This window comes from Sneathiella sedimenti (assembly GCF_017313765.1).
Taxonomy (GTDB): Bacteria; Pseudomonadota; Alphaproteobacteria; order Sneathiellales; family Sneathiellaceae; genus Sneathiella; species Sneathiella sedimenti.
The window spans coordinates 223,410-278,765 of the sequence record NZ_JAFLNC010000004.1; the positions used below are offsets into that span (position 1 = coordinate 223,410).

Sequence of the window (55,356 nt, forward strand, 5' to 3'; positions counted from 1 at the left end):
TGATAGTCGGGCCCGAGGAAAATCCCGGCGGAGTTGGCGAAGGAAACCGGCGTGTTGCGTAGCTTCTTGGGCAGGATGCTCCGGAAAAACTCGAGCTTCTCAAGCTGTTCGCGGTTCATCGGATCGTCGGCCACATCGGCGCAGGAAAGATGGCTCATCACGAAGTCGATCTCGATATTGTTGAGCAGCTCCGGCGCCGCGGCGAGTTCCCGGATCTCTGCCTCCAGCAGGCCAAGGCGGGTCATCCCGGTATCCAGATGCAAAAGCGCGTGAAGCGGCCCGCGTGTTTTCGCGAACGCCGCCCATTGGCGGATATCATGCAGGGAGTTGAGGACAGGATCGAGGCGATGCGCGAGATAGATTTCCTCCGTGTCGGGGAGGAGGCCGGCGAGAATATGGATTTTGGCGTCGGGCAATAGCGCGCGTAGGGTAACGCCTTCCCCGGGCAGGGCAACAAAAAACCGCCGGCACCCCGCTGCATAGAGGGCCGGGCCGACTTTCTCGATCCCGAGACCATAGGCATTGGCCTTGACCGAGGCCGCACATTCGGCGGGCGCGGCCTTGTCCCGCAGCAAGCAGTAATTTTCCTTGAGAGCCCCGAGATTGATCGTCAGATGCGCTCCCGCCAGTTTACGCTCCATCCGCGGCGCTCCTAGTGATGTTCCGGCAGATATTCGTCGGAGATGTAGTCGCCAAAGCGGGTGAATTCCGGCTTGAAGTGCAGCTTGATGATGCCGATCGGGCCATGACGTTGCTTGCCGATGATCACTTCCGCGAGATTATGGAGGCGGCCCATGCGTTCCTGCCAGTCGGCATGCTCGGGCGTGCCCTCGGCGGGTTCCTTGCGTTCCTCGTAATAGCCTTCGCGATACACGAACATGACCACGTCGGCGTCCTGCTCGATCGAGCCGGATTCGCGCAAGTCCGAAAGCTGCGGCCGCTTGTCGTCCCGGTTCTCGACCTGGCGGCTGAGCTGGGAAAGGGCAATTACGGGGATATCCAGCTCCTTGGCGACGGCTTTCAGCCCCTGCGTCACCTCGGAGATTTCCTGCACGCGGTTCTCGGCGCGACGGCCGGAACCTTTCATCAGCTGCAGATAGTCAACCACAATAAGGCCGAGGCCGTGGCTGCGCTTGAGCCGCCGTGCGCGGGTCCGGAGCGCCGCGATGGAGAGCGCGGGCGTATCGTCGATATAGAGCGGGAGTTCGGAGAGCCGCGCCGTTTCCGGAACCAGCTTGTTGGCGAACTCGTCATCTGAGAGATCGCCGCGACGGAGCTTTTCGGAGCTGATCTCGGTCGCCTCGGCGAGGACACGGCCGACCAGCTGCTCGGCCGACATTTCAAGGGAGAAGAAGCCGACAACCGCGCCTTCCTTGCCGTCGCTCGCGTGATAGGCCTTCGCCGCGTTATAGGCGATGTTGGTGGCGAGAGAGGTTTTCCCCATCGACGGACGTCCGGCGAGGATGAGCAGGTCGGACTTGTGCAGGCCGCCGAGCTTGCCGTCCATGTCTTTCAGGCCCGTCGTCACGCCGACCAGATTGCCGTCGCGCTGGAATGCCTCTTCGATGGATTTCAGGGCCTCGTCCACGGCGAGGCGGATCGGCATCAGTGCCCCTTCATGCACGCCATTCTCGGCGAGGGAGAAGAGTTTCTGCTCCGCATTCTCGATTTGCGACTGGGAGGTTTCCTCCAGATCCGAATCATAGGCGGTGTTGACGATTTCCTCGCCGAGCAGGATCAGCTCCCGCCGCATGGCAAGGTCATAGATCAGCCGGCCGTAATTCTCCGCATTGATGATCGCGGTGGCGGAGGCGGCGAGGCGGGCGAGATATTGCGAGCCGCCGATATCGGCGAGGCCTTCGTCGCGGTCGAAATAGGATTTGAGCGTCACCGGGTCGGCGATTTCCCCGCGCTCAATCAGCAGGGTGGCGGCATCATAAATGCGCCGATGGACGTCCTCGGCGAAATGCTCCGCCTTCAGGAAGCCAGATACCTTGGCCGCCGCGTCATTGTTGACGAGAATCGCGCCGAGAAGATCCTGCTCCGCCTCAATATTATGCGGGGCCGTGCGGTAGGCGGGGCCAGCCTTGTCCTCGTCCAGACGGTCGTCGTTAAGCGATACGGTTTCCATGGGGGGATGTTAGCACAGCCACCGGCTGCTATTCACGTTTATTCTGAATATGGTCCAGAAAGAGAAATGTAATTTCTGTGGATAACGATTATCCACAGGCTGTGAACTTCGGGGATAAAAAAACGGCGCCCTGAAGGCACCGTTTTTCAACTCTCAAGAGGAGGCGGGTTACGCGTCGTCTTTTGGTTCTTCGCCGGCGGCTACTTGCTCAAGTTCCTCAACATCCACATCGGCGGTGGATTCGAAGACATTGACGACCGCTTCATCGCGTTCGTTAAGTGCAGCTTCGGCAGCTTCCTCGACAGATTCGCCGCGGGCCTGGATTTCCGCTTCCTCAGCGGAGCGGGCGATGTTGACCGTCACACCGACGGCAACTTCCGGATGCAGGCGCACCTTGATGTCATGCAGGCCAAGGGTTTTGAGAACCTTGTCCAGCTCGATCTGCTTGCGGGTCACGGTGAAGCCAGCCTCGGTAACCGCCTTGGCGATGTCCTGGGTGCTGACCGAACCGTACAGCTGCTGGGATTCGGAGGCGGCACGGATCAGGACAACGGCCTGGCCATCGAGCTTTTCCCCGACCTTTTCCGCTTCTGCGCGGCGTTTCAGGTTGTCCGCTTCAAGCTGGGCGCGCTGGGCTTCGAAAATCGACAGATTTTCCTTGTTCGCCCGAAGCGCCTTTTTCTGCGGCAACAGATAATTGCGGGCATAGCCGTTTTTGACTTTTACGACGTCGCCCATTTGACCGAGTTTCTCAACTCTTTCCAGTAATACTACTTCCATCAGTCTTCCTCCTGGCGGGGGGGTGCGGCAAAGCGGCGCCTGAACCCAACCCAATTTTCCATCAGCCCCAATATCGCGATTATCAGGACCAGCCATAACATCATAACCGTCGCCACATAGATCGCGCCCAGTATAAACGGGCGGCCGTTCCACCTATGCGACACCACATGGATGACCGCCATTCCCTGCAGGAAGAACAGTATCTCCAGCGTGATCACAAGCGCCCCCAGAAGAGGGACGGTCGCGTCCAGCAGGACGCTGAGGACCGTCGCTCCGATGAAGGCCAGCGCCAGCCAGTTGGGCAGCGCCATCTTCGTCAGTTCCGGTGTCGGCCGGAGATTCCTGTTAAAGCGGACCAGCACCCCTTGGGCGAGGCAGCCACTCAACAGGATAAACACTCCCCACAACGGACCCAGAAATTGTGGCATCAGCATCACAAATTCCGCGCCGGTCAGTGCCGGGGCGACACCCTGTATTTCCGTCATCTGCACCAGCATCTGGTCGAACCCGTCGATCAGACCCTGCCGCAGCGCATCGTCCCATTGAAGCAGGCCCATGGCCAGCAACGTTAGTCCGACGCAGATACCCGCCCACCATATCATCAGATAATCGGCCGGGTACCAGTATTTTACGCCATCCGTTTCCCGCCATAGCAGCGCCTGACGCACCAGCAGAATAACCGGAGCACCGGAAATCACTGCATAGGCCAGAGCGAAGCTCGGATTGATCGCAATCGCTGCGACCAATACGCTGCTCAGGATCGAGATCAGGGCACTTCTCAGCCCAAACCCCAGCCCGGACACGAACAGCGGGACCAGTGACAATATCCAAAAGATCAGGGTCTGGAGCGCCGTCCCAAAAGAGGAGCCGCCAGCATTTCCCGCGATGGAAAGCATGACGAGCGCGGTATTCAGAACACCGAGCGCAACGGCAACTGCCAGTTCCTTGACCATAGTCAATATATTCCGGGGCCTGCATACTTGCGCCGCCCCCGGCTTTCTATTTTACAAGAAACGGCAGGAGTGCGAGGTTTCTGGCCCGTTTGATCGCTGTTGCCAGTTCGCGCTGTTTCTTTGCGGAAACGGCGGTGATCCGGCTTGGCATGATTTTACCGCGCTCAGACACGTAGCGCTGCAGAAGCTTGACATCTTTATAGTCGATCTTCGGCGCGCCGTCTCCCGTGAACGGGCAGGTTTTGCGGCGGCGGAAAAACGGGCGGCGTTGTGCGTCAGCCATTATTCTTCCCCTTCATCAGTTGTTTTCTCGGCATCATCATCATCGTCAGAGGCTTTTGCGGGTTTCGCATCATCGCCATCTTCTTCAGAATCACGACGGCGTTCCGGACGGGTGCTGCGGCTCTGCAGCATGACGGAATCGCCTTCTTCCAGCTCTTCGACCTTGATGGTCATGTGGCGCAGCACGTCTTCATTCAGACGCAGATTGCGTTCCATTTCCTTCATGGCGTCGACCGGTGTGTCGAGGTTGAGGAGAACGTAATGGCCCTTGCGGTTTTTCTTGATCTTGTAGGCAAGATTGCGAAGGCCCCAGTTTTCGACCTTGGCGACGGTTCCGCCACCATCGGTGATAAAGCTGGACATATTTTCGGTCAGCGTTTCCACCTGCTGGGTGGAGATGTCCTGACGCGCAATAATAACTGTCTCATACAGAGGCATATATAAAGCTCCTTATGGCTCTTGAATGTCTGGAGTTACACAGCGTAACCGAACAGACTTAGCCGACCTCCGTCGGCAAGGAGTATTGAGGCGGCGGACTATACAGATTTTACCACTATATGCAAGTGGGCTTGACAGGAAATTTTGCTGCAATATGACTGTGACAGTAACTTGATCAGAATTGGACCCGAAAAACCATGACACGTGCATTTGTATTTCCCGGCCAGGGCAGCCAGGCCGTCGGTATGGGGCAGGAGCTGGCGCAGAGCCACGCCGCCGCCCGTGAAGTCTTCGAAGAGGTGGATGAGGCCCTTGGCCAGAACCTCACCAAACTGATGTTCGAAGGCCCGATCGAGGAACTGACCCTGACCGAGAATGCGCAGCCCGCGCTGATGGCGGTCAGTATGGCCGTGGTCCGGATCCTGGAAAAAGACGGCAATATGGATTTTGCCAAGACCGCCAAATATGTCGCCGGGCATTCACTGGGCGAGTATTCGGCCCTGACGGCGGCGGGCGCATTGACCCTCTCTGATGCGGCGCGGCTTCTGAAAGCGCGCGGCCTGGCCATGCAGCAGGCGGTACCGGTTGGTGTCGGCGCGATGGCCGCGCTTCTGGGTCTTAATATCGAGCCCGTCGAGGAAGTCGTTGCCGAGGCGCGTGAAAAGGCCAAGGCCGGCGAGGTTGTCTCTGCCGCCAATGACAATGCGGATGGGCAGGTCGTTCTGTCCGGTCACAAGGGCGCCGTCGAGGTGGCGATCGAGATTGCCAAGGAGAAGGGCGCGAAGAAGGCCATGCTGCTCCCGGTGAGCGCGCCGTTCCATTGCCCGCTGATGCAGCCCGCCGCCGACGAGATGGCGGAACGGCTGAAAGAGGTCGTGATCACGCCGCCGCGCGTGCCGCTGGTCGCCAATGTGACCGCAAGCGAGGTGAGCGACCCGGACACCATCCGCCGGCTGCTGGTGGAGCAGGTGACGGGCCGGGTGCGCTGGCGTGAAAGCGTCCTTTATATGGGCGAGCAGGGGGTTTCGGAGCTGGTCGAGCTCGGCGCCGGCAAGATCCTGACCGGCATGGTTCGCCGGATTAACCGCGAGATGACCGGCTCGGCCGTCGGGACGCCGGCGGATATCGACGCTTTTCTGGCGAAACTCTAAGGGAAACGGGAGTATTCTATACATGTTCGATCTGACAGGAAAATGCGCACTGGTTACCGGTGCCTCCGGCGGTCTCGGCGCGGCGATTGCGCGGGACCTGCACAAGCAGGGCGCAACGGTCGCCCTTTCCGGCACGCGGGAGGATGCGCTGAAGGTGGTGGCCTCCGAACTCGGGGATCGCGTCCATGTGCTGCCCTGCAACCTCTCCGACATGGCGGCAGTGGATAACCTGATCAAGCAGGCCGAGGACGCAATGGGCCAGCTCGATATTCTCGTCAACAATGCCGGGCTGACCCGCGATGGGCTTGCCATGCGGATGAAGGATGAGGACTGGGATGCGGTCATGGATGTCAACCTCAAGGCCGCGTTCAAGCTATCGCGCAACGCTCTGCGCGGCATGATGAAGCGGCGTTCGGGGCGGATCATCAGCATTACCTCCATCGTCGGGGTGACCGGCAATCCGGGCCAGATGAACTATGCGGCCTCGAAAGCGGGGATGATCGGCATGTCGAAATCCCTCGCGCAGGAAGTCGCAACCCGCGGTATCACGGTAAATTGTGTGGCCCCCGGATTTATCGAGACGGCGATGACCGCCGCGCTGCCCGATGCCCAGAAAGAGGCGCTTCTTACAGCGGTTCCTGCCGGGAAACTCGGCGATCCCGCTGATATTTCGGCGGCAGTTGTCTATCTCTCCTCGGACGAGGCGGCCTATGTGACCGGGCAGACATTGCATGTCAACGGCGGCATGGCAATGATTTGACCGGGACAGCCCGGGCCCCATATAAAATCAAATCGCGGTGAGGTTTTCTTTGCAAGACGAACAAAGTATGTTAGGAAGCCGCACCAAATTGACCGCCAATGGTGCTTGAATTTTTAGCACCTTGGGGGTAAGGAATGAGCACATATAATTTTGAACTGTCGGATTATCTAAGGATACAGCTATGAGTGATATCGCAGGGCGTGTAAAAAAAATCGTCGTTGAGCATCTCGGTGTAGATGAAAGCAAAGTAACAGACGAAGCGAGCTTCATTGACGATCTGGGGGCAGACAGCCTGGATACGGTTGAGCTTGTGATGGCGTTCGAAGAAGAATTCGGAATCGAGATTCCGGATGACGCCGCTGAAAAAATTCTGACAGTGAAAGACGCGATCACGCATATCGAAGCTGCTTGATCGGGCGGGGCCCTGGGCCCCGAACTCCCTTTCCTGAAACTAATCATTGGGTGACGCATGCGACGAGTGGTGGTAACCGGGTTGGGGCTTGTGACCCCTCTGGCAAACGGTGTTCAGCCGACATGGAAGAGGCTGATCAACGGTGAATCCGGAGCAGGAATGCTCACCAAGATCGATACGACGGACCTGCCGGTTCGCTACGGCTGTGAAGTGCCGATCGATCCCGATACACCGGATGCCTTTATTGCAGACAATGTTCTGGAGCCGAAAGAACAGCGTAAAGTCGATTCCTTCATCCTGTTCGGCATCGCCGCCGCGGATGAGGCGATCAAGGACAGCGGCTGGGAACCGTCGACAGAAGAAGAATTCTGCCGCACCGGCGTGACCATCGGGTCCGGTATCGGTGGCCTGCCGTCGATCGAGGCGAATGCCATCACCCTCCATGAACGCGGACCCCGGCGCATCGGGCCGTTCTTTATTCCCGGCGCGCTGATAAACCTGGTCTCCGGCCAGGTGTCCATCCGTCACGGCTACAAGGGCCCGAACCACGCCGTGGTGACCGCCTGCTCGACCGGCGCCCATGCGATTGGCGACGCCGCGCGGATGATCGCCGATGACGACGCCGACGTGATGGTGGCCGGTGGCGCTGAAGGCGCGATCTGCCGTCTCGGCATTGCCGGGTTTGCCTCCGCCAAGGCGCTCTCCAACTCCTACCATGATGCGCCGGAAACGGCCTCTCGCCCCTATGACAAGGGCCGCGACGGTTTCGTGATGGGCGAGGGCGCAGGTGTTGTCGTTCTCGAAGAATATGAACATGCCAAGAAGCGCGGCGCGAAAATCTACGCCGAGGTTCTGGGCTACGGCCTGTCGGGCGACGCCCATCATATCACGGCGCCCGCGTCGGATGGTGACGGCGGTTATCGCGCGATGCAGATGGCGCTGAAGAAATCCGGCCTGAGCGTCGACGACATCGGCTATGTCAATGCGCATGGCACCTCGACCATGGCTGACTTCATCGAGGTCGGCGCGGTTGAACGGCTGTTCGGCGCCCAGGCGAAGAATGTCGCCATGTCCTCCACCAAATCCGCCATCGGCCACCTGCTCGGTGCCGCGGGCGGGGTGGAAGCGATCTTTTCCATCCTCGCGATGAATGAGGGGATCCTGCCGCCGACCATCAACTTGCAGGAGCCGTCAGAAAGCTGCGAGCTTAACCTCGTGCCGAACAAGGCGCAGGAAAAGAAGGTGGATGCGGTTCTCTCCAACTCCTTCGGGTTTGGGGGCACCAACGCCAGCCTCGTCATGAAGCGCGTCTGACCCGCGTAGGGGCGGATGCCACGATGAGGCCGGTTCTCTATACCCTGATTGCGCTGATCGTCGGCGCGGGCCTCGCGCTTGCGGGGATACTGGGGTATGGCTGGCACCTGTTCAATGCCGAGGGCCCGCTTGACACGGAAACGGTCTATGTCCTCGAGAAGGGAACAGGCCTGCGTGCCCTTGCCGTCGATCTTGAGAAAAATCAAATTATAAACAATGATCTGGCGTTCGTTCTTGGTGTAAGACTTGAAGACAAGGCGGCGCGCCTGCAGGCTGGGGAATACCAGATTCCCGCCGCCATTTCCGGCATCGACCTGATGGCGCTTTTCGTTTCGGGCAAGGTGATCGAGCGGCGGCTGACCATCCCTGAAGGTCTGCAAAGCCGAGAGATCAAGGCGCTTATCGAGGCGGCCCCGGGACTGGAGGGGGAGATCACCCGCAATATGCCCGAAGGGGCGTTTCTGCCGGAAACCTACCAATACCGGTTGGGCGATAGCCGCGATGAACTGATCGACCGCATGGCCACGGCGATGCAGGGAGCGATTGACTCGGTCATCGCCTCGACGCCGTTGCCGCCGGAGCTGAAATCAGAGGCGGACCTGGTGATCCTCGCCTCCATCGTCGAAAAGGAAACCGCGCTTGCAGAGGAACGGCCGCGGGTTGCCGGGGTGTTTCTCAACCGCCTGCGCAAAGGGATGATGCTGCAATCGGACCCGACCGTGGTCTACGGCATTACCGAAGGCATGCGCGATCTTGGCCGGCCGCTCAGCAAGAAGGATCTGGCCACCCCGACCGACTATAACACCTACCAGATGATGGGTCTGCCCAAGGGGCCGATCGCCAACCCGGGCCTTGAAAGTCTGAGCGCTGTGCTGCAGCCCGAAGAAACCAAGTTCCTTTATTTCGTGGCCGACGGCACCGGCGGGCATGCCTTCTCGACCACCCTCGCCGGGCATAACGACAATGTCCGCAAATGGCGAAAACTCAACAAGAAGAAGTAGTTTCCAACCCCGTCGCCCGATTTGACACAAAAATCACCATCCGAACGTCATAGCCGTAAATAACGGACGAAGGAGCGGGTGGCTCATGGCGGTGAGTACGGATACCATACAAACGCTGCTCAGGCAGCGGCAGGACCTGCGCGAGGCGCTCCTGGATTTGCGCAAAGAAATCGAGACGCTGGATGCGTCCTCCCTCGAGCTGGTGAACAGGAATATCAAGAACCCGAGCCCGGCATCGACCGCCCCGGCGGCGACATCACCACCTCCCAAAACAATAGCGGTCCAGCCCTCTCCAGCCAAGACGTCAGAGGAGGCAGGAGAGACAGAGGCAATAAAGAAGACCGAGGCGCCCGTCGCGCCACCAACCGCGCCCGAACCACAGGCCGAGCCAGAGGCAGTAACCTCGGTCCCCGCCGCCGCATCCGACGCCCCGACACCGGAACAGGAAGGGACGGCATCGGGCGAATCCTCGCGCCGGGAGCCAGTGCTGGCGGCACCCGGCAAGCCGCCCGAGCAGACGGCGGCACCGGCAGATCCGCCCGCCTTACCCGAAGAGCCGGCCCCGAAAGCCGATTCCCCGGCGGCGCTGCCCGCCCAGGAAGCCACAGACGGGGAGGAAGACGCCGATCCCGATGATCTGGCGGCGCTGCTGGAGAGGGCGCGGGGTCTGTCCGATTACCTGCTTGATCACCCCTCGAAACTGCCGCCCGCGGAACTCGGCGCCCTCGATACCGCGATCACGGTAAGTGCGGCGGCCAAAACCACGGCGGAGAAGAAAGCCTGCTATCACACCCTACAGGCGGCTTACCGCAAGATTTCCGCCGCAACCTTTGCCGCCTCCGGGGTGAATGGCACAACCTTGCAGGACAGCGCGGCCGGCGCGCCGCTGCTCTGGGCGCTTCCCCTCGCGATCGCGATTCTGACCATCATGGTCTTTCCGATGCTGTTGCTGGCGCGGCATCTGTCGGGGGAAATGTTCACCGATGAGTTTGCCGCGGATTTAATCTGGTCCTTTGGCCTTCTGGCGGCCTTTCTCTGGGGCACAGTGGGGGCGCTCAGCCTGCTGACCCTCAATATAGGACAGGCGGTGCGTCATCGCCGGTTTGACGGGGGTGTCCGCTACTCGCCGGGTTTGCGCGGCGCGCTTGGTGGCCTGACCGGGACGGTCTTCTTCACGGTGGTTGAGATCGGATTGCCCATGACCGACGCGACAGCGGATTTCGCCCTCGATATGGCGGCCTTCATCGGCGGGTTGCTGTCTGCGATCCTGTTCGCCGGGGTGCAGCGTGCCCTCAACGCCGTGACAGGCTGGCTGGCGTCCGGGACGACACCCGCGACGGGCGCGAAAGCATTGCGCGCGCCCAAAAAATAACGCCGCGCGCTTGTCGCCTTCCGCGGAAGCGGATATACAGGGTTCCAGATCCTTTACCCTTGCGCATGAGGCCGATTTGACCATTAACAGTATGACGGGGTTTGCCCGGGCGAGCGGTTCGCTTGACGGGGTCGGCTGGCTCTGGGAAGTGAAAAGCGTCAACGGCCGGGGGCTGGAAGTACGCTGCCGCCTGCCGTCGGGCTTCGACTATCTCGAAGACAAGTTGCGAAAAGCGGTCAAGGCCCGGTTCGAACGGGGCAATATCAATCTTCACCTGCAGCTTGAAAGCCGGACCACCGGCGTCGCCTATCGCGTTAATCAGGATTTTCTTGAAGAGCTTCTTGCCCTTGCCGGGAACTATGTGGAGGACGGGCAGGCCCGCCGCCCGCGGATGGACGGCATGCTGGGCTTGCGCGGCGTGATCGAGCCGAAGGAGGACCCGGCGGCAGATGTCGATGCGGAGACCTTCGCGGCGGCGCTGCTGGCCTCGGCGGAGGAGCTGATCAACAGCCTTGAACAGGCGCGCGCGGAAGAGGGGGCGCAGCTGCACCCGGTTCTGCTCGCGCAGCTGGACGAAATTGAAACGCTGGTCGGTCGCGCAGGTGAGATCACCAAAAGCTGGCCCGAACGGGCCCGTGCCAAGATCAAGGCGCAGATGGCCCTGATCCTGGAGGCGGCGGAACTGGAGGAGGGGCGGCTGGAGCAGGAGCTGGCGCTGCTCACCACTAAGGCGGACATCTCCGAGGAGATCGACAGGCTCACCGGCCATATCGTGGCAACGCGAGAGTTGCTGGAAAGCAGTACGAAGGGCGGCGTGGGGCGACGGCTGGACTTCATCTGCCAGGAGTTCAACCGCGAGGCCAACACCCTCTGCTCCAAGGCCCATGACCGGGACCTCACCCAGATCGGCCTCGACCTCAAGGTGCTGGTCGACAAGATGCGCGAACAAGTTCAGAATATTGAGTAGGAAGAGTTGAAGATGTCACCTGAAGTCGAGACGGAGGCCCTGACAAGACGAGGCCTCATGCTGGTGCTCTCCTCCCCGTCGGGTGCCGGGAAAACCACCATTTCCCGCGCGCTGCTGAAGGAGGATGACAATCTGGTCATGTCGGTCTCGGCCACCACCCGGCCGCGCCGTCCGGGAGAGCAGGACGGCAAGGACTATTTCTTCGTCGAGCCGGTGGATTTCAACCTGATGATCAATCGCGACGAGCTGTTGGAACATGCCAAGGTGTTTAGCCATTACTACGGCACACCGCGCGGCCCCGTGGAGGACGCGCTGTCGGAGGGGCAGGACATCCTCTTCGATATCGACTGGCAGGGCACGCAGCAACTCGCCCATAAGGCCCGCACCGATCTGGTGAGCGTCTTTATCCTGCCGCCGTCAACCGAGGCGCTGGAAAAGCGCCTGAAGACGCGGGCGCAGGACCCGGCCGAGGTGATTGACCAGCGGATGTCCAAGGCGGCTGAGGAGATCAGCCATTGGAGTGAATATGACTATGTGGTCATCAATGATGACCTGGACCGTTGTCTTGCGGAGGTAAAGGCGATCCTGACCGCGGAGCGCGTCCGCCGTACCCGCCGCACCGGCCTGATCCAGTTTGTCAGCCGTCTGCGCGAAGGGTACTAGGCCGCCGTGTAGACTCGCGCCAATGCGCAGAATTCCTCAACCGATAGTTCCTCGGCCCGACGGGTTGGGGTGATCCCGGCTTGTTCCAGGATCTCCTCGGCGGGCTTGCCGAGGGGCTTGAGGCTGGCGCGCAGCATCTTGCGGCGCTGCCCGAAGGCGGCGGCAACAACCGTCTCCAGCACAGCCTGATCGGCGGGATAGAGCGGAGTCTCGCGCGGGCGCAGGGTCACCACCGTGCTGGTCACTTTTGGCGGCGGGGTGAAGGCGCGCGGCGAGATGTCAAACTCCCGCTTAGTCTCGCACAGCCACTGGCAGAGAATGCTGAGACGGCCATAGGCCTTGGTGCGGGGGACCGCCGTGATCCGGTCGGAAACCTCCTTCTGGAACATCAGGGTAAGGCTCGAGAACCGTTCCCGCCTGTTCAGCCATTTGATCAGCAGCGGCGTCGCCACATTATAAGGCAGGTTCGCAATGATCTTCGCCCTGCCGTCAAACAGCGCGGTCTCGTCGATCTCCAGCGCATCCTCATTCATGATTTCGAGGCGGCCGGGATAGGCGTTCGAGATATCATCAAGGGCAGAGAGGCAGCGGCGGTCCTTCTCGATGACGATGAGCCGTGCCGCGCCCGCGTCCAGGATCGCGCGGGTCAGGCCACCGGGGCCGGGGCCAATCTCGATGACTGTCTCGCCGTCTAGTTTTCCTGCGCAGCGGGCGATGCGGCCCGTCAGGTTGAGGTCGAGCAGGAAATTCTGCCCCAGTGATTTTTCCGCATTGAGGCCATAGCGGGCAATCACTTCCCGAAGGGGTGGCAGGTCGTCGCCCTCAGTCATTGTCTGTGCTGGACATAACGGCCGCCATCTGGATCGCCGCAATCAGGCTGGACGGGTTGGCGAGGCCCTTGCCGGCAATATCCTCCGCCGTGCCGTGATCGGGCGACGTACGGATGAAGGTGAGGCCGAGCGTGACATTCACGCCGCCGTCGAAATCGAGGGTCTTGATCGGGATCAGTGCCTGGTCATGATACATGCAGATCGCCGCGTCATACCTCTCCCGCGCTGCCGGATGGAACAGGCTGTCGGCGGCGAAGGGGCCGGAGATGTTCATTCCGTCGGCGTCCAGCTTCTCGACAACAGGGCGGATAACGGTTTCCTCCTCCGTGCCGATGCTGCCGTCCTCCCCGGCGTGGGGATTGAGCCCGGCAACGACAAGGCGGGGGTTTTCAAGGCCGAAGCGGCGCTTCAGGTCGGTATGGGTCGTCTCAATCACATGGGTGAGACCCTCTGCGGTAAGCCGCGCCGGGACCTCGCGGATCGGGATATGGACCGTGGCGGGCACCACTTTCAGCTTTGGGCAGGCGAGCATCATCACCGACTGGCCGGGCCGATGATCAAGCGCGGCGAGATATTCCGTATGGCCCGGATGGGTGAACCCGGCCTCATACAGCCGTTTCTTGTGGATCGGGTTGGTCACAATGGCATGGACGGTGCCTTGCTGGCACAGCTCGGTGCCGAGGCGGATGGCCTCGATGGTCTGTTCCGCCGCGTTGAGTGCAGGGTCGAGCGGCAGGACGGGGAGGGCATCCGCGAACACCGCCCGCGCGTCGTCGGGGGAGGAGATTTCCCGGAGCGGGACTTCAGGCTCGAACGTCCGAAGCTGCGCCCTGATTGTTTCACGTCCGCCGATCAGGAAAAACGGCGCGAGCTCTTGCTCCCTTCTAAGGGTCCAGGCCTTGGCGGTAATCTCGATCCCGATTCCGCTCGGATCGCCCATGGTGACGGCAAGAAGGGGCAGGTCTGTCATCGGGTCACCATTTCCACGACGCTAGCGGGTTTCGATGGTCGCGGCATTATGGATATCCTGCAGATAGCCGCGGGCCCGGTTCTCGGCGCGGCGCAGCATGATTTCGCGGCGGATCTCCTCCGGGTCATTGCTGCGCGCCTGCGGGTCGTTGCGGTCGCAGACAACGAAGATGCGATAGAGATTGTCGTCCTGATAGGGCGCGCTGACTTCTCCGGGCTTCATGTCCTTAAGGATGGCCTTGATATTGTCCGGCATGTCCCCGAGACGGACTTTCCCGATACTCCCGCTGTCAGGACTGTTGAGCTCCCGCAGCAGGTCCGGCACCTGTTTGCAGTTGTCGATAAAGTTGCTGATCGTGTTCGCGAGCTTTTCCTGGGTCTCGCTGCCGCCCGTATCCCCGGCGCCGCCCGGAACAATGATCTGGGTGATATCGAGGACCACGTCATCCGCGTTGGTATCCAGGATTTTCCGTTCCTGCTGCACCATCAGGATATAGTAACCGTCAGCCGTGCGCACCGGATCGGAAACCTGTCCCGGCCGCAGATCGGGCAGGACCGCGCCGATTTCGGGCGGCACTTCATCCGCCAGCACCCAGCCGATCGACCCGCCGGAGGCGGCTGTGGCCCCCTGGCTGAACTGGGCGGCGGCGCGCTGGAAGGAGGCGCCCGAACGGAGCTGGGAGACGAGGTCGGCGACCGCTTCGCGGACCTGACCTTCCGGTGTGTTGGATTCCACTGGCAGGTAAATCTCGCTCAACAGATACTCGCTCTTGCCCTTGTTGTTCTCAAGCCGCTTCTGTACGGCCTCCACTTCCTCGTCGGAAATGGTGATGCGGGGGACGATCCGTTGCTGGATCAGGCGGTTCCATATCAGGTTGGCGCGCACCTGCGTCAGCATCGTGTCGATATCGATATTGTTCTGCTGGAGCATCCGGTTGATCTGTCCCGGCTCCATGTCGTTGGTTCTCTCCAGGTAGGCGACAGCCTCCAGCACCTGCTCATCGCTGATGGTGATATTGAAGCGGTCGGCCTCCTGTAATTTCAGCCGGTCGTCAATCAGTCGCGCCACGGTCGGGTTGACCAGCTGTTGCCGGGTCTCCCGCGTGTCGGGAAAGCCCGACAGCATGATCGTCAGGGCAATCCGCTGATCAAGGTCATAGCCGGAAATGATTTCGTCATTGACGATGGCGACGATTTTCTGCACGTCCTGCGCCAGCGCCGTCATCATGACAAGCATAACGGCGATGCCTGCGAGCAGGGAGCTTTTCAACATTTGACGGATTGGCATTCTTACAAATCTTTACGTGTGTTTACAAAAATTTCAGCCATTGGATATAGCGCGTGCATAGAATAGCTTGTTCCGGGCCTAGTTGAAAGGCAGCAGTCGGAATTTGACGCTGACCCGGGTTTCCGGCTCGACATCCCGGTCGCGGGTGAAGGACCTTTTCGCCTCCAGCGCAAAGCCGAAACACTCATCCAGATATTCAAATCCAAGCGTGCCGTCAATGGAATTACCGCCATCGACAAGATTACGCCGGTAGCTGCCATAGACGCTCCAGAAATCGGCGACCTTGGTCTTGCCTTCGATGAAGACTTCCTCGCGCTTGTCCTGGGTCAGGCCGTTGGGGTCATCCCGCAGATAGACATAACCGAGGTTGAACCAGTGGTCGAAGGTACCGAGCTTCATGGTCACCTCGTTGCGGGCAAGATAGAGGCTGTCATGATCAAGCCGCACGCGGTTGACGAATTGCAGATAGTCGGCGGGACGGATTTCCAGGCGGGCGACATAGTCAGAGAACTGGTCCTCCAGCCCGGTGCCGTTCGCAAAACCGGTGTTATCGCTGAAATTATAGCTCTGCCCGAACAGCAGGGTCGTGTAGCCACCGGAGGCGCCATAGACGCCCATGTTGATGCCATAATTGACGCGGGCGCCGGTTTCCACCTCGTCCAGCCCGGCGTAGCGGTTGGAGCCGAACAGGTTGGTGTCGTCAAACTCGAAGCTGAGGCTGTCCTCGTTCGGCGTATCCTTGTCACCCACGACATCGGACCAGACGGCCTCGACAATCGGCTCGACCATCTGGCGGATGCTGCCGGCCTGACGGACGAAGGGGTAGCGCCATTCCACCGAAGCCGAGGGAACGAGGCGGCCATAGAAGTCATTCTGGTCCGTCGCGCTGGAGGGGTCGTCCGGATTGGCGAGAATGTCATGGGCATAGTAGAGATCGCCGCGGAGCGAGGTATCGAAGGTGATGACCTGCCCGTTCGATGTAGTGTAGGGAACATGATATCCCCCTTCCAGCGAGAAGCGGTCCGTATCCTGCCCGTCGGTGCGGTAGATCGCGAGCACGTCGGCGTCGGCGCTGAACCGTCCGCCGAAGGAATTGGGCTCGCCAACAAAGGAATAATTCCACCACGCCGGGACAATCGGCGTCTCGCCGGAGACATCGTCCTCGGTCAGCCCCTGGAAGCTGTAGGCGCTGAGCAGCGAGAAGTTTCGCCCGCGCTGACCCTGGAGATAAAGGGTGGAGGTCAGGGTATCCAGATCGCTGATGTCATATTTTTCAAGATAGGTGTCGTTGGTGGTGCGGAAGACATCGAAGCCCCAGACCCAGCCGTCGTCAATCCGGAACTGGCCGTCGCCCCGAATATGACCCTGGAACGCCTCTTCGCCGGTCTCGATATTGTTGTTGTCCACCTCTTCCACATAGGTGAGGGACCCGTCGACTTGAAAATCGCCGCTCTCCACCGCCTGACGGTATTCCGCCGCCATCTGCACCCCTTCCTTCGTGGTAAAGGTCGGGGTGATTGTTATGTCCTTGTCGTCGGAGATGACATAGTAATAGGGGATCTTGATGCCATAGCCGAGGGTCGAGCTGTCGAACACGGTCGGCGCGAGGAACCCGCTCTCGCGGTCCACCGTCGGGTCGGGATGCGAGAAATAGGGCGTATACATGATCGGCACGCCGAAGAATTCCAGAAAGGCGTTGCGGTAGGTGATGGTCTTTTCTGTCCGGTCATGCACCACCTTCTCGGACTTGATCTGCCAGATCGGAGCGCGATTAGGATCTTCCCTGCAGGGCTCGCAGCTTGTAAAGACAGCCTTGGTCATGACGGTGCGGTTTTCATCCTCCCGCACGGCGTCATGCGCGGCGAGACGGGAATTATCGGTAAACAGCAGCTTGAAGTTTCGGATCGCGCCGGTCTTGAGCTCGTTCTCAAGCTCCATGTTATCGGCAAACAGGACATTGCCGGTCGGGTCCATCAGGACAACATTACCCTCCGCCCGCACGGTATCGGCGGTAATGTTGTAGATCACCTTGTCGGCCTTCAGGATACGCTCTCCCTGCACAATCTCGACATTGCCGGTGGCCTCGACCCGCTGCTCGGTATTGAAATAGGTCACCTCCTCGGCAGACAGCAACGCCTCCTTGGAGAGGTCAAGTTCTGTCGACGGTGTCTCCTGTGCGAAGCTGACGCTGAACGGCGTCGGCAGCAGCAGAAGCGCGGCGAGAGTTAAAGGCATCATGCGCCGCATCGTTTAGCCATCCTCCAGGTGAAACATCATGGCCAACCCGAACAGGGTAATCGCCGCCGCGGGAATCCAGGCCGACAGGATAATCGGCAAATTCCCGGACAAACCAAGCGCGTAGATGATGTCCGTCATAAAGTAGAATACAAACCCGGTGGTGATCCCGCCGAGCACCATGATAACCGTACGTCCCTGGCGCAGGGTACGTAACGAAAAGGTCGCCGCCACCAGCACCATGGCCAGCATCAGGATCGGCCCCGCCATCAGGCTGTACCAGTGCAGGCGGTGCCGGTCCCCGGAGAAGCCCGCCAGTTCCAGCGTCTCGATAAAGCCGGGCAGGTCCCAGAAGGAGAGGGTCGCCGGGGAGGCAAAACTTTCCTGGATCTGCAGTACCGTGAGAGAGGTGGGAAGTTCCATCTTGTCGCGCCGCTCCGCCGGCTTGTTGGGGCCGGTAATCACGACAGTGTCCAGCTCCCAATACCCCGGATGCAGTCGCGCCTGTTCCGCATCGATCCGTCCCGTGAACTGGTCATCGCGGTCATAGTTGAAGATAATTACCTCGGTCAGGTCCAGCCCGCGGTTGATGGCGCCGCGTGCGTGAATGACGGAGAGACCCGTATCATCCACCTGCCGAAGCCAGAGATCGTTCGTCGACAGTGTCAGCAGGTTCGTTTGCGTCTCGAAATACTTGGCTTCCATCCGGTCATTCCGCGCCTGCATGGCAGCGGCAATGGGATTGATAACGGTCAGGACCAGCAGGCCGAGCATGAAGGCGATAAACAGGGACGGGAAGAGGAACTGCCAGACCGACACGCCGGTCGCGCGAATGACCGTCAGTTCGCTGGATTTCGACAGACGGAAGAAGGTCAGCATGGCCCCGAACAGGGCGATAAAGGGCAGCAGTTTCAGCGCCAGGGTCGGAATACGCATGATCACCATCTGCAGCAGGATAAAGATCGTGATATCCTCCCGGTCACCGCCACGGCGCAAGGCCTCGATAAAGTCGGCGAGAAACACGATCGTAATCAGGACACCGAATATCACGGCGACATTCTTGATGAACTGCTTGGCAAGATAGATGGAGAGCGTTTCTGGTAACAGCATCAGCCCGTCTCCCCGCCGATCACGCCGTCTGGGATTTTCTTGTTGTCCAGGAAGGGGATGCGCCCGCCACTGGCGAGATAGGCCGCGGCCATCGACGCCAGTACCGGCAGCAGATACAGGGCAAGTGTGACAAGGACAGGCTGCACCGACGCCCGGAACAGCGCCATGGCGGCGATCAGCAGGAGCACGCCTGCCGCCGCCGCAACGATCATCCGCCGCGACCGGCCCCGGCGGGAAAACTCCCCGCCCATTACCCCGGCAAGTGCGATAAAGACAAGCGCGACCGCATAGAGGGGCAGCACGATCCTTTGCTGCAGTTCGGCGTTCAACTTATGCGCCTCCCGGCGGACGCGGTCGCTGTCCTCCGGATTGAGGAGTTCCCAGATATAGCGATGCTCCGGCGAGAGCCAGCGGGCGCCGCTCTTCTTCTCGAACTGGCTGACATCGAGGGTATATTGATCGAAATAAAGCAGGCTGAGCTTGGCGTCATCTTTCGAGACTTCCTGCAGGTTGCCCGCATTCATGATAAAGCGGGGCCCCTCATCCGTTTTTACAAAGGCACCGCGCTCCGCCATGTAGGTGACCGGCGTTTCCGGCACCCGCTCATCATGCACGAGGATGCCCAGCATCTCGCCGGCCGGTGTTTTCTCGCGGATATAGACGGTCACCCCGTCGGTGAGCGAATTGAACACCCCTTCGCGCAGCACCACCGCGGCGAGGCTGTCCTGCCAGGCGACGCGCAGTTCCGTAACGGTCCGGTTGCCATAAGGTACCAGGAAAAAGCCGAGGATATACATGACCAGCGTGACGATCAGCGCCACATAAATGGCGGGCTTTGCCAGCGCGGACTTGCTGAGGCCCGCCGCCCACATGACGATCAGTTCGCTGTCCGAATAGAGCTTGTTGAAGGCGAACAGGGTGCCGAAAAACAGGCCGAGAAGCAGGGTGTAGCGGAGGATGTCGGGAAGCAGCAGGAGCGAGAGATACAGGAAAGTGGAAACCGGTAAACCGTTAATCAGCTTTTCAACGAACTTGAGGGACTGCGACAGCCAGATCACCCCGGTCAATGAAAAGGTTATGAAGAGCATTGGAACGGCCAATTGCTTCATAATATAACGGTTCATATTTTTCATGGGGGGAGTATAGCGATAGTTTTGCTTGTTGCCAGTCAGGAAAGGACGCGCTATGAAAAATATTAAGCACAAATTATTGATGAGGCCTCGTATGGCCGATTCAAATAACGAAAACTATAGGAATTCTCCATGAAGTTCGCATTTTCTGAAATCTCCCTTCCCAAGCGCGGGTCGCTCGCGGTCGCGATCTATGCCGATAAAGTCTTGTCCCCGACCGCGCAGGAAGTTGATGAAAAGTCCGGCGGTGCCGTGACCCGGGCGCTGGAGTCCAGCCGCTTCACGGGCAAGAAAGGCGACTTTCTGGAGATCATGGCGCCGAATGGCCTGGAAGTTTCGCGGGTGATCCTGTTTGGTCTCGGCGAGGTGGAGAAACTCGGCCAGATGGATATGGAGGCGCTCGGCGGCTCGCTCGTGAAACGTCTGAATGCCTCCGGCGCGCGCAGCGTCACCGTCATTCTTGATGAATTGAACGCCGACGAGATCAAGACCAATGAGGCCGCGGCCTCTGTCGCCATGGGCGCGATGCTTGGCTCCTACCGCTTCACCAAGTACAAAACCGATATTGACGAGGCGAAAGAGCCGTCGCTGACGCGCATGACTGTGTCCTGCAAGGGTTCGGCCACGGCGCGCAAGGCCTTCGCAGATATGGAGGCTATTGCCGAAGGCGTGTTCCTCACCCGTGACCTGGTGAGCGAGCCGGCCAATGCACTCTATCCGGAAAGCTTCGCCGAGCAGTGCCTTGCGCTGTCGGACATGGGCGTTCATGTCGAGGTGCTGGACGAGGCGAAGATGCAGCGGCTCGGCATGGGCGCGCTGCTGGGCGTGGGGCAGGGCTCTCGCCGGGAAAGCCGCCTCGTCGTCATGCAGTGGAACGGCGCGACCGGCAAGAAGGCCAGCCGCAAGCCGCTTGCCTTTGTCGGCAAGGGCGTCTGCTTCGATACCGGGGGCATCTCGCTAAAACCCGCCGCGGGGATGGAGGAAATGAAATGGGACATGGGCGGTGCGGGCACCGTCACCGGCCTGATGAAGGCGCTCGCGGGCCGCAAGGCCAAGGTCAACGCGGTCGGTGTTATCGGCCTCGTTGAGAATATGCCCGACGGCAACGCGCAGCGGCCGGGCGATATCGTCACCTCCATGTCCGGGCAGACGATCGAGATCCTGAACACCGACGCGGAGGGCCGTCTCGTGCTCGCCGATGCGCTGTGGTACACGCAGGACCGCTTCAAGCCGGAATTCATGGTCGATCTCGCAACGCTTACCGGGGCGATCATCATCACGCTCGGCCATGAAAATGCCGGGCTGTTCTCGAACAACGATGACCTCTCCAGCCAGATTTTCGAGGCGGGCAAGGCCGTGGGCGAGGGGGTCTGGCGCCTGCCGATGTCCGACGCCTATGCCAAGCAGGTCAAATCCCCCATCGCCGATCTGCAGAATATCGGCACCGGCGGGCGCGGCGCGGGCTCGATCGTCGCGGCGGAATTTTTGCAAAAATTCGTGAACGATGTGCCATGGGTCCATCTCGATATCGCCGGCATGGCCTGGTCCAAGGCCGACAAGCCGACGGTGCCAAAGGGTGGCACGGGCTATGGCGTCCGCCTGCTCGACAAGTTCGTGCGGGATAATTACGAGGGCAAATAGAACTCCGTGAGTGAGGTCAGCTTTTATCACCTGCAATCGGACCCGATCGAGCGGGCGCTGCCGCGTCTGCTCGAGAAGGTGACGGAGCGCGGCTTTCGCGTGATTGTGCGCGGGGTGACGGAGGAACGGCTCGACATCCTCGATGAGAGCCTCTGGTCCTACCGGAGCGAGAGTTTCCTGCCCCATGCGCGCGACGAGTCCGGCCTCGATCCCGCGGCGCAACCGATCCTGCTCACCCTTGCGGGCGAGGGGAATGCGAACGGCGCCAATGTCCTCGTCCTGACGGAGGACGCCGCGGCCGATGACCTCGCAAGCTTCGAGCGCTGCCTCTATATGTTCGACGGTAATGACGAGACGGCGCTCACCGCCGCCCGGACCCGCTGGAAAGCCTTCAAGGAGCAGGATATTGCGGTCAGCTACTATCAGCAGACCGAGGCGGGCTGGGAAAAGAAGGCGTGAGGGGGTTTTTGCGCGGCGCGCGCCCCGCCGCTTCGGCGACGAGCGGATGGACGTGATCCGCCACCGCGACCGGCAATTCTTCCACTCCCACCATTTCAAGCACGAGCTGATCCTCTTCGCCTTCTTCCTCGTCGCCTTGTATGCCTATTTCGAGCTTATCTCCTCACTGGGGATTGAAGGGCAGATTTAGGGGGATTTACGGGGGGTAAGTCGGCGCTTTAGCTGCTAGCGCTAGATGGACAAGGGTAGAGGATGACATTCGACAATTATAGATAGGAATAAAAAATTCTGGCTGCAATTTTCAATTAATTTCCTTCAAGCCATTGATATTTAATCTAAATTAATGTTTACTTCATCTCCGAGTGTCGAGAACAAAAGGTGTCCCAACACACCACTCCATACAAACACCTTGCATCACTCACCACATTATTGTATAAAATGGCGAATCATTGGAAGGATGAGGTGGTGTCATGGGTAACAGCGATGTACTTCTAACTCGCAAAAATGTCGAGGATATGAAGCAAGAGTTGGATGAGGTGAATAGAATGCGTGACCAGTTAGCTAAACGCGCAGATATTCTCACAATGCGCCTTGAGGCGGCCAAACTCTTTCTTGGCGATGATTTAGTCGAAGAGGTAACTTTAACGGACATTCCGGCCCCCACGCTAGCTGAGGATATTGAGCCTCTCCCTGATGCTATTAGACGTGTTCTAAAGGAGAAGGGGGGGTTTCTTACGCATATGCAAATTCGTGAGTTGATATCTCGTGACCCTCTCCAAAAGAAGCGTTTTAAGGATAATCCGAATTATTATTATACTGCCATTAAACGGCTGAAGGACCGCCATGAAATCATCCAGAGTGGTCGCCGCTATAGTATTGCAACAAAAGAGACGCCAGACGAGCAATCGTCTAGCGCCTCAAAAGTCACCGGCGAATTGCTAGATTCGCTTGTCGATAGCCTAGATATCAAAGACCTGCTCTAGGCTGAACTTCCTGTAACACTCAGGCCAGACTCGCGGCTGGTAGTCCCCGAGAGATTGGGGGTGGAGCATGGCAATACCATAGTTCCACTACCATTCCCGCCCATACAAGATTCGCGAACTTGTATGGGTGGCAGTGCCCGTTTGGGGCACAGGGCGACGGTAGGATCCACCGTCATCCACCACATCTTGACGGGGCGCACATAGCGTCCCGTCATCTTTTTGTTATCATGATTTTCTTATATTTGCAAGTGAAAAGGTCGAAATCTTAAGTGATTCCAATAGCTTGCCGAAATCTCAGGAAGCCGCTAGTTTTTAACGCCCATCGTCAATGTCAACGCTATCGATAAGGAGCCGCTCCAGAAACTCGCGAACAGCTTCGCCGGGGTCCGCCTAACCCTCGGCGAGTAGTTACGCCGCGCCTTCGGCTTCAAGTTCTTCCGTTAGCGCGAGCCATTTTTCCTCGGTTTGGGCGAGGTCCGCTTTCAGGCGGCCGATCTGGTCGGTGAGTTTGGCCTGATGCGCCGGGCCCTTGTCGTAGGTGGCGGGGTCGGCGAGTTCGGCTTCGAGCTTTTTCTGCTGGGCGGTCAGGTCCTGCATCGTCTTTTCGAGGCGGGTGACTTCTTTTCGCTTCGGGGCGAGGGCGGCACGGGCAGCGGCGCGCGCCTTTCGCGCCTCTTTCCCGGATAGCTTCGGCTGCCCCGGCGCCGTGTCATTCTTGCGGCCGTTGCTGCCACCGCGCGCGGCGTCGAGCACTTCTTTCTTGTAATCCTCGATATCGCCATCATAGGCATGCACGCCGCCATCCTTCACCAGCCAGAGCCGGTCGGCGACGAGGGAGACGAGATGCGGGTCATGGCTGATGAGCAGGACCGCGCCCTCATATTCATTGAGGCCCTGGATCAGCGCCTCCCGACTGTCAACGTCGAGATGGTTGGTCGGCTCGTCAAGGATAAGCAGATGCGGTTTTTCCTCCGCAATCAGGCAAAAGTTGAGCCGCGCCTTTTCGCCGCCCGAAAGCTGCTTTACCGCGGTGTCGGTCTTCTGACGCGAAAACCCGAACTGCCCGAGACGGGCCCGCACCTTTGACTCTTGCGCATTCTCCATCTTCGCGGCGAGATGCTGGTAGGCGGTCTCATTCTCATGCATCTCGTCAAGCTGATGCTGCGCGAAGAAGCCGATTTTGAGCTTGTTCGATTTCTGCATTTTCCCGGTTTCGGGTTGCAGCCTGTTGGCGAGCAGCTTGGCGAAGGTCGACTTGCCGTTGCCGTTGGAACCAAGGAGCGCGATCCGGTCGTCCATGTCGATGCGCAGGTCGAGCCCGCGCAGCACGGGCTTGCCTGGCGCATAGCCGACGGCGCAATGCTCCATCGTGATGATGGGGGAGGAAAGCGGCTCCGGCGCGTGGAAGGTCAGGCTCGCCGTATGTTCATCGACAATGCCGACGACGGGCTTCATCTTCTCCAGCATCTTCACGCGGCTCTGCGCCTGACGTGCCTTGGATGCCTTGGCGCGGAAGCGATCGACAAAGCTCTGCAGATGCTTGCGCTGGGTTTCCTGCTTGCGGGCCATGCCGGCCAGAAGCTCCATCTGCTCGCGGCGGGTCTTCTCGAAGAAATCGTAGTTGCCGGTGTATTTGACGAGCTTCATCTGGTCGAGATGGGCGATTTCCGTCACCACGTTATTCAGCAGGTCCTTGTCATGGCTGATGATGACGAGGGTGCGCTGGTAATTGCGGAGGAAATTCTCCAGCCACAGGGTCGCCTCGAGATCGAGATAGTTGCTCGGCTCATCGAGGAGGAGCAGGTCGGGTTCCGCAAACAGCGTGCCCGCGAGCGCGACACGTGTGCGCCAGCCGCCGGAGAAGGAGGAGCAGGAGCGCTGCTGCGCCTCATGGTCGAAACCAAGACCGGCGAGGATTTTCGCGGCCCGTGCCTCCGCCGTGTGGGCGTCGATATCGGCCAGGCGGGTGTGGATTTCGGCGATGCGCATGCCGTCGGTGGCGGTCTCCGCCTCCTTCATCAGGCGCGCCCGCTCGACATCGGCGGAGAGTACGGCCTCGATCAGGCTTTCCGGTCCGCCCGGAGCCTCCTGCGGCAGGACACCCAGGCGCGCACCGTTGCGCAGCTCGATGGTGCCGCCGTCGGGATGAATTTCCCCGGTGATCATCTTGAGCAGCGTCGACTTGCCGGTGCCGTTGCGCCCGATCAGGCCAAATTTATGCCCGACCGGAATATGCAGCGAGGCATTTTCCAGCAGTGTACGTCCGGCGATGCGGTATGTCAGATCCTTGATTTGAAGCATGGGGCACTCTCTAACAGAAAGCGCGCCCGCCCGAAAGCCGGAAAATCGCCAATAGACGCGAAATCGGAGAGTTCTTCTTGACATGCAGGTAAATACCTGCATATTATCCAGTTCAAGAGGTAGAGTATGGATGATGACAAGACATTCAAGGCGCTGGGCGATCCGACACGCAGGAAGCTGCTGGACCTGCTCTGCGAGAAGAACGGCCAGACGCTCGGACAGCTATGCGAGCATCTGGACATGAAGCGCCAATCCGTGACGCAGCATATCGGGCTGCTGGAGGAGGCCAATCTTGTCTCAACGGTAAAGCGGGGGCGGGAGAAGCATCATTTCCTCAACCCGGTGCCGCTGCAGATGGTTTACGAGCGATGGATACGGAAATTCGAGCAGCAGCGCCTCGCCCTGCTGCATGATCTGAAAACCGAACTGGAAGGAGAGCAAGATGGGCAATGAGAAAACGACATTCGTTTATGTGACCTATATCCGCGCGAGCGCGGAGAAGATATTCGAGGCCATCACCCGGCCGGAGATCGCTGCCCGTTACTGGGGGCATGAGAATGTCTCCGACTGGAAGCCGGGCTCCCGGTGGGAGCATATCCGCGCCGATGCCGCCCGCGATGTCAAGCTGGCCGGTGATGTGGTCGAGAGTGATCCGCCGAAACGCCTCGTCATCACCTGGGCGGGCGCCTCCGAATATGACAACCCCGATGCCCACAGCCGGGTAACGTTTGACCTTGTGCCCTATGACGACATGGTGCGGCTGACCGTCACCCATGACGAGCTGGAGGCCGGCAGCGGCATGGCAGCCGGAATCAGCAAGGGCTGGCCGCTCGTGCTCTCCAGCCTCAAGTCCTATCTGGAAACAGATGAGGGGATTGATGTCTTCGCTGAGCCCTGTGCGACCGACGCGGCCGCCTAGGACATCGATCTATCCCGCGCGGATCATCGCCTGGACGGAAGTCTGGCTGGCGGTGATCAGCGCGTCCAGCGGCAGATGCGCTGGCTCGGCAAGGATCTGCAGGGCGACGCCGCGCAGCAGGCCGATGATCAGGGCCGAGAGGATCGCCGGATCGAGGGAGGAGGGGAGTTCCCCTCTTTCCATCCCGAGGGCGAGATAGGACATGATCTCGCCGCGGAACACCTGGTTCACATGGGCGATTTCCTCCGCCATCCCCGGCAGGGAACCAAGCCCTTCTCCCATCAGCACATAGAGCGCGCGGATGCGGGTGCCGCGGGCGGCAACATCCTTGAGATAGACCTCGATAAAGCGCGATAGCTGCGCCGGGGCGGGCAGGGGATCGCGCTCCTTCGTCCGGGGGCTGAGGCTTTCGTCGGCCTCGAACCGGTTGAGAATATGGGCGATGACGGCACGGAGCACCCGCTCCTTGCTGCCGAAGCGGTTACTGACCAGCGTGCCCGTGCATCCGGCCCGCCGCCCGATCTCGATCAGCGTCGTCCGCTGATAGCCCTTTTCGGCGAACAGTTCCGTCGCCGCCTCGATCATGCGCTGGCTGGACTCCTGGCGCCGCTCAGGGTTTTTCCGGGGGCGGGCGGCTGCTTTTGCGCGGCTCATGTCAATTCCCATGTAATATCAACAGGATATCACCATAACAAAATAGTTGTTGGTCAACAACAATTTTAATGATATGTCTTGGGAAAATAAAAATACGGGGATGTCCAATGATCACAGTGACAAGAATAGACGCGCCCTGCGGCGCCCGGGTGGAAGGGGTGGACCTGTCAGCCCCCCTTAACAAGGAAGACGTGGCCGCCATCCGCAAGGCATGGATGGATCATCATGTGCTCGTCTTTCCGGAGCAGAAACTGGAGAATGACGATCTTGTAAAGTTTGCCGAGTATCTCGGCCCGATCGGTGATGATCCGTTCTTTCATCCGATCGACGGGCATGACAAGATTGCCGCGGTTCATCGCTATGCGCATGAGACGGGGCGGATCTTTGCCGATAACTGGCATTCGGACTGGAGCTTCATGACCGTGCCGCCGTCCGGCACAATGCTTTATGGCCTGATCATCCCGACGGAAGGGGGCGACACCCTCTTTTCCAACCAGCATCTCGCGTGGGAGGAAATGCCGCCCGAGATGAAGGACCGGTTCGAGAACCTGACAGCCGTTCACTCGGCCGGTGGGGCCTATTCCCGCGAGGGGGCCTACTCGGAGAAAAACTTCAAGGGCGCGATGCGGTTCAACATCTCCGACGAGGCGAACAAGAGGGAGACGCACCCGGTTATCCGCAATCATCCGGAAACCGGCAAGAAGGGCATTTTCGGCGGCGGCTATCTGGTCGATCTCGACGGGATGGATCATGACAGCGCGAAAATGAGGCTGAAAGAGCTGTATAGCTGGCAAGGGCGGGAGGAGTTTATCTATCGCCATAAGTGGGAGCCGGACATGCTCGTCCTCTGGGACAACCGTTCGGTCCTGCATTGCGCGACCGGCGGATATGAGGGGCAGGAGAGATTGCTCCACCGGCTGACCATCGCCGACAACCCGGCCTATTATTGACGGAAGGTAAGCCGCGGAAGAAGGCCGGGCCGACAATTGCGGGCGCGGGGCTTCAATTTTGCCGTAAATCTGTTGCCCCATGCGCGCATCCCCGCTATAAGGCGCGGAATTAATCCTTTGTCCGCTATATTAAGGTGAGTGACCCAATGGCTCTTGAACGTACTTTCTCCATCATCAAACCCGATGCAACCCGCCGTAACCTGACTGGCAAGATCAATGCCAAGCTGGAAGAAGCCGGCCTTCGCATTGTCGCGCAGAAGCGCATTCGCATGACCCGCGAAAATGCCGAAATCTTCTACGGTGTGCACAAGGAACGGCCGTTCTTCGGTGAACTCTGCGACTTCATGACCTCCGGCCCGGTTGTCGTGCAGGTTCTTGAAGGGGAAAACGCCATCATGAAGAACCGTGAAGTCATGGGCGCCACCAACCCGGCCGACGCCGCCGAAGGCACGATCCGCAAGGAATTCGCCGAAAGCATCGAGGCCAACTCCGTGCATGGTTCCGACAGCCAGGCCAACGCCGCAATCGAGATCGCCTATTTCTTCGCCGGTTCCGAAATCGTCGGCTAAGCGAGAAATCACCCAAAGAAAAAGGCCCGCAAGTTAGCGGGCCTTTTTTTGTGTCTTGCAGTTGCGGGCGGGTTATTTCTCCGCGCTCGCGGCCTCGGATTTCTCGAGGAAGGTGACCGTCTCCGGCAGGTCGCGGGGATTGTCGCTATGCTTCAGGTGACCGTCAATCTTGGCGCCGGGCTCAATGCTGAGGGAGGCATGAATAATGTCGCCCTTGACCGTCGCGGTGGAGGTGACGGTGATTTCCTCGCCCCGGAGGCCGCCATGCACCGCGCCGCGGATGATCAGCGTGCCGGCATTGATGTCGCCGGTGATATGGGCGTTCTGCCCGATGGTCAGGGTTTTGGCCTGTACATCTCCATTGATCTTGCCGTCGATCTGGATTTCCCCCTCGGAGAAGAGGTTCCCCTCAATGGTGAGATTGTCGGCGATGATCGAGGGCATGGCGCTCGATCTGGCGGCCTTTGGCTCGGTCTTGTTGTTACTGGAAAACATGGAACACCCTCACTTCACGGATTTACTCGTTGTCGGCTTTCTCAACTTTCGGCGTTGCTTTGAACGCGTATCTTCCAGCCTTGATAAAGTTCACCGGATCGTAATGCTCTCCGTCATGGATGATCTCATAATGCACGTGACGGCCGGTGCTTCGACCGGTTGATCCCATCACGCCGATTTCGGTCCGGTATTCGATATGCTGGCCCTTCTTGACCAGAATTTTCTTCAGATGGCCATAGCGGGTCTTGAAGCCGCGGCCATGATCGATGGTGACCATGTTGCCATAGGCGCCGTTGCGGCCGACAAAGGTCACGATCCCCGGCGCGGTCGCCAGGATCTTGGAATTTTTCGGCCCTGCGAAATCAACGCCGGAATGAAAGGCGGTCCGCTTGGTGATCGGGTCACGTCGCTTGCCGAAGCTCGACGTGACATAGCCGACATCGACGGGCCGGGCGAGGGGGAGCTGATTGAGCAGGGTCTGCAGCGACTCCCAGCGGGCGAGGCTCGCCTCCATTTTCTGGGTCTGGGCGTAGAAATCCTGCTCCTTCTCGAGGAGCTTGGTGTTGGGCTGGGCGGCGACGAACGGTCCGCCAAGGCCGGCCTCCGTATCGGACCCGAGAAGCTTTTCCGGATCGAGGCCGGTCAGCACGATAATCTCGCGCAGCGCCATCACGCTTTCATTCGTGCGGTCATGAATGCGCGCGATCAGGTCCTTGTTCTCCATCGACATTTTTGTCAGTCGGGAGCGGAGTTCGCTGACCTCGGTCGTGAGGGCGTCCTCCTTGTGAAGGCGGCTGTTGAATTCCCGTTTCAGGCTGGCGAACTGGGCGCGGGTTTGCTCCAGCTCCTTGTAAATCTCGTCCTTGGTCGAGGCGTAGAGATTGACCAATCCGCGTAAAGACGCCAGCCGCTGCTCGGTTTTCGCGCGGTTGGTGTCCGCCTCGTCGCGCTGGCGGGCGGTCTGGAACAGCGCCTTGTTGAGCTGCATGATCTCCAGTTCCAGCTGCTCGCGCCGGGCGTTGGTGCTGTGCAGGCTCTCGCCGAGGGCGCGGATGCGATCCTCCAGCGATTTCTTCTGCGCCTTGTCGCCCGTGGCGCTGGAGGCAAATTCAAGTGCCTTTTCAACGACATGGCGATCGGCCAGCACATCCTCAAGGCGGGCGTACTGCTGATCCAGCTCAACCTGTGTCGCGGCGATCTTTGATTGCGCCAGCTCGAAATCCGCGGAAACGGCGTTAAATTCGGACTGGAGCGAGAGGAGGGTCGCCTGCTGTTGCGTCATTTCCCGGTACTGCAGCGCGCCCGATACCATGAGATAGGCGAACATGCCGCCAAAGCCGACGGAAACGGCGAAACCCATCGCCTGCGCCGCAACGGAAAGCTTGAGATATTTGAGTTGTCCCCGAGTGGAGATGATAACCTGACGGTCCGTAAACAATTTATCCACGACGGCCTTCAGCTTCATCTGCTCTTCCTGATCTTCTGTTGCATACCAATATTACGGGGATGGTGGGTAATAGAACTGATTTTTTCGTAAACTTCAACTGCTCACAGCGACCGCTAAAATTTGGTGTATTTTGTCTCTTTTCGCAAAGACGGAACGGACAGCGGGTGGTAGTAATTGGCTGGCAGTCCGGCAACCGACCGTGCGTCTTCGTTAAATGGGGGTTTTAAAAGGCCTTTAAAGAATTTTTGTACTAATGCCTGCCAGGTCTTTTCCGCGTCGAGATCATTATTTTCGCAAAAATGGTGGAACCAGCGGCTGCCGATTGCGACGTGACCAATTTCGTCACTTAAGATTATGTTAAGCACGTTGACGCTCTTTTCGTCGCCGATCTTGCCGAATCGGGTGATCATGGCGGGGGTGACATCGAGGCCGCGCGCCTCCAGCACCATCGGCACCACCGCGAGCCGGGCGGCGAGGTTGTCGCGCGTTGCCATTGCCGCCTCCCACAGGCCGTCATGGGCCGGAAAATCGCCGTAAGAATAGCCAAGCTCCGCGATCCGGTCGGCGAGAAGGGTGAAATGTTTCGCCTCCTCATCACCAACCTGCACCCAGTCGTCATAGAAGGCGCGGGGGAGATTCTCTTCTGTGAAGCGCGCCACCATGTCCCAGGCGAGATCGATGGCATTCAGCTCGATATGCTGCACCGCATGGAGCAATGTCGCGCGCGCCGCGTCGGACTGGCCGCGCCGCCGCGGCATCTCGGCCGGGGGCAGGAGGGGTGGTTTCCCGGGCCGCGCGGGCCGGTCAGGGGGCAGGGCACTGCCGATCTCCATCGTCCCGGCGGCGGTGCGCCACCGGTCTGCCGCCTCCCGGCTTTTGGCGGCCTTTTGCGCGGCGTCCGGCTCGGTCAGCACGGCGACCGCAAGATCAGAGAGAGAGGTCACGGGCTAAAGGGCTTTCGCCGCTTCCAGTACCGCCTCCACATGTCCCTTGACCTTTACCTTGCGCCAGACATTGCGGATCACGCCCGCGTCATCGATCAGGAAGGTCGCGCGCTCGATCCCCATATATTTGCGGCCATACATGTTCTTTTCGACCCAGACGCCGAAGGCCTCGCAGGTGGTGCCGTCCTCATCGGAGGCGAGAATGACTTCCAGTGCCTGCTTTTCGCGGAAGTTCGCATGTTTCTTGAGGGAATCGCGGGAGACCCCGATCACCTTCACGCCAAGCTTGTCGAATTCCTTGATACTGGCGGTGAAATCCTTCGCCTCGGTGGTGCAGCCGGGGGTGCTGTCCTTGGGATAGAAATAGAGCACAAAGGGCGTGCCTTTCAGGACGTCTAGGCTCACATCCTCCCCGCCATCGGTGGGCATATTGAATTCCGGGGCTTTCTCTCCAACGTCGGGCATGGTCACTCCTTTTTCTTTTTGCCGGCGAGATGCGCGTGCAACAGCCGGTCGATATCGTCTTGGGCGCTTTTGAGCTTTTTAGCGAGCTCGTCGAAATTATCAACCTCCGCGGCGGCGGCAAGGGCATTTTTCAGGGCGAGCGGGATGGTCTCGTCGATTTTCCGGCCGCCAAGGCAGAGCTGCTTGAGGCCGCTGATATTGAGGTAGAGCCGGAGGATTTCGACCAGCCTGTCGGCCACATCCGGCGCTAAAATCCCTTCTGACTTCATGACCTTCAGGCTGTCCATGGAATTGGGATCGAGGATGTCCGGATGATCCGGGCCATGCTTAAGGCGGAGATACTGGCAGAGGAATTCAAGGTCCATGAGCCCGCCGACGGCATGCTTGATGGCAAGCGGGTTGTCACTGCCATGCTGTTTCAGCACCCGCGTCCGCATGTCGAGCGTATCTTTACGGATTTTCTCGCTGTCGCGCCGGGTGAGGGCGATTTCGCGCAGCATTTTCTCGGTTTTCTCGCAGAGCGCCGCATCGCCCGCGACCACGCGCGCCCGGGTGAGGGCCAGATGCTCCCATGTCCAGGCCTCGTCCTCATAATATTTGCGGATACTCTCGATCGGCAGGGAGATCGGACCTGACTTGCCATGCGGCCGGAGCCGCATATCGACCTCATAGAGCTTTCCCTCGCCGGTATGAACGCTGAGCGCGTTGATAAGGCGTTGGCAAAAGCGGGTATAGTAGAGGCCCGCCGAGATGGGCTTTTTGCCGTCGGTCATCATGCCGTCTTCCGGGGTCTCGAAGACGAAGATCAGGTCCGCGTCCGAGGCTGGGGTCATCTGCCGGCTGCCCAGCTTGCCCATGGCGATCACCGCGAATTCCCCGCCCGGCACGACGCCGTGGGCAGTGGCGAATTCCTCCCGCACCTTGACCAGCATCGCGTCGAGGATCACCTCGCACAAATCGGAGAAGGCGGGACCGGCGGCGACCGTCGCGCCAAGGCCGGAGCCGTGGTCGACGTTATCGAGGATCTGCACGCCCAGGCGGAACTTGCGGTCGTTCGCCCAGCGGCGGGTATAGTCGAGCACATCCTGGAAATCCCGCGCCGTGGAGAGGATCAACTCGAGATCGGCCGCGAGAAAATCGCGCGGCGGCAGCGGCGCCATGAATTCCGTATCCAGCACCCCGTCAAGCAGCATCGGGTTCCCCGAGAGCGTCTCCGCCAGCTCCGGCGCCATGCCCATGATCTTCGCCAGCAGCTTGAGCAGGCTCGGGTGCGCCTTGAACATGGTGAAAAGCTGGACCCCGGCGGGCAGCTTTTGCAGGAACACGTCGAAGCGGGTGAAGGCGGCGTCGGGATTGCTGGTGTCCCCGAGCGACTCGAGGATTTGCGGCATCAGCGCGGTGAGGATCTGCTGCGTACGGACATTGCGGGTCGAGCGGTAGCGGCCGTGGTGCCATTCGCGCACTGTCTGCGAGACGGCGCTGGTGTTCTCGAAGCCGAGCTCGGCCAGCGACTTGAGGGTTTCCGGGTCATCCTCTGCCCCGGTGAAGACCAGACGACCCGCCTTGCGGTCCGGCGTTTCCTCGAACGCGAACAGGGCGTCGTAATGGCCCTGCACGGTTTCCAGGGTGGTGCGCAATTCCTTGCGAAACGCCTCTGCCTCGTCATAGCCGAAGAAGACACCGAGTTTCCGGAACTCCTCCGGGTCCTCGGGCAGCAGCTGCGTCTGCTCGTCATGGGTCATCTGCAGGCGATGTTCCAGCTCGCGAAGATATATATAAGCCTCCTGCAGTTCTTCCCGTACCGTTGCGTCAATCTTGCCCGCCGCGGCAAGCTGCGACAGGGTGCCGAGGGTCGTGACCTCGCGGAGCAGCGGATTGCGCCCGCCCTCGATCAGTTGCTGGGTCTGGCAGAAAAACTCGATCTCGCGGATCCCGCCGCGACCGATCTTGATGTTATGGCCCTCCAGCGAGATTTTCGAGAATCCCTTGTGAGTATGTATCTGCGACTTGATCGCCTGAATATCCTCGATTGCCGCGAAATCCATGGACTTGCGCCAGATAAAGGGGGTGAGGAAGGTGACGAATTCCCGCCCGGCCTTGAGGTCGCCGGCGATGGCGCGGGCCTTGATCATGGCGGCGCGCTCCCAGTTCTGGCCCTGACTCTCGTAATAGACATGGGCAGCGCCGACGGAAAGCGCGATCGGCGTTGCGCCGGGGTCTGGCCGGAGCCGGAGGTCGGTGCGAAAGACATAACCGTCGCGGGTACGCTCCTGCATCATGGTGACAAGGTTGCGGGCGATCTTGACGAAGCAGTCCTGGACCGAGCGGCGACCGGTATAGCTCGTCTTCGCGGCGTCGAAGAGGACGATGAGATCAATGTCGGAGGAATAGTTAAGCTCTCTCGCGCCGAGCTTGCCCATGCCGATGATGATCAGGCCGCTGTCCCTTCTCGGATCGTCAGGGTGGGGCAGGACCAGTTCGCCCTTATCGCTTGCCGTCTTCAGCAGATGGCGGCAGCAGAAATCCACCGCCGTATCGGCGAAGGTCGAGAGCACACCGGTGATCTTCATCAGCTCCCAGACTTTCCCCATGTCGCAGAGCGCCGTCAGCAGGGCGATCCGCCGCTTGGCAACACGCAGCGCCGCCATCACCGCATCGCGCTCCGCCTCCAGATGGCAATCCGCCTGCAGCGCGTTATATATCCACTGAAGCGTCCGGTCAGCGCCGTCCTCCACCAGATGACGGAGGAGATGCGGCTCCATCAGAAGGCAGCTTGAAAGAAACGGGCTGTTGCCAAAAACGCTGGTGAGGATCTGCGGGCCTGTTTCCGTGCCCTCAAGCTGCTTGGCAAAGGCCGCGAGTTCAGGGTCGGTGGCGGTGACTTCCTGCCAGCTTTGAAGGCCGACGGCAAGCAGTTCCGGATCGCCGGGTGAGGGAAGATCCGCCATCACATCGGCGAACGGGATTTTTTTAATTTCTGCGATATCCTGCATTCCTAATCCGGGTTGCATGGGTTACGATAATGAAATCAATTATCAGGACAGACTTTTTTTATACAAGCCTTATTCAGAGCGAATTTCTCAATTGGTTAAAGCATCCTCCAGATTAGTGTACCGGATCCTGATGGGAGCCGTCGTCCTTGTCTTTGTCGCGGCGCTGGCGTTGATCGCGGGGCTGTCGCGCGGGCCGATGTCGTTGTCCTTTGTCGAGCCCTATGTCGTGCAGATACTGCAGGTGCAGTATCCGGAGGTCAAATTCGACTTCAGCAATCTCGAGCTGGAATGGAACGGTCGCGACAAGAACCTGATGGTCGCCATCGACAATCTCGAGATTTCCGACGAGACGCGAAAAGTCGCCTCCATCCCCGATGTGACAATGGTGTTCAGCGGCGAGGCGTTGCTGCGCGGCCGGATCGCCCCGGCGGAGCTGGAATTCACCGGCCTCAAGATCCGCCTGACCCGCAACAAGGCGGGGGAGATCAAGTTCGGTTATGAACATAGCCTGATGGCTGAACGCGGGACCAGCGGGGGCCTGACCCGCGATACAGACGAGAGCGCCGAGGATGTCCCCGTGGCGGACGAGTATCTCAATATCCTCAATGAGTTGAGCAAGGAGCCGGACCCGGAGAGCCTGACGGGTTATCTCCAGCGGCTGGAACTCTATGATTCCGCGGTCTTTATCGAAGATGAAATCCTAGGCCGTTTCTGGCGGGTGACCGGTGCCGATGTGTTCGTGTGGCGGGAGAACCGGGGCCTCAGCGGGCAGGCCAGCGGCCTGATCAAGGTCGGGAACGAGAATGTCTCCGTGGTTGCGTTTGGTGATTATGACCGGGACTACAAGCGCACCCGGATCGACGGCCAGTTCAGTGACCTGCCGCTGCCGCTGGTCGGGGCACAGGTGGCGGAACTTGACATCCTGAAGGGGGTTAAACTCTCCCTGTCCGGGCATGTGAATGCCGACCTCGACGAGAAATTCAGTTTTGATTCCCTCGGCTTCGATGTGACGGCCGGTGCCGGCGAGATTGACCTGCCGGAGCTGTATAAGGAGCCGCTCTCCATTGACAGCCTCTCGGTATCGGGCGAGGTGACGGGCGATTTCCGGAAGATCACCCTTGAAAGCGTGACAGCGGAAACCCTGGGAACCTCTGTCGTGATGGAGGGGGTTGTTGACGTGGCAGAGGCGGGCACGGGCCTGACTCTTGCGGGCAGCCTCCGGGATCTTGCCGTCGATAACCTCGGGCGGTTCTGGCCTTACTCCATGGCCAGCAACGGCTATGACTGGGTAACCAAGAATATCCGCGGCGGGAAAGTGCCCCAGGCGAGCTTCACCATAGACCTGCCGCCCGGCGCGCTGGAAAGCGGGGAAATCCCGAAAGACTCCGTCGTCCTGAAATTCGATATCAAGGGCACGTCTGCCGACTATTATTCACCGCTACCCAAGGTGACGGATATCGACGGGAGCGCGGTACTGACCGAAACCGGGGTCTCCATAACCGGCATGACCGGAAAACTTGGCAGTCTCGATGTGACGTCGGACAAGGTGATCATCAACGAGTTTGATAAATATGACCAGCTCGCCGATATTGCCATCCGCGTGACGGGGAGCAGCCGGGAAATCTTCACCTTCCTCGATCTGGAGCCGCTCGGCCTCGCCACCCCCTATGGCATTGTACCGTCGGCGATGACGGGGACGGGAACGGTAGATGCATCGTTCAAGTTTCCGTTGCGTTTCGATTTGCAGCTTGAAAACGTCAAATACGCGGCCAATGGCGATTTCACCGAGGCGACCATCCCTGACGTGGCGGAGAATTATACCCTGACCAAGGGCGCGCTGAACGTCGCCGTCGATCCGAAAGGCGTGCAGGTCTCGGGCACGGCGGCGCTCAATGACGTCCCGGCAAAAATCGAGGCAGAAAGCTGGTTTACGGGGGCGAAGGAAGGCCATCGCCGCTATGTGCTGACCGCCACCCCCGATGATGCGGCGCGCAAGGCGCTCCATCTCGATACGTCGTATTTGGCGGGGCCCATGAAGGCGAAGGTGACCCTGGAAACCATTCCTGACGGGCGCGCAAGCGGTGCAATCAAGCTCGACCTCACGGACACCGAGATCAAGGTGGATGCCCTGCACTGGACGAAGGCGGCGAGCGTCGCCGGCCAGTTTGCGGCGGAGATCAACTCGACGGCCGGGGATGTGACGACACTGTCCAACATTGCGGTTACCGCCGGGGATCTCGTGGCCAGCGGCACGGCGATTTTGAAAGAGGACCTGCTCGCGGAACTGACTCTGCCCTCCGTCCGCTATGGGGAGAATGATTTTGGTCTCGTCTTCAGCCAGGCGCAGCTTGGCAAAATGGCGGTCAAGGTGCGCGGCGCGCAATTCGATCTAAAGCCGTTCGTGGTCGCGACCTATGACCTGAACGAAGTGGATGTCGATGGCCCGGAAGAGAACCGCTTGATCGATATTCATGTCGATATGGACCGGGTGCTGCTCGATCACGACCTGACCCTCGACAATGTCGCCGCCGACATGAGTATTGACGGAAATCTCATAACGACCGGGATGGCCCAAGGGAAGTTCAAGGGCGAGAAGAGCTTTGATTTCGAAATCATCCCCTCGGCCAAGGGACGGCTCGTCACCTTTATTTCCGATGACGCGGGATCGCTCTTTCGCGGCCTTGATCTCTACGACGATTTTCGCGACGGCAACCTGAAGCTGACCGCCGAGATTGACGACAGCCAACCCTCCCGCCCGGCGGAGGGAACGGTCGCGATCAAGGATGTGCGGGTTGTGAATGCGCCGGTGCTCGGCAAGATCCTGACCCTCGGCTCCCTCGGCGGTATTGTTGACCTGCTGCGCGGGGAGGGGATGGTCTTCGCGACGGTGGAAGGGCCCTTCACTTATGAGAACGGCATTTTCACCACCAAGGATTTCCGCGCCATCGGGTCCATCGGCATCACGCTGACCGGCACGGTGGACCAGCCTGCGAACAAGATTGACATGTTCGGCACGGTGATCCCGTCCTATACATTAAATTCCATGCTTGGGAATATACCGATCCTTGGCACCCTGCTCGTCGGCAAGAAGGGGGAGGGAATTTTCGGCTTCTCCTACAAGGTGCGGGGCGGGCTGGAAGATCCGGATATCAGCGTCAACGCCGTCTCGGCGCTGGCGCCTGGTATCCTCCGCCGCATGTTCTTCGAGCCCTGGGACCAGGACGATATCCAGCCGCCGTCAACAAACAAGCCCAACAACCGCCAGAGCCCGTAAGCGGGTCAGACCGGCTGGATCAGGTAGTGCCGCTTCTTGCCGGCGGAAAGCTTGATCCGTCCGTCAGGGTCGAGGTCGCTGAGGCTGATTGTCGCTTTTTCGTCCGCGATTTTCTCGTCATTGAGGCGCGCGCCGCCCCCCTTGATGAGTTTCCGCGCTTCGGAATTTGATCCGGCTAGGCCTGCCCGCTGAAACAGCGCGGCGGCGGGAATGCCGGCTTCAAGCTCACCCTTCGGCACGTCCAGCGTCGGCAGCCCTTCCGCCGTCTGGCCCATCTCGAAGGTCTGCCGGGCGGTTTCGGCCGCGGCCTCGGCGGCGGCCTTGCCATGGGCCATCTCGGTGCAGGCATCGGCGAGAATTTTCTTCGCGTCGTTCAGCTCCGCACCTTCAAGCTTTTCAAGCCGTGCAATCTCGTCCATCGGGATTTCGGTAAACAGCCGCAGGAACTTGCCGACATCGGCATCTTCCGTGTTGCGCCAGAACTGCCAGTAGTCATAGGCGCTCAGCATATCTTCATTGAGCCAGATCGCGCCGCCCAGTGTCTTGCCCATCTTCCCGCCGGAAGCGGTGGTGAGCAGCGGCGAGGTCAGGCCGAACAGGGAAAAGCCGTTGGTCCGGCGGCCGAGCTCAACGCCATTGACGATATTGCCCCATTGATCGGAGCCGCCAAGCTGCAGGCTGCAATTGTATTTCTTCTTCAGCTCGACGAAGTCGTAGGCCTGCAGGATCATGTAGTTGAACTCGAGGAAGGTCATGGACTCCTCGCGCTCCAGCCGGAGTTTCACGCTGTCGAAGGAGAGCATCCGGTTGATCGAGAAATGCGGTCCGTACTCACGCAGGAACGGAATGTACTCGATCTTGTCGAGCCAGTCCGCGTTATTGACCATGATCGCGTCCGTCGGCCCGTCCCCGAAGGTGAGGAACTTTTCGAACACCTTCTTGATACCGGCCATGTTTTCCTCAATGGCTTCATCGGTGATCAGCGGGCGGCTTTCATCGCGCCCGGTCGGATCGCCGACCTTCGTCGTCCCGCCGCCCATCAGCACGATCGGCTTGTGCCCGGCCTTCTGCAGGCGGCGCAGGATCATGATCTGCATGAGGCTGCCCGCATGGAGGCTTTTCGCCGTACAGTCAAAACCGATATAGGCGGTCACGATATCATCAGCAAAAGCTTTATCCAGCGCGTCGATATCTGTACATTGGTGCAGGTAGCCGCGTTCAGTGAAGACTTTCAGGAAGTCGGAGCGTAATTCGGTCATGGAACTTGATTCTGTCACTTAGAGTTAAAGAGCGCCATCGTTTAGCACATATGGGAACCAGATTAAAAGTGCGGTATGACACATGACGTCAATAAAACAAAAACAGGACCAAATTAAACCCCTTCGCGCCCTTGGATTGATGAGCGGCACGTCGCTCGACGGGGTCGACGCGGCGATTATCGAAACGGATGGAGAGACGGTTTCCAGCCATGGTCCCGTCCACTCCGTTCCCTATGAGCCCGAATTCCGGGCGCGCCTGCGCGATGTCCTCGGGAAGAGGGGCGCGCCGGGGACGCTGATTGCGGATTTTACCCGGTTGCAGGCGGACTTTGTCCTTGCGCTGCTGAAGGCGAATAACATGACGCCGCCTGATATTGATTTGGTCGGCTTTCACGGCCAGACCATCTTTCATGACCCGAAGAACCGCGTGACGGTGCAGATCGGCGATGGCGCGATGATGGCGGAACTGACGGGCATTGATACGGTGGCCGAGTTTCGCCATGACGATGTGGCCGCGGGCGGCGAGGGAGCGCCCTTCGCGCCGCTCTATCACCGGGCGCTTGCCCGCGATCTCGACGGACCGCTTGCCGTGCTCAATCTCGGCGGGGTCGGAAATGTCACCTATATCAATGGCGATGAGGTGCTGGCCTTTGATACCGGGCCCGCCAATGCGCTGATGGATGACTGGATCCTGACCCACACGGGCCAGCCGTTCGATGATGGCGGCAGGATCGCCGCGTCAGGGCAGGTGAATGAGCCGGTGCTCGCCCGGCTGCTCGATAACCCGTATTTCGATCTGAAACCGCCGAAAAGCCTCGATCGCGATGAATTTCCGGTGGCGGAACTCCTCTCGGGTCTGGGGCTCGAGGAGGGGGCGGCGACACTCCTGCATTTCACCAGCGAGAGCATCCGCCGCGCGCTGCGTCACCTCCCGGGAAAACCGAACCGCTGGCTGTTGACCGGCGGCGGGCGCAAGAACCCGGCGCTGGTACTGGCGATCGAGACGGTTGTCGGGGTGCCGGTCGAGCCGGTCGAGGCGGTCGGCTGGCGCGGCGATGACCTGGAGGCGGAGGCGTTTGCCTTCCTCGCGGTCCGGAGTGTCCGTGGCCTGCCGCTCAGCCTGCCGACGACGACGGGCGTGCCGACGCCGATGTCGGGCGGGCGCTTCTACCCCGCACAGTCGAAAAAAGCGCGGATCGGCGTGAGCTAGTCCGCGTCGTCCTCATCTGTGCCGTTCAGGCGCATGTCGAGATAGTCGTCGACGGAGGCCATCAGTTTGTCGAGGCTGTTCTCGAAGAAATGGTCTGCGTCGGGAATCTCGTCATAATGAATGGTGATGCCCTTTTGCGCCTTCAGCTTCTCGACCAGCTTCTTGATATCCTTTCGCGGCACCAGAACGTCCTGGTCGCCATGAATGATAATGCCTGACGACGGGCAGGGGGCGAGGAAGGAAAAGTCATACATGTTCGCGGGCGGGGCGACGGAGATGAACCCGGCGACTTCCGGCCGGCGCATCAGCAGCTGCATGGAAATCCACGCGCCGAAGGAAAAGCCGCCGATCCAGACGGCCGGGGCATTCGGGTTATGGGTCTGCATCCAGTCAAGCGCGGCGGCGGCATCGGACAACTCGCCCACGCCGTGATCATAATCGCCCTGGCTGCGGCCGACTCCGCGGAAATTGAAGCGAAGCACAGAGAAACCGCGCTTCTTGAAGGTGGTAAAGAGGTTGTAGACGACCTTGTTATTCATGGCGCCGCCATACTGCGGATGCGGATGGAGGATCAGGGCGAGGGGAGCGTTCGGATTGTCTGAATGGTGATACCGCCCTTCCAGGCGTCCTTCGGGTCCATTAAAAATAACGTCAGGCATTTTTTTTCTATTTCCTACAGCAGCTTCTATATTGAGCCGGATACACCATGGATATGGCCCTTTTTTCGGCTTGCGCCAGCGAGAAACGCGTCACGGGAACACCAATAGTATCCTTGACGGTTCCTCAGATATACATATATCTGTTAGGTATGGGCGCTTTAAACCTCAGGTGAATTCCGCTACAAGAGCGGCACAATACAGAAGGTAAGGGCAAATGTTCAAGCATATTAGCGAAGAAATTACTTGCGTGATGGAACGGGACCCGGCAGCAAGAACCCGTTTGGAGGTTGCGCTGCTCTATCAAGGCTTCCATGCGGTCGTCTTTCACCGTCTCGCTCATTGGCTGTGGGAGCGTAACTGGCGCCTGCTTGCGCGGCTGCTCTCGCAGTTCAGCCGCTTCCTCACCGGCATCGAAATCCACCCCGGCGCGAAGATCGGTCGCAAGCTCTTTATCGACCATGGCATGGGTGTCGTGATCGGTGAAACGTCGGAAATCGGCGATAATGTAACCCTTTATCATGACGTGACGCTTGGTGGTGTCGCGCCCTCCATTGACTCCGATGCGCAGCGTGGCGTGAAGCGCCACCCGACGTTGGGGGATGATGTAATCATCGCCTCGGGTGCCCAGATCATCGGCCCAATTACCATTGGAAAATGTGCCCGCGTCGGGGCGAACTCGGTCGTTCTCAAGGATGTACCAGAACGTACGACGGTTGTCGGCGTCCCGGCCCGCGCGGTAAATGGTGCGGCAAAAAGTACGCAGGACAACAGATTCGCCGCCTATGGTGTCGGGAATCATGATCTGCCTGACCCGGTTTTCAAAGTGATGGACGGCCTGCTCGACAAGGTGCAGTCACTTTCCATGCGCGTGGAAGAGCTGGAGAATGAACGCCGCACCCAGGCGGAGTCGCCGATTGCCCTCAAGCCGAAGAAAAAGCCGGCGGCGAGGACCGCAAGCAAGACAAAAGCGGATAGCTGATCTTTTCTAACTGAGCATGGCTGCGGGCCCGATTGTACCTATGGCGAAAACCGTTTATCTCGATTTTAACGCAACAGCGCCAATCCGGCCCGAAGTGGTAAACGCCATGGTCGCCGTCATGGAGGCGGGTGGCAATCCGTCGTCCGTGCATCAGGCGGGACGCACGGCGAGAAACCGGGTGGAGGAGGCACGGGGCCGCCTCGCCCGTCTGCTCGGGTGCAAACCCCCTGAGATTATCTTTACCTCCGGCGGGACGGAGGCGAACAATTTCGCGCTCTCGTCTTTTCCCGACCGGCCGCTTCTTATTTCCGCTGGCGAACATGATTCGGTCCTGGCCGTTGCGCGGAACGCAGTACAACTTCCCCTCACGTCTGATGGTCAGCTCGATCTTGCCGCACTTGGCGTTTGCCTGGATGAGGCAGGCGAGGGCGCGCTCGTCTCCGTCATGCTGGCGAATAACGAGACCGGGGTGATCCAGCCGGTCGCCGAGATTGCGGCCCTCGTGCATGAAAAGGGCGGCCTTTTCCATTGCGATGCCATTCAGGGTGCAGGCAAGATCCCAGTTGATTTCAAGGCGCTTGGGGCGGATATGATGTCTGTCTCCGCCCATAAGTTCGGCGGTCCGCAAGGGATCGGGGCGCTTGTCCTGCGGGACGGGCTGGCGGTCCCGCCTCTGCTGAAAGGAGGCGGGCAGGAGCTTGGCCGTCGCGCCGGCACGGAGAATGTCGCCGGGATCGTCGGTATGGGTGTCGCCGCGCAGTCCGCCCACGAGGGGCTCGACAGCTATGAGACGGTTGCCAAGCTTCGCGATCGGCTGGAAGCGCAGTTGCTTAACATTTCTCCCGAGAGCCATATTTATGGCCATGAATCGCCGCGGCTTCCCAATACAACGGCCATCTCCATGCCGGGCGTCGCATCGGAACTCCAGGTGATGTCCCTCGACCTTGACGGGATCGCGGTCAGCGCGGGCTCGGCTTGTTCGTCGGGCAAGGTCAAGGCCAGCCACGTCCTGAAAGCCATGGGCGCCAGCGACGAGGAGGCAGGGTCCGCCATTCGGATCAGTCTTGGCTGGACCACCACGGAGGTGGAGATCGACCGGCTTGTCGCGAGCTGGCGGAAACTTTACCAGCGGAAATCGCCGAAATTTGCCGCATAGGGCCTAGACATGACGCGGCGGGCAGGATAGGTAAATCAGTAAGGATGTTCAGGAGTTCACGCGCGTATGCCGAAAATGACCTTTATCAAGCCCGATGGCAGCCGACAGGAAGTTGATGCGCCGCTCGGCCGGACGATTCTGGAAATTGCCCATCAGAACAATATTGATCTGGAAGGCGCCTGCGAGGGGAGCCTTGCCTGCTCGACCTGCCATATCATCGTCTCGGACGAGGATTTCGAGCGCCTGCCCGACCCGACCGAGGATGAAGAGGATATGCTCGATCTCGCCTATGGCCTGACCCGGACCTCGCGGCTCGGCTGCCAGATCGAAATCACGGAGGAACTCGACGACCTGGTCGTGACCCTGCCCGGCGGATCGAACAACATGATGCTGTGATGAGCCGCGGACTTTTCGACCGGCTGAAGACCGACAATGCCGCCCTGTGGGACGCCTATACCCATCATGACTTTGTAACCGGTATGCAAACGGGCGCCCTGCCCAAAACCGCCTTTCAATACTACCTCAAGCAGGACTATCTGTTTCTGATCCAGTTTGCGCGGGCCTATGCACTGGCCATTTACAAGGCCGACAACCTGACCGAGATGCGCTCCGCCCTTGCCGGGGTGAAGGCGATTCTCGAGATGGAGATGGACCTGCATGTGGGCTATTGCGCCGACTGGGGCATTGCCGCGTCGGAGCTGGAAACGCTTGAGGAAGCCCCGCAAAATATCGCCTATACCCGCTTCGTGCTGGAACGCGGCATGGCGGGTGACCTGCTCGACCTGATGGTCGCGCTCAGCCCTTGCGCCATCGGCTATGGCGAGATCGGTGCGCGGCTCGCCAAATCGCGGAAAACGAAGATCGAGGGCAACCCCTACATCACCTGGATCGAGATGTATGCGGGGGCGGAGTACCAGCAGCTGGTCACCGACATGACGGCGGAGATTGACGCGCTGGCGACCAAGCGGTTTACCGAGGCGCGTTTTCCCGATCTATCGAAGACCTTCGCCACCGCGACCCGGCTGGAAGCGGATTTCTGGCAGATGGGCCTCACCGCGGAGCACGCGTCCTAATACAGCTCGCCTTCCAGCGTCCAGGCGACTTCAAAGTCCTGTACATAGTCGTTATGGGTGACGAGGCCGTCCTTCTCGGTCCAGTAATGCAGCAGGTATTCCGGCGGCTCGAAGGTGGTGCTGAGTTCGTTATTTTCGCCCAGCAGCAGCCTCACCTGATGGGATGTGGAGGGGCAGGTCTGGACAATCGTGCCGCCGACGAGTCTCTGGATGGCCCGGTGCAGATGGCCGCAGAGCACCCGCTCGATATGGTCATGCCGGGAAATCACCTCGGCGAATTCCGCCATGTCGAGCAGGCCCATCGCATCCATGCTGGTCAGGCCGGTCTTGAACGGCGGGTGATGCATGAAAATAACGACGGGGCGATCGCTCTCGCGGCTCAGCTCTTCCTCCAGCCAGTCGAGCTGCTCCTGTCCCAGATGGCCTTGCGGTTTGCCATGGATATTGGTGTCGAGGCAGATGAACTTGAGCGGCCATCCCTCCACCACGTAATACAGCTTGCCGTCCTTCTGCAAATAGTCATGGTCGGGAAACATCTTGCGGAGCAGGGTGCAGTCATCATGGTTGCCGGGCAGCAGATAGACCGGCATCTCGAATTCGGGCAGAATCTCGCGCAGGATCTCATATTCCTCCGCTCTCGCGGTGTTCACCAGGTCGCCGGTGAGGAACACAAGATCGGGGCGGTTGACGCTGTTGTTTACATGCCGTGCCGCCTCCCGGAGTTTCGTTACTGGATCATAGAGCTTCGCGAAATCCTCCTCCGGCAAGGTGACATGGCTATCACTCAATTGCGCGATCAGCATGGCCTATCCTTCCTGCTGTACAATGGACAGCATATCACGAGTCCGGACAAACTTCTTCCTCGGAGATTTCCCGCCGCCGCGGGCCACTTCCGCCTGGTCAATTTTCTTCCAGTCCTCGAAGGAGACGGCCCGAATGCCTTTCTCCCGGCACCAGGCGTCGAGCCCTGCGGGCCCGCCTTTTGCGGGATTGCCGCCGCCTTCAAAATCGGCCAACATCCGCTCCACCACATTCTGGCTGTCGATGCGGTTGGTGCCGATGGTGCCGCTGGGTCCGCGCTTGGCCCAGCCGACCACATAAAGACCGTCGGCGACATGTCCCTCGTCATTCTTGACGATGCCTTTCTCGACCGGCAGCCCTTCCAGAATGCCCATCTCATAGCCGATGCAGGAGACAAGAAGCTGGCAATCGATCTCATAGGTCTCGCCGGTGCCAACGGCCTTGCCATCGACAATCCTGTTGCGCTCGAACCGGACGCCGGTAATCGCCTCATCCCCCAGGATCTCGACCGGGCTCGCCAGGAAATCAAGATGGATGGAACGTCCTTCGATCCCTGGACGGATCTGCTCGAAATTGCGGAGGAGGTCGAGATTTGTGTTTACAACCTTCTCCTCCTTCTTGTCGTCGGAGGTAAATTCCGCGGGCAGCACGCTCTTGTCGGTATAGGTCTTGGCGGAGACCAGCTCGGCAAACTCACCCAGCTCCTTGGAGGAAAACTGCGCATTCTCCGGCGCGCGGCGTCCCACCACATGCACGCATTTGAGCGGGCTTCTGAAAATCTCGCTGGCCGCATGCTCGGCGAGATCGGAAGTGACCATCTCATCCTCCGTCCGCATCAGGATGCGCGCGACATCAAGGGCGACATTGCCGTTGCCGATGACGACCGCCGTCTCGATATCCAGATTGGGCACCGCATCGCGATATTCCGGATGGCCGTTGTACCAGTAGACGAAGGTCTGGGCCCCGAATACGCCGTCCTTGTCCTCCCCGGGGATACCGAGACTGCGATCCTTCGGCGTGCCGGTCGCGATGACCACCACATCATACAGCTCCCGCAGCTTGTCGAGCGGGACATCACTGCCGAGGCCGATATTGCCGACAAAACGGACATTGTCATTCTCCATCACCTTGTCATAGGCGCGGGTAACATTCTTGGTGGTCTGGTGATCCGGGGCTACGCCCGCCCGCACCAGCCCGTACGGTGTGGCCAGCTTGTCGATGATATCTATCTGGCTTTCGGGGTTTTTCTTGACGATGGCTCCCGCCGTGTACATTCCTGCCGGACCGGAGCCGACGATACAAATCTTTAACCCTGCTGACATTTTCCCTGACTCATTCTTGTTCTTGAATTTTTGTTATACGGAACTAGCGTTTCTTCAATCCGCCAAAACGCCGGTAAAACTCCTCTGATGCGGGGGGCAGTCTCCCCGTTTCATTCTCAAGTATTGTCATCAGATATGCCTCTGCGCCCTCCCAGACCAGATGATAGATGGTGCGAAACAGCTCCCGCGCCTGGTTGCCGTTCCACCCCGGCGGCAGCAATTCCGCCGGTAACATCGGGTCCCGCAAGAGAACCCGCCGGTAATCATGCACCAAGAGGCTGCGAATGATAAAACATTTTTTTTCGTCAAGGGGTGCCCCGGTCTGGGCAAGGTCGGCAAAGGCGCTGAAATGACCGATGAAACGGGCATAGTCCGCCTCCAGATCCTTCAGGTTCCAGCCCTTCTGCACCAGGATTTCCGGTGCGTTGTAGGGGGTAGCCCCGACGCCAGTCGCGCTTAAGGCGGTTACTTTGCCGGTCAGGCCAAGGTCGGTGAGAAGGCTGTCAACGCTGGCGGCGCTGGCTGTCGGATGGGCGTAAACGCCGCCGCCAAGGGTGCCGAAACCAAGCCAGCCAAGCTCCGTCTCCAGCTTGCGGCGGTTCTTCTCCGCAAGGTCGCGGCGCAGCGCGAACAGGAACAGCCAGTTGCCGTCCCAGGCGATATCTCCCGCGGCATAGATACGCCGTGTCGCCTCGGCGAAGCGATGGGAGCCGGTTTCTGTCAGGCGATAGAAGCTTCGCCGCCCGACCTGGCTCGACGCGAGCATGCCTTCCTTCTGCAGGCGGAAGACGGCGGTGCGTACCACGCGCTCGTTGAGGCCGAGGGAATCCACCAGTGTAATCAGGCTGCCCAGCCAGACGGTGCCGCCATGAGGGGACACCGCATCGCCCCAGACGGTGACCAGCAGGGATTTGGCTTTCAGGTCCAGCTTCTTCAACAGGGGCGTGATCAGGGTGTCGGCGGGGCGCGCTTTGGTCATGCGGCCCCCGCGCTTTCAGGGAGAAAGAGCCGGCCTCTGGTCGAGTGAGTCGTCGCCAATTTTAACCCTTAGCTTCTTGTTTTGATTTTCCAATTTATACTTTATAGTCTTTTTCGATCCTAGGCGAAAAGAGGGGCGACGGTCCAGCGAACATGCAAAATCTTGAAAACATAGAATTGCTGAGTGAGCTCACGCCTCAGGAGCGCGCGGAAATTGCCGCCAAATGCGTCTGGCGGACTTATGGCGCGAATGAGCAGATCCTGGAGAGGTCGACAGACAGCCGCGATATGTATTTCGTTGTTTCCGGCAGCGTCAATATCGTCAATTACGGCGTCTCGGGGCGGGAGGTGACCTACGCCACCGTTGGGGAAGGGCAGTATTTCGGCGAGCTCTCGGCGATCGACGGACGGGCGCGGTCGGCCAATGTGGTGGCGAGTTCGCGCTGCCTGCTGGCGAGCCTCAGCCCGGAGCTTTTCCGCGACTTGCTGATGCGTAATCCGACAATCATGATGTCGGTGCTGCAGCGGCTCGCCCGGATCATCCGCATCAATGACGACCGCATCCTTGACCTGTCGACCCTGGGCGCGGTGCAACGGGTCTGCCAGGAACTGCTGCGTATGGCGGAACCGGACCCCCTGACCGCGAACAGCTGGCTGATCTATCCGATGCCGACCCAGAGCGTGATTGCGAGCCGGGTTTCGACGACGCGGGAGACCGTGGCGCGCGTGCTCGGCCAGCTTGGACATGAAGGGATGGTCCTGAAAAAGGGCAAGACGCTGTACCTGAAGGACCGCGACGCGATCGAGGATTATATCAAGACCCTCGCCATGACGCCGAGCCAAAGCAACCGCTGACCTTTCCGCCCCTCAGGCCCGGCTGATCGTTACTGCTTTCACTAGCGCCCAGACGGGTGTGTCCTTGGTGAGCTTCATATCCTCGAACGACTTGCGGGTAATTCGCGCCGTCAGCGGAAAGCCGACATCCAGCAGCAGTTCCTCCATCCCCTCGGCGCCGCTGCAATGGTCGACGAGGCGGCCCTTGAACCGGTTGAGGATCGACATGGATTTCGGTTCCGTCTTGGAGAGGGCGACATCGCGCGCCCGGATGCGCAGGCGTGCCGAACTGCCGATTTCCTTCGCGCCGCCGGTGATATAGAGTTTCCCGCCGCCCGCTGTTTCCAGCGTCAGCATGTGATGGGCGGGTTCATAGGCGGTGACGGTTGCCGCGATCAGGGTACCGGCATCATAGCCGCCGGCATAGGGGATCAGGTCAAGCCGGGTCAGGATATCGGCCGTTGGTCCCACCGCCTTCATTGCCCCGTTGTCGAGCAGCAGCAGGGTATCGGCGAGACGGGTAATTTCCTCGATCGAATGGGAAATATAGAGGGTAGGGATATCGAATTCTGATTTCAACGCCTCGATCAACGGGAGGATTTCCCTCTTCCGCGCGTCATCGAGACTGGAGAGGGGTTCGTCCAAGATCAGGATTTTCGGGTTGCTGAGCAGCGCCCGGCCGATGGCGACCCGCTGGCGCTCCCCGCCGGAGAGTGACGCGGGTTCCCGGTCCAGAAGCGCCGCGAGACCAAGAATGTCGGCCACCTTCTCGAACGAAACCGGTGTGGCCTTGCCAGCGCGTCGACCGTTGCCATAGGTGAGATTGCCACGCACCGAGTAATGGGGGAACAGGCGATGCTCCTGAAAGACAAAGCCGATATGCCGCTGATGAACGGGGATGTTGATATTCTTCGCGCTGCTGAACAGGGTCCGCCCGGCAAGCTCGATATGCCCCTCATCGGGGGTGACCAGTCCGGCCAGCATCTTCGCCAGCAATGTCTTGCCCGCGCCGGACGGACCAAACAGGGCAGTCAGCCCGGCCTCGGCCTTGATATCCGCGCTCAGGTGAAAGCGGCCGAGGGATTTCTTGACGCGAATATCAAACATTACACGCTGCCTCCCAGCCGGCGGTTTGAGCGACGGGTCAGCCATTCGGAAAGGGCTATGGCGGCGAAGGCCAGTACGACCGAGATAATAACCAGCCGCCACACCGCCGTTTCCGCGTCAGGTGTCTGAAGAAGGGTATAGATGGCGAGCGGCAGGGTCTGTGTCTCGCCGGGGATATTGGCGACAAAGGTGATGGTCGCACCAAACTCCCCGAGTGCGCGGGCAAAGCCGAGGGTGATCCCGGCGAGAATGCCCGGAATGATCAGCGGCAGGGTGATGGTGAGGAAGACCATGGCCGGCGACCGGCCCAGGGTGAGGGCGGCGACCTCAAGGTTCTGGTCCACTGCCTCAATGGCCTGGCGGATGGCTCGGGTGATGAAGGGAAAGGCCATCACCGCCGTGGCCGCGACAACACCCTTCCAGTTGAAAATGAGGGAAATGCCGAAATGGTCCAGCAGCCACGCGCCGATCACACCGCGATTACCAAGCAGGACCAACAGGAAATAGCCCACCACCACCGGCGGCAGGACGATCGGCAGATGCACCAGGACATTCAGCGCCGTCTTGCCGTAAAACTCCCGCCGGGCCAGAAGCCAGGCGATGAACAGCGCGGGCAGCAGGGAAATGCCGACACACCAGAGCGCGACTTTCAGGGAAAGCAGGATAACGTCCAGCTCTGCCGGGGACATGCTCATGGGGCGGGGGTCTTGTCCCCGTAGATCTCCTCAGGGGGGATCTCCACATCGCTGATAATCTCGGCCTTGCCGTCGCGGATACTCGTGAAAAAGCAGTTATGGCGACCGGTATGGCAGGCCACGCCGGTCTGCTCAACCAGCAGCAGGAGCGTATCACCATCGCAATCGACGCGAAAATCAACGAGCCGCTGCACATGGCCGGAGCTTTCGCCCTTGCGCCACAGCTTCCCGCGGGAGCGCGACCAGTAGCAGACCTGCCCTTTTTCGAGGGTTTCCTGAACAGCGTCGCGGTTCATCCACGCCATCATCAACACCTCGCCCGTGTCATGCTGTTGCGCAATCGCAGGGACGAGACCGTTCGCGTCAAAGGTAATGCTGTCCAGAATATCGCTGTCCATCGGATCATCTTATCCTATTTTGTCGAATCAGTCGCCGATTCGTCGTCTTATACTATTTTGCCGCGTTTAGCCGGTCAAAGCCGCTCTTTAAATCTGCAATCAGGTCATCCACGGCCTCAAGCCCGATATGGAGCCTTAAAAGAGGGTTCGTATTGTCCCATGTCGTAGCCGTCCTATAGCTGGTGGGATCAGCCAGGATAACCAGGCTTTCATAGCCGCCCCAGGAATAGCCCATGCCGAACAATTCCAGATCGTCGAGGAAGGCGGCGAGGGCTGCTTTCGGAACTTCCTTGAGTCGGATAGAGAACAGTCCGGAGGCGCCGAGAAAATCGCGTTTCCAGATGGCGTGACCCGGATCGTCGGGCATTGCGGGATGCAGCACCGAATGAACCTCCGGCCGTCCCTTGAGCCATTCGGCCACCTGAAGCGCGTTCTCCATATGCTGGTTCAACCGCACCGACAGCGTGCGAATGCCGCGCTGGGCAAGATAGACATCATCCGGTCCGGCTGTCTGGCCGAGCATATTCGCGCTCTTCTGCAGCTGCGGCCAGTATTCCTTGTTTGCCGTAACCGTGCCGATCATGACATCGCTATGGCCGACGATATATTTCGTCCCTGCCTGGATCGAGATATCGACCCCATGCTCGAACGGTTTGAAGAAGAGGGGAGACGCCCAGGTATTGTCCGTCAGCACCACCGCACCCTTTGCATGCGCGACGTCCGCGATGGCGGGGATGTCCTGCATCTCGAAGGTTTGCGAGCCCGGCGCCTCGGTATAGACAGCCGTTGTATTCGGGCGCATCAGCTCGCCGATGCCGGCACCAACAAGCGGGTCATAGTAGGTCACCTCAACGCCGAATCGAGACAGGAAATTATCGCAGAAGACCCGAACCGGGCCATAGACACTATCTGTCACCAACATGTGATCACCAGTCTTGACGACGGCGAGTATCGCGTTCGCGCACGCCGCGAGGCCGGAGGGGAACACCTGCGCGCGGTATCCGCCTTCCAGATCAGCGACCGCATCCTCCAGCGACCAGGTTGTCGGTGTGCCGATCCGGCCATAGGAAACGACCCGCTCGCCCGCCGCGCGCGCCGCGTGAGTCTTCTGCAATGCGTCCAATGACGGATAGAGAATGGTCGAGGCATGATAAACGGGGACATTGACGATGCCGAAATTACCTTCTGGATCACGTCCTGCGGTGACTAATTTTGTTTCATCTTTCATGGGAGGGGACAGCCTGCTGATTAGTTTTTGCTATTGTTCATTGCATATAGGATGGACGGCAAAGTTAAAAGAGCAAATTTCACCCATCATATCATGGCACAATGGCTTTTTTCGCACTTGCAGCAAATTTTTACATTGACGAGATGTATAAATTTACTATCGTCAAAGACTTAGGAGGTCATGATAACATAGATTATGATCTCCGCGTGTAATTCACTCAAGTGCTCAAAATAAGGGTACAGTACTTAATCGAAGTATGTGATTTACCGGACAGAATATTGAGAATTATCAATGGACAGGAAGGTCATTTTCATGAAAAAAGCGAGTTTTATTGCTGTCGCAGCAGCCGCGTCTTTTATGGCGACAGCGGCAACCGCAGCAACCCTGGATGATGTAAAAGCCAAGGGCTTCATCCAATGTGGTGTTACAACCGGTCTGGCGGGCTTTGCCGCGCCGAACAATGAAGGCAAATGGGAAGGCTTCGACGTGGATTTCTGCCGCGCGATGTCTGCCGCCATTTTCGGTGCCCCGGACAAGGTGAAATATACCCCCACGACAGCGAAGGAGCGGTTTACCGCCCTGCAGTCAGGCGAAATTGACGTGCTGGCCCGGAACACGACCTGGACCTTCAGCCGCGACGTTAACCTCGGCTTCGAATTCGTCGGCGTTAACTACTATGACGGTCAGGGCTTCATGGTCAAAAAATCCCTCGGCGTGAAATCCGCGCTTGAGCTTGACGGCGCCCGGGTCTGCGTGCAGTCCGGTACAACCACCGAACTGAACCTTGCCGACTACTTCACCGCCAACGGCATGAAATACGACTCAGTCGTTTTCGACACGGCAGATGAGGTACGCGAAGCTTATTTGAAAGATACCTGCGACGTGTACACGACGGACCAGTCCGGCCTCTATGCACAGCGTTCGGTTATCGCTGATCCGGAAGCCCATATCGTTCTGCCGGAAGTGATCTCGAAAGAGCCGCTCGGCCCGCTCGTCCGTCACGGCGACAACCAGTGGGGTGATATTGCCCGCTGGACATTGAACGCCATGATCGAAGCGGAAGAGCTGAATGTGTCTTCGGCAAATGTCGACGATTTGAAGGCAAACACCCAGAACCCTGGCATCCAGCGTATGCTGGGCACTTCCGGTGACCTTGGACAGCAGCTCGGCCTCTCCAACGAATGGGCCTACAACATTATCAAGAATGTTGGCAACTATGGCGAAAGCTTTGCCCGCAACCTTGGTGAAGGAACAGCCCTCAACATTGCTCGCGGTCTGAACGCACAGTGGAACAAGGGAGGCATTCTCTACGCACCACCACTGCGCTAAGGGTGTAATGATTATGTGAAAGGAGCGCATGGCCTGTTTTGACCGGACATGCGCTCCTTTTGCCTATTGGCAGCCGTAATCTTAACAATCCCTGGGGAGGTGTAGTTTATGACGGCAGAAGCAGCAGATCTTGAAGTCGCCAAGATCAACAAGTTTAGAGACCCACGAATAAGGGCAATCTTTTATCAAATTGTCGTTATTGTGCTGTTTATTGCTTTCGTCTGGTATGTTGGACACAATACAGCAATAAACTTGGAAAAACGCGGCATCGCGTCCGGGTTTAATTTTTTGAGCCAGCCTGCGGGCTTTGGCATCGGCATCGTCCTCTTGATGGACTACAGCAGTCAGACGTCCACCCATCTTGATGTTCTTCTCATTGGTATTATCAATACCCTTGCCGTGTCGATTTCCGGCATTTTACTGGCCACCATTATCGGATTTATCGTTGGCGTCCTGAGACTGTCCAAGAACTGGGTCGTTAACAAGATCGCCGCCGTCTATATCGAGGTGATCCGCAATATCCCGCTGCTGGTGCAGCTGATGTTCTGGTATTTTGCCGTCCTGTCGGTCCTGCCGCTCGTCGGTGACAGTATGTCGATCGGCAACAATTTCTTTGTCAACAACCGCGGTGTTAACTTCCCGGCCATGATTCCGTCAACCGGGTTCTGGGTTCTTCCGGTGGCGCTTCTTGTCGCCATCGTCGCGTCCCTCTTCATCCGCAACTGGGCCCATAAGCGCCAGGACCTGACCGGGCAGATTTTTCCGGTGTTCTGGGTAAGCCTGGCCCTGATAATCCTGCTGCCGGTCATTGCGTCCCTGGCGATGGGCAATCCCTTTACGATGAGCTATCCGGAATTCGGCCGGTTCAGCATCAAGGGCGGCTGGTCCATGGAGCCGGAATTCCTGGCACTCCTGCTGGGTCTCTCGATCTATACGGGTGCTTTTATCGCCGAGATTGTCCGCTCGGGCATCAACGCGGTGAGCCACGGCCAGACGGAGGCGGCACATTCACTGGGCCTGCGCCCGTCAATGACCACCCGGTTGGTGATCCTGCCGCAGGCGCTCCGGGTGATCGTCCCGCCGCTGACAAGCCAGTATCTGAACCTGACGAAAAACTCTTCCCTCGCCACCGCCATCGGGTATGCGGACATTACGGCCCTTTTCGCCGGAACCTCGCTCAACCAGACCGGTCAGGCGATTGAGTGCATTCTCATAACGATGTTGTTCTACCTGTCCATAAGCCTCCTGATTTCGATGTTCATGAACTGGTACAATAAACGCATTGCATTGGTGGAGAGATAAGATGGCTATAGTTAAAACAGAACGCCATGAGGATCTGCCACCGCCCGTCAGCCAGACCGGCGTCATCGGCTGGATGCGGGAGAACCTGTTCTCCAGCCCGTTGAACGCGCTGCTGACGGTGGTGTCAATCTATGTGGTCTGGTGGGCATTGAGCGGGATTATTTCCTACGCCTTCATCAATGCCAATTTTGTCGGGGAGACCCGCGAGGACTGCACCGGGACAGGCGCCTGCTGGGTCTTTATCAAGGCCCGGTTCGGCCAGAATATGTACGGCTTCTATCCGGTTGAGGAACGCTGGCGTGTCGATGTCGGCTATGTCCTTGCCGCGATCGGGCTGTTCTTGGTCCTGACCGATTACGTGAAGAACAAGAAATGGCCGGCGATCTACATGTTCGTATTCGTGCCGATCGTTTGCTACTTCCTGTTCTACGGCGGATCCTTCGGCCTGCCGGTTGTAGAAACCTCGCAGTGGGGCGGTCTCTTCCTGACCCTGGTGCTGGCGTCAGTCTCGATTTTCGTGTCGCTGCCGCTGGGGATTGTTCTCGCTCTCGGCCGGCGGTCAAGCATGCCGATCGTGCGGATGCTCTGCGTCGGATTTATCGAGTTCGTCCGCGGCGTACCGCTGATTACGGTGCTGTTCATGGCCTCGGTCATGTTGCCGTTGTTCCTGCCCGAAGGCGTGAACTTCGACAAGCTCATCCGGGCCCTCGTCGGCATGTCGCTCTTCTCTGCGGCCTATATGGCCGAGGTGGTGCGCGGCGGATTGCAGGCGATCCCGAAAGGCCAGATGGAGGCGGCGAAAAGCCTTGGTCTCGGCTATTGGCAGGCGATGGGGCTGATTATTCTGCCTCAGGCGCTCAAGATTTCCATTCCGTCCATCGTCAACACCTTCATCGGCCTGTTCAAGGATACGACGCTGGTGCTGATCATCGGTCTGCTGGATCTGTTGAGCATCGTCAAGGCCGGAACCACCGATAAGGAATGGGTCGGGATGGCGACCGAAGGCTATGTCTTCGTGGCCGCCGTCTTCTGGGTCTTCTGCTTCGGCATGTCACGTTACAGCATCTGGTTGGAGAACAAGCTCCATACCGGTCATAAAAGATAAGAGGTGGAGAATATGAGTGAAGCTGCCATGACTCAATCCGA

General features: G+C 59.4%; 56 protein-coding genes (2 of these 56 running past the window's edge). 28 read left to right on the top strand and 28 right to left on the bottom strand.

Translation table 11 applies throughout. The annotated features are described in order from the left end of the window. From alr to rpsF, 6 genes are all read right to left on the bottom strand, one after another. Positions 1-641, bottom strand: partial view of an alanine racemase gene (gene alr / locus J0X12_RS12830; protein ID WP_207046391.1) — the 5' portion only. Its footprint begins 472 nt before the window's first position; only the first 641 of its 1,113 coding nucleotides appear in the window; it begins with the start codon at positions 639-641; the stop codon falls past the left edge of the window. 11 nt (positions 642-652) lie between these two features. Further along, positions 653-2,131, bottom strand: a complete 1,479-nt coding sequence (locus J0X12_RS12835; protein WP_207046393.1) for a replicative DNA helicase — start codon at positions 2,129-2,131, stop codon at positions 653-655. A 168-nt stretch (positions 2,132-2,299) separates the two neighbouring features. After that, entirely contained in the window at positions 2,300-2,911 is a 612-nt protein-coding gene (gene rplI, locus J0X12_RS12840) for a 50S ribosomal protein L9 (RefSeq protein WP_207046395.1), read from the bottom strand. Continuing rightward, positions 2,911-3,864: a DUF2232 domain-containing protein gene (locus J0X12_RS12845; RefSeq protein WP_207046397.1), complete on the bottom strand. Its 954-nt coding sequence runs from the start codon at positions 3,862-3,864 to the stop codon at positions 2,911-2,913. The genes rplI and J0X12_RS12845 overlap by 1 nt, the downstream gene beginning before the upstream one ends. Positions 3,865-3,910: 46 nt before the next feature. Beyond that, positions 3,911-4,147, bottom strand: coding sequence for a 30S ribosomal protein S18 (gene rpsR, locus J0X12_RS12850; RefSeq protein WP_161315505.1), 237 nt, complete (start codon positions 4,145-4,147; stop codon positions 3,911-3,913). After that, positions 4,147-4,584 (bottom strand): 30S ribosomal protein S6, encoded by a 438-nt coding sequence (gene rpsF / locus J0X12_RS12855; protein ID WP_207046399.1) that lies wholly within the window; start codon positions 4,582-4,584, stop codon positions 4,147-4,149. Before rpsF ends, rpsR begins: the two co-directional genes overlap by 1 nt. A gap of 197 nt (positions 4,585-4,781) precedes the next feature. Here rpsF and fabD point away from each other — a divergent pair, with 197 nt between their 5' ends. The 8 genes from fabD (at position 4,782) to gmk (ending at position 12,224) form a co-directional block, all read left to right on the top strand. Beyond that, positions 4,782-5,735, top strand: a complete 954-nt coding sequence (gene fabD, locus J0X12_RS12860; protein WP_207046401.1) for an ACP S-malonyltransferase — start codon at positions 4,782-4,784, stop codon at positions 5,733-5,735. Positions 5,736-5,757: 22 nt separating this feature from the next. After that, positions 5,758-6,495: a 3-oxoacyl-[acyl-carrier-protein] reductase gene (gene fabG / locus J0X12_RS12865; protein ID WP_207046403.1), complete on the top strand. Its 738-nt coding sequence runs from the start codon at positions 5,758-5,760 to the stop codon at positions 6,493-6,495. 181 nt (positions 6,496-6,676) lie between these two features. Then, a complete protein-coding gene (locus tag J0X12_RS12870) occupies positions 6,677-6,907 on the top strand; it encodes an acyl carrier protein (protein ID WP_161337809.1) in 231 nt (76 codons plus the stop codon). 57 nt (positions 6,908-6,964) lie between these two features. Beyond that, positions 6,965-8,221, top strand: coding sequence for a beta-ketoacyl-ACP synthase II (fabF, locus tag J0X12_RS12875; RefSeq protein ID WP_207046405.1), 1,257 nt, complete (start codon positions 6,965-6,967; stop codon positions 8,219-8,221). Positions 8,222-8,244: 23 nt separating this feature from the next. After that, on the top strand, positions 8,245-9,222 hold the full coding sequence (gene mltG, locus J0X12_RS12880) for an endolytic transglycosylase MltG (RefSeq protein WP_207046407.1): 978 nt from the start codon (positions 8,245-8,247) through the stop codon (positions 9,220-9,222). A gap of 85 nt (positions 9,223-9,307) precedes the next feature. Then, positions 9,308-10,594: a hypothetical protein gene (locus J0X12_RS12885; protein WP_207046410.1), complete on the top strand. Its 1,287-nt coding sequence runs from the start codon at positions 9,308-9,310 to the stop codon at positions 10,592-10,594. 76 nt (positions 10,595-10,670) lie between these two features. After that, positions 10,671-11,561: a YicC/YloC family endoribonuclease gene (locus J0X12_RS12890; RefSeq protein ID WP_207046412.1), complete on the top strand. Its 891-nt coding sequence runs from the start codon at positions 10,671-10,673 to the stop codon at positions 11,559-11,561. A gap of 12 nt (positions 11,562-11,573) precedes the next feature. Beyond that, positions 11,574-12,224 (top strand): guanylate kinase, encoded by a 651-nt coding sequence (gene gmk / locus J0X12_RS12895; protein ID WP_207046415.1) that lies wholly within the window; start codon positions 11,574-11,576, stop codon positions 12,222-12,224. On the opposite strand, the gene rsmA is transcribed toward gmk, so the two are convergent. The 6 genes from rsmA to lptF all read right to left on the bottom strand — a co-directional run bounded on the left by rsmA (position 12,221) and on the right by lptF (position 19,780). Beyond that, positions 12,221-13,054 (bottom strand): 16S rRNA (adenine(1518)-N(6)/adenine(1519)-N(6))-dimethyltransferase RsmA, encoded by an 834-nt coding sequence (gene rsmA / locus J0X12_RS12900; protein WP_207046416.1) that lies wholly within the window; start codon positions 13,052-13,054, stop codon positions 12,221-12,223. The genes gmk and rsmA overlap by 4 nt on opposite strands. Continuing rightward, on the bottom strand, positions 13,047-14,024 hold the full coding sequence (pdxA, locus tag J0X12_RS12905) for a 4-hydroxythreonine-4-phosphate dehydrogenase PdxA (protein ID WP_207046418.1): 978 nt from the start codon (positions 14,022-14,024) through the stop codon (positions 13,047-13,049). The genes rsmA and pdxA overlap by 8 nt, the downstream gene beginning before the upstream one ends. A gap of 21 nt (positions 14,025-14,045) precedes the next feature. After that, positions 14,046-15,311: a peptidylprolyl isomerase gene (locus J0X12_RS12910; protein WP_207046420.1), complete on the bottom strand. Its 1,266-nt coding sequence runs from the start codon at positions 15,309-15,311 to the stop codon at positions 14,046-14,048. Between the two features lie 78 nt (positions 15,312-15,389). Then, positions 15,390-17,549 carry an LPS-assembly protein LptD gene (locus J0X12_RS12915; RefSeq protein WP_207046422.1) on the bottom strand — a complete coding sequence of 720 codons (2,160 nt, stop codon included), beginning with the start codon at positions 17,547-17,549 and terminating at the stop codon, positions 15,390-15,392. Positions 17,550-17,561: 12 nt separating this feature from the next. Beyond that, positions 17,562-18,656 carry an LPS export ABC transporter permease LptG gene (gene lptG / locus J0X12_RS12920; protein ID WP_207046424.1) on the bottom strand — a complete coding sequence of 365 codons (1,095 nt, stop codon included), beginning with the start codon at positions 18,654-18,656 and terminating at the stop codon, positions 17,562-17,564. Then, complete coding sequence (lptF, locus tag J0X12_RS12925; RefSeq protein ID WP_207046426.1) at positions 18,656-19,780, bottom strand: LPS export ABC transporter permease LptF; 1,125 nt, start codon at positions 19,778-19,780, stop codon at positions 18,656-18,658. Before lptF ends, lptG begins: the two co-directional genes overlap by 1 nt. 138 nt (positions 19,781-19,918) lie before the next feature. Between lptF and J0X12_RS12930 the strand changes: the two genes are divergently transcribed. The 4 genes from J0X12_RS12930 to J0X12_RS12945 all read left to right on the top strand — a co-directional run bounded on the left by J0X12_RS12930 (position 19,919) and on the right by J0X12_RS12945 (position 22,869). After that, complete coding sequence (locus J0X12_RS12930; protein ID WP_207046428.1) at positions 19,919-21,427, top strand: leucyl aminopeptidase; 1,509 nt, start codon at positions 19,919-19,921, stop codon at positions 21,425-21,427. Between the two features lie 6 nt (positions 21,428-21,433). Further along, the gene (locus tag J0X12_RS12935; protein WP_207046430.1) at positions 21,434-21,886 is read left to right on the top strand and encodes a DNA polymerase III subunit chi; all 453 of its coding nucleotides are present in this window, start codon (positions 21,434-21,436) and stop codon (positions 21,884-21,886) included. Between the two features lie 52 nt (positions 21,887-21,938). Then, the gene (locus tag J0X12_RS12940) at positions 21,939-22,076 is read left to right on the top strand and encodes a hypothetical protein (protein ID WP_207046432.1); all 138 of its coding nucleotides are present in this window, start codon (positions 21,939-21,941) and stop codon (positions 22,074-22,076) included. A gap of 280 nt (positions 22,077-22,356) precedes the next feature. Continuing rightward, a complete protein-coding gene (locus J0X12_RS12945; RefSeq protein WP_207046434.1) occupies positions 22,357-22,869 on the top strand; it encodes a hypothetical protein in 513 nt (170 codons plus the stop codon). A 408-nt stretch (positions 22,870-23,277) separates the two neighbouring features. Here the strand turns inward: J0X12_RS12945 and J0X12_RS12950 are convergent, their stop codons facing one another. Beyond that, positions 23,278-25,170: an ABC-F family ATP-binding cassette domain-containing protein gene (locus J0X12_RS12950; RefSeq protein WP_420497079.1), complete on the bottom strand. Its 1,893-nt coding sequence runs from the start codon at positions 25,168-25,170 to the stop codon at positions 23,278-23,280. A 126-nt stretch (positions 25,171-25,296) separates the two neighbouring features. On the opposite strand from J0X12_RS12950, the gene J0X12_RS12955 reads away from it, so the two are divergent. After that, the gene (locus tag J0X12_RS12955) at positions 25,297-25,623 is read left to right on the top strand and encodes an ArsR/SmtB family transcription factor (protein WP_207046438.1); all 327 of its coding nucleotides are present in this window, start codon (positions 25,297-25,299) and stop codon (positions 25,621-25,623) included. Next, positions 25,613-26,089: an SRPBCC family protein gene (locus J0X12_RS12960; RefSeq protein ID WP_207046440.1), complete on the top strand. Its 477-nt coding sequence runs from the start codon at positions 25,613-25,615 to the stop codon at positions 26,087-26,089. Before J0X12_RS12955 ends, J0X12_RS12960 begins: the two co-directional genes overlap by 11 nt. A gap of 9 nt (positions 26,090-26,098) precedes the next feature. On the opposite strand, the gene J0X12_RS12965 is transcribed toward J0X12_RS12960, so the two are convergent. Further along, on the bottom strand, positions 26,099-26,620 hold the full coding sequence (locus J0X12_RS12965; protein ID WP_420497080.1) for a TetR/AcrR family transcriptional regulator: 522 nt from the start codon (positions 26,618-26,620) through the stop codon (positions 26,099-26,101). Here J0X12_RS12965 and J0X12_RS17420 point away from each other — a divergent pair. The 3 genes from J0X12_RS17420 (at position 26,525) to ndk (ending at position 28,262) form a co-directional block, all read left to right on the top strand. Beyond that, positions 26,525-26,812 (top strand): hypothetical protein, encoded by a 288-nt coding sequence (locus tag J0X12_RS17420; protein WP_237688138.1) that lies wholly within the window; start codon positions 26,525-26,527, stop codon positions 26,810-26,812. The two genes, J0X12_RS12965 and J0X12_RS17420, sit on opposite strands and share 96 nt — an antisense overlap. Before the next feature lie 38 nt (positions 26,813-26,850). After that, entirely contained in the window at positions 26,851-27,693 is an 843-nt protein-coding gene (locus tag J0X12_RS12970; protein ID WP_207046444.1) for a TauD/TfdA dioxygenase family protein, read from the top strand. 146 nt (positions 27,694-27,839) lie between these two features. Continuing rightward, complete coding sequence (ndk, locus tag J0X12_RS12975; protein ID WP_207046446.1) at positions 27,840-28,262, top strand: nucleoside-diphosphate kinase; 423 nt, start codon at positions 27,840-27,842, stop codon at positions 28,260-28,262. Between the two features lie 72 nt (positions 28,263-28,334). On the opposite strand, the gene J0X12_RS12980 is transcribed toward ndk, so the two are convergent. The 5 genes from J0X12_RS12980 to J0X12_RS13000 form a co-directional block, all read right to left on the bottom strand. Beyond that, positions 28,335-28,757, bottom strand: a complete 423-nt coding sequence (locus J0X12_RS12980; protein WP_207046448.1) for a bactofilin family protein — start codon at positions 28,755-28,757, stop codon at positions 28,335-28,337. A 22-nt stretch (positions 28,758-28,779) separates the two neighbouring features. Beyond that, positions 28,780-30,222: a M23 family metallopeptidase gene (locus tag J0X12_RS12985; RefSeq protein ID WP_207046450.1), complete on the bottom strand. Its 1,443-nt coding sequence runs from the start codon at positions 30,220-30,222 to the stop codon at positions 28,780-28,782. Between the two features lie 95 nt (positions 30,223-30,317). Further along, positions 30,318-31,148, bottom strand: a complete 831-nt coding sequence (locus J0X12_RS12990) for a ferritin-like domain-containing protein (RefSeq protein WP_207046452.1) — start codon at positions 31,146-31,148, stop codon at positions 30,318-30,320. Between the two features lie 3 nt (positions 31,149-31,151). Further along, positions 31,152-31,613, bottom strand: coding sequence for a thioredoxin-dependent thiol peroxidase (bcp, locus tag J0X12_RS12995; protein ID WP_207046454.1), 462 nt, complete (start codon positions 31,611-31,613; stop codon positions 31,152-31,154). Between the two features lie 2 nt (positions 31,614-31,615). Further along, positions 31,616-34,606, bottom strand: coding sequence for a bifunctional [glutamine synthetase] adenylyltransferase/[glutamine synthetase]-adenylyl-L-tyrosine phosphorylase (locus tag J0X12_RS13000; RefSeq protein ID WP_207046456.1), 2,991 nt, complete (start codon positions 34,604-34,606; stop codon positions 31,616-31,618). Positions 34,607-34,736: 130 nt separating this feature from the next. Here J0X12_RS13000 and J0X12_RS13005 point away from each other — a divergent pair, with 130 nt between their 5' ends. Continuing rightward, on the top strand, positions 34,737-37,880 hold the full coding sequence (locus J0X12_RS13005; protein ID WP_207046458.1) for a YhdP family protein: 3,144 nt from the start codon (positions 34,737-34,739) through the stop codon (positions 37,878-37,880). 5 nt (positions 37,881-37,885) lie between these two features. Here J0X12_RS13005 and tyrS read toward each other — a convergent pair whose 3' ends face one another. Next, positions 37,886-39,139 carry a tyrosine--tRNA ligase gene (gene tyrS / locus J0X12_RS13010; protein WP_207046460.1) on the bottom strand — a complete coding sequence of 418 codons (1,254 nt, stop codon included), beginning with the start codon at positions 39,137-39,139 and terminating at the stop codon, positions 37,886-37,888. A gap of 82 nt (positions 39,140-39,221) precedes the next feature. Here tyrS and J0X12_RS13015 point away from each other — a divergent pair, with 82 nt between their 5' ends. Continuing rightward, entirely contained in the window at positions 39,222-40,349 is a 1,128-nt protein-coding gene (locus J0X12_RS13015; RefSeq protein ID WP_207046462.1) for an anhydro-N-acetylmuramic acid kinase, read from the top strand. Here the strand turns inward: J0X12_RS13015 and J0X12_RS13020 are convergent. Next, positions 40,346-41,008 (bottom strand): alpha/beta hydrolase, encoded by a 663-nt coding sequence (locus J0X12_RS13020; RefSeq protein WP_207046464.1) that lies wholly within the window; start codon positions 41,006-41,008, stop codon positions 40,346-40,348. The two genes, J0X12_RS13015 and J0X12_RS13020, sit on opposite strands and share 4 nt — an antisense overlap. 214 nt (positions 41,009-41,222) lie before the next feature. On the opposite strand from J0X12_RS13020, the gene epsC reads away from it, so the two are divergent. The 4 genes from epsC (at position 41,223) to tenA (ending at position 44,216) form a co-directional block, all read left to right on the top strand. Further along, positions 41,223-41,987: a serine O-acetyltransferase EpsC gene (gene epsC, locus J0X12_RS13025; protein ID WP_207046466.1), complete on the top strand. Its 765-nt coding sequence runs from the start codon at positions 41,223-41,225 to the stop codon at positions 41,985-41,987. Between the two features lie 40 nt (positions 41,988-42,027). Further along, positions 42,028-43,143 carry a cysteine desulfurase family protein gene (locus J0X12_RS13030; RefSeq protein WP_207046468.1) on the top strand — a complete coding sequence of 372 codons (1,116 nt, stop codon included), beginning with the start codon at positions 42,028-42,030 and terminating at the stop codon, positions 43,141-43,143. Between the two features lie 66 nt (positions 43,144-43,209). Then, positions 43,210-43,539, top strand: a complete 330-nt coding sequence (locus tag J0X12_RS13035) for a ferredoxin family 2Fe-2S iron-sulfur cluster binding protein (protein WP_207046470.1) — start codon at positions 43,210-43,212, stop codon at positions 43,537-43,539. Then, the gene (gene tenA, locus J0X12_RS13040) at positions 43,539-44,216 is read left to right on the top strand and encodes a thiaminase II (protein ID WP_207046478.1); all 678 of its coding nucleotides are present in this window, start codon (positions 43,539-43,541) and stop codon (positions 44,214-44,216) included. Before J0X12_RS13035 ends, tenA begins: the two co-directional genes overlap by 1 nt. Here tenA and J0X12_RS13045 read toward each other — a convergent pair. From J0X12_RS13045 to paaX, 3 genes are read right to left on the bottom strand one after another with little or no spacing between them, the layout of a single operon-like run. Beyond that, positions 44,213-45,019 carry a phosphodiesterase gene (locus J0X12_RS13045; protein WP_207046480.1) on the bottom strand — a complete coding sequence of 269 codons (807 nt, stop codon included), beginning with the start codon at positions 45,017-45,019 and terminating at the stop codon, positions 44,213-44,215. The genes tenA and J0X12_RS13045 overlap by 4 nt on opposite strands. Positions 45,020-45,022: 3 nt before the next feature. Then, positions 45,023-46,339, bottom strand: a complete 1,317-nt coding sequence (locus tag J0X12_RS13050; RefSeq protein WP_207046482.1) for an FAD-dependent oxidoreductase — start codon at positions 46,337-46,339, stop codon at positions 45,023-45,025. 43 nt (positions 46,340-46,382) lie between these two features. Beyond that, positions 46,383-47,318 (bottom strand): phenylacetic acid degradation operon negative regulatory protein PaaX, encoded by a 936-nt coding sequence (gene paaX / locus J0X12_RS13055; RefSeq protein WP_207046484.1) that lies wholly within the window; start codon positions 47,316-47,318, stop codon positions 46,383-46,385. Positions 47,319-47,470: 152 nt separating this feature from the next. Between paaX and J0X12_RS13060 the strand changes: the two genes are divergently transcribed. Further along, positions 47,471-48,172 carry a Crp/Fnr family transcriptional regulator gene (locus tag J0X12_RS13060; protein ID WP_207046486.1) on the top strand — a complete coding sequence of 234 codons (702 nt, stop codon included), beginning with the start codon at positions 47,471-47,473 and terminating at the stop codon, positions 48,170-48,172. Positions 48,173-48,184: 12 nt separating this feature from the next. On the opposite strand, the gene modC is transcribed toward J0X12_RS13060, so the two are convergent. Genes modC through metC form a run of 4 tightly spaced genes read right to left on the bottom strand, consistent with a single transcriptional unit; the run spans position 48,185 to position 51,579 of the window. Beyond that, positions 48,185-49,258, bottom strand: coding sequence for a molybdenum ABC transporter ATP-binding protein (modC, locus tag J0X12_RS13065; RefSeq protein ID WP_207046487.1), 1,074 nt, complete (start codon positions 49,256-49,258; stop codon positions 48,185-48,187). Beyond that, positions 49,258-49,953, bottom strand: a complete 696-nt coding sequence (gene modB, locus J0X12_RS13070; RefSeq protein WP_207046489.1) for a molybdate ABC transporter permease subunit — start codon at positions 49,951-49,953, stop codon at positions 49,258-49,260. Before modB ends, modC begins: the two co-directional genes overlap by 1 nt. After that, on the bottom strand, positions 49,950-50,351 hold the full coding sequence (gene hisI, locus J0X12_RS13075) for a phosphoribosyl-AMP cyclohydrolase (RefSeq protein WP_207046492.1): 402 nt from the start codon (positions 50,349-50,351) through the stop codon (positions 49,950-49,952). The genes modB and hisI overlap by 4 nt, the downstream gene beginning before the upstream one ends. A gap of 52 nt (positions 50,352-50,403) precedes the next feature. Then, the gene (gene metC / locus J0X12_RS13080) at positions 50,404-51,579 is read right to left on the bottom strand and encodes a cystathionine beta-lyase (RefSeq protein WP_207046494.1); all 1,176 of its coding nucleotides are present in this window, start codon (positions 51,577-51,579) and stop codon (positions 50,404-50,406) included. Between the two features lie 312 nt (positions 51,580-51,891). On the opposite strand from metC, the gene J0X12_RS13085 reads away from it, so the two are divergent. From J0X12_RS13085 to J0X12_RS13100, 4 genes are all read left to right on the top strand, one after another. Further along, the gene (locus tag J0X12_RS13085; protein WP_207046496.1) at positions 51,892-52,908 is read left to right on the top strand and encodes an amino acid ABC transporter substrate-binding protein; all 1,017 of its coding nucleotides are present in this window, start codon (positions 51,892-51,894) and stop codon (positions 52,906-52,908) included. A 108-nt stretch (positions 52,909-53,016) separates the two neighbouring features. Then, positions 53,017-54,210, top strand: coding sequence for an amino acid ABC transporter permease (locus J0X12_RS13090; RefSeq protein WP_207046498.1), 1,194 nt, complete (start codon positions 53,017-53,019; stop codon positions 54,208-54,210). A 1-nt stretch (position 54,211) separates the two neighbouring features. Further along, positions 54,212-55,315: an amino acid ABC transporter permease gene (locus J0X12_RS13095; RefSeq protein ID WP_207046500.1), complete on the top strand. Its 1,104-nt coding sequence runs from the start codon at positions 54,212-54,214 to the stop codon at positions 55,313-55,315. A 12-nt stretch (positions 55,316-55,327) separates the two neighbouring features. Beyond that, a protein-coding gene (locus J0X12_RS13100) for an amino acid ABC transporter ATP-binding protein (protein ID WP_273543425.1) crosses the window boundary here: on the top strand, positions 55,328-55,356 show its 5' portion. The gene runs 742 nt beyond the window's last position; 29 of the gene's 771 nt are visible here — the first part of the coding sequence; it begins with the start codon at positions 55,328-55,330; its stop codon lies beyond the right edge, outside the window.

What these genes read in the sequence shown, in the direction of transcription:
- J0X12_RS13020 (WP_207046464.1), bottom strand. Translation starts at nt 41,008, where the DNA reads ATGCCTGACGTTATTTTTAATGGACCCGAAGGACGCCTGGAAGGGCGG.
- J0X12_RS13005 (WP_207046458.1), top strand. Translation starts at nt 34,737, where the DNA reads ATGGGAGCCGTCGTCCTTGTCTTTGTCGCGGCGCTGGCGTTGATCGCG.
- J0X12_RS12970 (WP_207046444.1), top strand. Translation starts at nt 26,851, where the DNA reads ATGATCACAGTGACAAGAATAGACGCGCCCTGCGGCGCCCGGGTGGAA.
- J0X12_RS12845 (WP_207046397.1), bottom strand. Translation starts at nt 3,864, where the DNA reads ATGGTCAAGGAACTGGCAGTTGCCGTTGCGCTCGGTGTTCTGAATACC.
- fabG (WP_207046403.1), top strand. Translation starts at nt 5,758, where the DNA reads ATGTTCGATCTGACAGGAAAATGCGCACTGGTTACCGGTGCCTCCGGC.
- rsmA (WP_207046416.1), bottom strand. Translation starts at nt 13,054, where the DNA reads ATGACTGAGGGCGACGACCTGCCACCCCTTCGGGAAGTGATTGCCCGC.
- rplI (WP_207046395.1), bottom strand. Translation starts at nt 2,911, where the DNA reads ATGGAAGTAGTATTACTGGAAAGAGTTGAGAAACTCGGTCAAATGGGC.
- metC (WP_207046494.1), bottom strand. Translation starts at nt 51,579, where the DNA reads ATGAAAGATGAAACAAAATTAGTCACCGCAGGACGTGATCCAGAAGGT.
- J0X12_RS13090 (WP_207046498.1), top strand. Translation starts at nt 53,017, where the DNA reads ATGACGGCAGAAGCAGCAGATCTTGAAGTCGCCAAGATCAACAAGTTT.
- rpsR (WP_161315505.1), bottom strand. Translation starts at nt 4,147, where the DNA reads ATGGCTGACGCACAACGCCGCCCGTTTTTCCGCCGCCGCAAAACCTGC.
- modB (WP_207046489.1), bottom strand. Translation starts at nt 49,953, where the DNA reads ATGAGCATGTCCCCGGCAGAGCTGGACGTTATCCTGCTTTCCCTGAAA.
- J0X12_RS12980 (WP_207046448.1), bottom strand. Translation starts at nt 28,757, where the DNA reads ATGTTTTCCAGTAACAACAAGACCGAGCCAAAGGCCGCCAGATCGAGC.
- J0X12_RS13030 (WP_207046468.1), top strand. Translation starts at nt 42,028, where the DNA reads ATGGCGAAAACCGTTTATCTCGATTTTAACGCAACAGCGCCAATCCGG.
- J0X12_RS12910 (WP_207046420.1), bottom strand. Translation starts at nt 15,311, where the DNA reads ATGCCAATCCGTCAAATGTTGAAAAGCTCCCTGCTCGCAGGCATCGCC.
- J0X12_RS12945 (WP_207046434.1), top strand. Translation starts at nt 22,357, where the DNA reads ATGGGTAACAGCGATGTACTTCTAACTCGCAAAAATGTCGAGGATATG.
- fabD (WP_207046401.1), top strand. Translation starts at nt 4,782, where the DNA reads ATGACACGTGCATTTGTATTTCCCGGCCAGGGCAGCCAGGCCGTCGGT.
- J0X12_RS12930 (WP_207046428.1), top strand. Translation starts at nt 19,919, where the DNA reads ATGAAGTTCGCATTTTCTGAAATCTCCCTTCCCAAGCGCGGGTCGCTC.
- J0X12_RS12950 (WP_420497079.1), bottom strand. Translation starts at nt 25,170, where the DNA reads ATGCTTCAAATCAAGGATCTGACATACCGCATCGCCGGACGTACACTG.
- rpsF (WP_207046399.1), bottom strand. Translation starts at nt 4,584, where the DNA reads ATGCCTCTGTATGAGACAGTTATTATTGCGCGTCAGGACATCTCCACC.
- tenA (WP_207046478.1), top strand. Translation starts at nt 43,539, where the DNA reads ATGAGCCGCGGACTTTTCGACCGGCTGAAGACCGACAATGCCGCCCTG.
- J0X12_RS13050 (WP_207046482.1), bottom strand. Translation starts at nt 46,339, where the DNA reads ATGTCAGCAGGGTTAAAGATTTGTATCGTCGGCTCCGGTCCGGCAGGA.
- J0X12_RS13045 (WP_207046480.1), bottom strand. Translation starts at nt 45,019, where the DNA reads ATGCTGATCGCGCAATTGAGTGATAGCCATGTCACCTTGCCGGAGGAG.
- modC (WP_207046487.1), bottom strand. Translation starts at nt 49,258, where the DNA reads ATGTTTGATATTCGCGTCAAGAAATCCCTCGGCCGCTTTCACCTGAGC.
- lptF (WP_207046426.1), bottom strand. Translation starts at nt 19,780, where the DNA reads ATGAACCGTTATATTATGAAGCAATTGGCCGTTCCAATGCTCTTCATA.
- mltG (WP_207046407.1), top strand. Translation starts at nt 8,245, where the DNA reads ATGAGGCCGGTTCTCTATACCCTGATTGCGCTGATCGTCGGCGCGGGC.
- J0X12_RS12835 (WP_207046393.1), bottom strand. Translation starts at nt 2,131, where the DNA reads ATGGAAACCGTATCGCTTAACGACGACCGTCTGGACGAGGACAAGGCT.
- J0X12_RS13085 (WP_207046496.1), top strand. Translation starts at nt 51,892, where the DNA reads ATGAAAAAAGCGAGTTTTATTGCTGTCGCAGCAGCCGCGTCTTTTATG.
- J0X12_RS13015 (WP_207046462.1), top strand. Translation starts at nt 39,222, where the DNA reads ATGACGTCAATAAAACAAAAACAGGACCAAATTAAACCCCTTCGCGCC.
- epsC (WP_207046466.1), top strand. Translation starts at nt 41,223, where the DNA reads ATGTTCAAGCATATTAGCGAAGAAATTACTTGCGTGATGGAACGGGAC.
- fabF (WP_207046405.1), top strand. Translation starts at nt 6,965, where the DNA reads ATGCGACGAGTGGTGGTAACCGGGTTGGGGCTTGTGACCCCTCTGGCA.
- gmk (WP_207046415.1), top strand. Translation starts at nt 11,574, where the DNA reads ATGTCACCTGAAGTCGAGACGGAGGCCCTGACAAGACGAGGCCTCATG.
- J0X12_RS17420 (WP_237688138.1), top strand. Translation starts at nt 26,525, where the DNA reads ATGGGCGATGACGGCACGGAGCACCCGCTCCTTGCTGCCGAAGCGGTT.
- J0X12_RS12885 (WP_207046410.1), top strand. Translation starts at nt 9,308, where the DNA reads ATGGCGGTGAGTACGGATACCATACAAACGCTGCTCAGGCAGCGGCAG.
- J0X12_RS13060 (WP_207046486.1), top strand. Translation starts at nt 47,471, where the DNA reads ATGCAAAATCTTGAAAACATAGAATTGCTGAGTGAGCTCACGCCTCAG.
- paaX (WP_207046484.1), bottom strand. Translation starts at nt 47,318, where the DNA reads ATGACCAAAGCGCGCCCCGCCGACACCCTGATCACGCCCCTGTTGAAG.
- J0X12_RS12870 (WP_161337809.1), top strand. Translation starts at nt 6,677, where the DNA reads ATGAGTGATATCGCAGGGCGTGTAAAAAAAATCGTCGTTGAGCATCTC.
- ndk (WP_207046446.1), top strand. Translation starts at nt 27,840, where the DNA reads ATGGCTCTTGAACGTACTTTCTCCATCATCAAACCCGATGCAACCCGC.
- bcp (WP_207046454.1), bottom strand. Translation starts at nt 31,613, where the DNA reads ATGCCCGACGTTGGAGAGAAAGCCCCGGAATTCAATATGCCCACCGAT.
- J0X12_RS12915 (WP_207046422.1), bottom strand. Translation starts at nt 17,549, where the DNA reads ATGATGCCTTTAACTCTCGCCGCGCTTCTGCTGCTGCCGACGCCGTTC.
- tyrS (WP_207046460.1), bottom strand. Translation starts at nt 39,139, where the DNA reads ATGACCGAATTACGCTCCGACTTCCTGAAAGTCTTCACTGAACGCGGC.
- J0X12_RS13095 (WP_207046500.1), top strand. Translation starts at nt 54,212, where the DNA reads ATGGCTATAGTTAAAACAGAACGCCATGAGGATCTGCCACCGCCCGTC.
- lptG (WP_207046424.1), bottom strand. Translation starts at nt 18,656, where the DNA reads ATGCTGTTACCAGAAACGCTCTCCATCTATCTTGCCAAGCAGTTCATC.
- pdxA (WP_207046418.1), bottom strand. Translation starts at nt 14,024, where the DNA reads ATGACAGACCTGCCCCTTCTTGCCGTCACCATGGGCGATCCGAGCGGA.
- J0X12_RS12985 (WP_207046450.1), bottom strand. Translation starts at nt 30,222, where the DNA reads ATGAAGCTGAAGGCCGTCGTGGATAAATTGTTTACGGACCGTCAGGTT.
- J0X12_RS13035 (WP_207046470.1), top strand. Translation starts at nt 43,210, where the DNA reads ATGCCGAAAATGACCTTTATCAAGCCCGATGGCAGCCGACAGGAAGTT.
- J0X12_RS13000 (WP_207046456.1), bottom strand. Translation starts at nt 34,606, where the DNA reads ATGCAGGATATCGCAGAAATTAAAAAAATCCCGTTCGCCGATGTGATG.
- J0X12_RS12960 (WP_207046440.1), top strand. Translation starts at nt 25,613, where the DNA reads ATGGGCAATGAGAAAACGACATTCGTTTATGTGACCTATATCCGCGCG.
- hisI (WP_207046492.1), bottom strand. Translation starts at nt 50,351, where the DNA reads ATGGACAGCGATATTCTGGACAGCATTACCTTTGACGCGAACGGTCTC.
- J0X12_RS12955 (WP_207046438.1), top strand. Translation starts at nt 25,297, where the DNA reads ATGGATGATGACAAGACATTCAAGGCGCTGGGCGATCCGACACGCAGG.